Source organism: Pseudomonas sp. TWR1-1-4, from assembly GCF_049897165.1.
GTDB lineage: Bacteria > Pseudomonadota > Gammaproteobacteria > Pseudomonadales > Pseudomonadaceae > Aquipseudomonas > Aquipseudomonas canadensis.
Map to the genome: position 1 here is coordinate 1 of NZ_JAFCVS010000007.1, position 55,876 is coordinate 55,876.

51 protein-coding genes, 1 tRNA gene, 1 rRNA gene and 2 pseudogenes (1 of these 55 cut by a window edge) are annotated in these 55,876 nt (G+C 60.5%); 33 read left to right on the plus strand and 22 right to left on the minus strand.

The window, feature by feature from the left end; translation table 11 throughout:
* The first annotated feature begins 1 nt into the window (after position 1).
* The 4 genes from rrf to ACP7C6_RS21975 all read left to right on the plus strand — a co-directional run bounded on the left by rrf (position 2) and on the right by ACP7C6_RS21975 (position 3,840).
* Positions 2-117: ribosomal RNA gene (rrf, locus tag ACP7C6_RS21960) — 5S ribosomal RNA — on the plus strand.
* A 157-nt stretch (positions 118-274) separates the two neighbouring features.
* Positions 275-934 carry a paraquat-inducible protein A gene (locus tag ACP7C6_RS21965; protein ID WP_426109235.1) on the plus strand — a complete coding sequence of 220 codons (660 nt, stop codon included), beginning with the start codon at positions 275-277 and terminating at the stop codon, positions 932-934.
* Positions 921-1,544: a paraquat-inducible protein A gene (locus ACP7C6_RS21970; protein ID WP_028618680.1), complete on the plus strand. Its 624-nt coding sequence runs from the start codon at positions 921-923 to the stop codon at positions 1,542-1,544. Before ACP7C6_RS21965 ends, ACP7C6_RS21970 begins: the two co-directional genes overlap by 14 nt.
* Complete coding sequence (locus ACP7C6_RS21975; protein WP_028618681.1) at positions 1,537-3,840, plus strand: PqiB family protein; 2,304 nt, start codon at positions 1,537-1,539, stop codon at positions 3,838-3,840. Before ACP7C6_RS21970 ends, ACP7C6_RS21975 begins: the two co-directional genes overlap by 8 nt.
* Before the next feature lie 167 nt (positions 3,841-4,007).
* On the opposite strand, the gene mksF is transcribed toward ACP7C6_RS21975, so the two are convergent.
* Genes mksF through mksB form a run of 3 tightly spaced genes read right to left on the minus strand, consistent with a single transcriptional unit; the run spans position 4,008 to position 8,819 of the window.
* Complete coding sequence (gene mksF / locus ACP7C6_RS21980) at positions 4,008-6,848, minus strand: Mks condensin complex protein MksF (RefSeq protein WP_028618682.1); 2,841 nt, start codon at positions 6,846-6,848, stop codon at positions 4,008-4,010.
* Positions 6,845-7,552 (minus strand): Mks condensin complex protein MksE, encoded by a 708-nt coding sequence (mksE, locus tag ACP7C6_RS21985; protein ID WP_426109237.1) that lies wholly within the window; start codon positions 7,550-7,552, stop codon positions 6,845-6,847. The genes mksF and mksE overlap by 4 nt, the downstream gene beginning before the upstream one ends.
* Complete coding sequence (gene mksB, locus ACP7C6_RS21990; RefSeq protein WP_028618683.1) at positions 7,542-8,819, minus strand: Mks condensin complex protein MksB; 1,278 nt, start codon at positions 8,817-8,819, stop codon at positions 7,542-7,544. Before mksB ends, mksE begins: the two co-directional genes overlap by 11 nt.
* 187 nt (positions 8,820-9,006) lie before the next feature.
* Between mksB and ACP7C6_RS21995 the strand changes: the two genes are divergently transcribed.
* Positions 9,007-9,753 (plus strand): energy transducer TonB, encoded by a 747-nt coding sequence (locus ACP7C6_RS21995; protein ID WP_068932631.1) that lies wholly within the window; start codon positions 9,007-9,009, stop codon positions 9,751-9,753.
* Positions 9,746-10,198 (plus strand): ribosomal protein S18-alanine N-acetyltransferase, encoded by a 453-nt coding sequence (gene rimI, locus ACP7C6_RS22000; RefSeq protein ID WP_005784514.1) that lies wholly within the window; start codon positions 9,746-9,748, stop codon positions 10,196-10,198. Before ACP7C6_RS21995 ends, rimI begins: the two co-directional genes overlap by 8 nt.
* A gap of 111 nt (positions 10,199-10,309) precedes the next feature.
* Here the strand turns inward: rimI and ACP7C6_RS22005 are convergent, their stop codons facing one another.
* Complete coding sequence (locus ACP7C6_RS22005) at positions 10,310-10,714, minus strand: serine kinase/phosphatase (protein ID WP_426109238.1); 405 nt, start codon at positions 10,712-10,714, stop codon at positions 10,310-10,312.
* A 154-nt stretch (positions 10,715-10,868) separates the two neighbouring features.
* On the opposite strand from ACP7C6_RS22005, the gene can reads away from it, so the two are divergent.
* Positions 10,869-11,513 carry a carbonate dehydratase gene (gene can / locus ACP7C6_RS22010; protein WP_003188288.1) on the plus strand — a complete coding sequence of 215 codons (645 nt, stop codon included), beginning with the start codon at positions 10,869-10,871 and terminating at the stop codon, positions 11,511-11,513.
* Here can and ACP7C6_RS22015 read toward each other — a convergent pair.
* The 4 genes from ACP7C6_RS22015 to ACP7C6_RS22030 all read right to left on the minus strand — a co-directional run bounded on the left by ACP7C6_RS22015 (position 11,510) and on the right by ACP7C6_RS22030 (position 15,572).
* Positions 11,510-12,031: an SET domain-containing protein gene (locus ACP7C6_RS22015; protein WP_236320361.1), complete on the minus strand. Its 522-nt coding sequence runs from the start codon at positions 12,029-12,031 to the stop codon at positions 11,510-11,512. The genes can and ACP7C6_RS22015 overlap by 4 nt on opposite strands.
* 145 nt (positions 12,032-12,176) lie before the next feature.
* Positions 12,177-13,346 carry a hypothetical protein gene (locus ACP7C6_RS22020; RefSeq protein ID WP_236320359.1) on the minus strand — a complete coding sequence of 390 codons (1,170 nt, stop codon included), beginning with the start codon at positions 13,344-13,346 and terminating at the stop codon, positions 12,177-12,179.
* Positions 13,347-13,468: 122 nt separating this feature from the next.
* Complete coding sequence (acpA, locus tag ACP7C6_RS22025) at positions 13,469-15,169, minus strand: acid phosphatase (protein ID WP_028618689.1); 1,701 nt, start codon at positions 15,167-15,169, stop codon at positions 13,469-13,471.
* An 82-nt stretch (positions 15,170-15,251) separates the two neighbouring features.
* Entirely contained in the window at positions 15,252-15,572 is a 321-nt protein-coding gene (locus ACP7C6_RS22030; RefSeq protein ID WP_028618690.1) for a hypothetical protein, read from the minus strand.
* Positions 15,573-15,804: 232 nt separating this feature from the next.
* Between ACP7C6_RS22030 and ACP7C6_RS22035 the strand changes: the two genes are divergently transcribed.
* Together ACP7C6_RS22035 and ACP7C6_RS22040 are read left to right on the plus strand one after the other, a co-directional pair.
* The gene (locus ACP7C6_RS22035) at positions 15,805-16,134 is read left to right on the plus strand and encodes a nucleotidyltransferase family protein (RefSeq protein WP_068932638.1); all 330 of its coding nucleotides are present in this window, start codon (positions 15,805-15,807) and stop codon (positions 16,132-16,134) included.
* Positions 16,135-16,144: 10 nt separating this feature from the next.
* Positions 16,145-16,258: a DUF86 domain-containing protein gene (locus tag ACP7C6_RS22040; RefSeq protein WP_426109239.1), complete on the plus strand. Its 114-nt coding sequence runs from the start codon at positions 16,145-16,147 to the stop codon at positions 16,256-16,258.
* A 36-nt stretch (positions 16,259-16,294) separates the two neighbouring features.
* On the opposite strand, the gene ACP7C6_RS22045 is transcribed toward ACP7C6_RS22040, so the two are convergent.
* Positions 16,295-17,713: a short-chain fatty acid transporter gene (locus tag ACP7C6_RS22045; RefSeq protein WP_426109240.1), complete on the minus strand. Its 1,419-nt coding sequence runs from the start codon at positions 17,711-17,713 to the stop codon at positions 16,295-16,297.
* Positions 17,714-17,898: 185 nt separating this feature from the next.
* Between ACP7C6_RS22045 and ACP7C6_RS22050 the strand changes: the two genes are divergently transcribed.
* Positions 17,899-19,188 carry an MFS transporter gene (locus ACP7C6_RS22050; protein WP_426109241.1) on the plus strand — a complete coding sequence of 430 codons (1,290 nt, stop codon included), beginning with the start codon at positions 17,899-17,901 and terminating at the stop codon, positions 19,186-19,188.
* Positions 19,189-19,191: 3 nt separating this feature from the next.
* Here ACP7C6_RS22050 and ACP7C6_RS22055 read toward each other — a convergent pair whose 3' ends face one another.
* Positions 19,192-20,562 (minus strand): gluconate:H+ symporter, encoded by a 1,371-nt coding sequence (locus ACP7C6_RS22055; protein WP_028618693.1) that lies wholly within the window; start codon positions 20,560-20,562, stop codon positions 19,192-19,194.
* Between the two features lie 292 nt (positions 20,563-20,854).
* On the opposite strand from ACP7C6_RS22055, the gene ACP7C6_RS22060 reads away from it, so the two are divergent.
* From ACP7C6_RS22060 to ACP7C6_RS22075, 4 genes are all read left to right on the plus strand, one after another.
* Positions 20,855-21,760 (plus strand): cation diffusion facilitator family transporter, encoded by a 906-nt coding sequence (locus tag ACP7C6_RS22060; protein ID WP_311894455.1) that lies wholly within the window; start codon positions 20,855-20,857, stop codon positions 21,758-21,760.
* Positions 21,761-21,869: 109 nt separating this feature from the next.
* Positions 21,870-23,090, plus strand: a complete 1,221-nt coding sequence (locus ACP7C6_RS22065) for a TolC family protein (RefSeq protein WP_068932644.1) — start codon at positions 21,870-21,872, stop codon at positions 23,088-23,090.
* 18 nt (positions 23,091-23,108) lie between these two features.
* Positions 23,109-24,212 carry an efflux RND transporter periplasmic adaptor subunit gene (locus tag ACP7C6_RS22070; RefSeq protein WP_305383493.1) on the plus strand — a complete coding sequence of 368 codons (1,104 nt, stop codon included), beginning with the start codon at positions 23,109-23,111 and terminating at the stop codon, positions 24,210-24,212.
* Between the two features lie 18 nt (positions 24,213-24,230).
* Positions 24,231-27,368 (plus strand): CusA/CzcA family heavy metal efflux RND transporter, encoded by a 3,138-nt coding sequence (locus ACP7C6_RS22075; protein WP_308908315.1) that lies wholly within the window; start codon positions 24,231-24,233, stop codon positions 27,366-27,368.
* On the opposite strand, the gene ACP7C6_RS22080 is transcribed toward ACP7C6_RS22075, so the two are convergent.
* From ACP7C6_RS22080 to ACP7C6_RS22090, 3 genes are all read right to left on the minus strand, one after another.
* Positions 27,292-28,728 (minus strand): heavy metal sensor histidine kinase, encoded by a 1,437-nt coding sequence (locus tag ACP7C6_RS22080; RefSeq protein ID WP_028618698.1) that lies wholly within the window; start codon positions 28,726-28,728, stop codon positions 27,292-27,294. The two genes, ACP7C6_RS22075 and ACP7C6_RS22080, sit on opposite strands and share 77 nt — an antisense overlap.
* Positions 28,725-29,399 (minus strand): heavy metal response regulator transcription factor, encoded by a 675-nt coding sequence (locus ACP7C6_RS22085; protein ID WP_028618699.1) that lies wholly within the window; start codon positions 29,397-29,399, stop codon positions 28,725-28,727. Before ACP7C6_RS22085 ends, ACP7C6_RS22080 begins: the two co-directional genes overlap by 4 nt.
* Before the next feature lie 345 nt (positions 29,400-29,744).
* Positions 29,745-31,064: an OprD family porin gene (locus ACP7C6_RS22090; protein WP_028618700.1), complete on the minus strand. Its 1,320-nt coding sequence runs from the start codon at positions 31,062-31,064 to the stop codon at positions 29,745-29,747.
* Positions 31,065-31,290: 226 nt separating this feature from the next.
* On the opposite strand from ACP7C6_RS22090, the gene ACP7C6_RS22095 reads away from it, so the two are divergent.
* The 4 genes and pseudogenes from ACP7C6_RS22095 (at position 31,291) to ACP7C6_RS22110 (ending at position 33,677) form a co-directional block, all read left to right on the plus strand.
* Positions 31,291-31,623 (plus strand): DUF2790 domain-containing protein, encoded by a 333-nt coding sequence (locus ACP7C6_RS22095; protein WP_028618701.1) that lies wholly within the window; start codon positions 31,291-31,293, stop codon positions 31,621-31,623.
* A 195-nt stretch (positions 31,624-31,818) separates the two neighbouring features.
* Positions 31,819-32,457: pseudogene (locus tag ACP7C6_RS22100) on the plus strand (PAS domain-containing protein); the annotation flags it as partial.
* 156 nt (positions 32,458-32,613) lie between these two features.
* Positions 32,614-33,045 (plus strand): annotated as a pseudogene (locus tag ACP7C6_RS22105) (methyl-accepting chemotaxis protein); the annotation flags it as partial.
* Between the two features lie 53 nt (positions 33,046-33,098).
* Entirely contained in the window at positions 33,099-33,677 is a 579-nt protein-coding gene (locus tag ACP7C6_RS22110; RefSeq protein ID WP_426109242.1) for a flavin reductase family protein, read from the plus strand.
* Between the two features lie 94 nt (positions 33,678-33,771).
* Here ACP7C6_RS22110 and ACP7C6_RS22115 read toward each other — a convergent pair whose 3' ends face one another.
* On the minus strand, positions 33,772-34,656 hold the full coding sequence (locus ACP7C6_RS22115) for a LysR family transcriptional regulator (RefSeq protein WP_426109243.1): 885 nt from the start codon (positions 34,654-34,656) through the stop codon (positions 33,772-33,774).
* Between the two features lie 122 nt (positions 34,657-34,778).
* Here ACP7C6_RS22115 and ACP7C6_RS22120 point away from each other — a divergent pair, with 122 nt between their 5' ends.
* Entirely contained in the window at positions 34,779-36,116 is a 1,338-nt protein-coding gene (locus tag ACP7C6_RS22120) for an MFS transporter (protein WP_152537939.1), read from the plus strand.
* Here ACP7C6_RS22120 and ACP7C6_RS22125 read toward each other — a convergent pair.
* The gene (locus ACP7C6_RS22125) at positions 36,093-36,914 is read right to left on the minus strand and encodes an AraC family transcriptional regulator (protein ID WP_426109244.1); all 822 of its coding nucleotides are present in this window, start codon (positions 36,912-36,914) and stop codon (positions 36,093-36,095) included. The genes ACP7C6_RS22120 and ACP7C6_RS22125 overlap by 24 nt on opposite strands.
* Positions 36,915-37,056: 142 nt before the next feature.
* Between ACP7C6_RS22125 and ACP7C6_RS22130 the strand changes: the two genes are divergently transcribed.
* Both ACP7C6_RS22130 and ddlA read left to right on the plus strand, forming a co-directional pair.
* Positions 37,057-37,695: a LysE family translocator gene (locus ACP7C6_RS22130; RefSeq protein ID WP_028618707.1), complete on the plus strand. Its 639-nt coding sequence runs from the start codon at positions 37,057-37,059 to the stop codon at positions 37,693-37,695.
* A 44-nt stretch (positions 37,696-37,739) separates the two neighbouring features.
* Entirely contained in the window at positions 37,740-38,834 is a 1,095-nt protein-coding gene (gene ddlA, locus ACP7C6_RS22135; protein ID WP_068932659.1) for a D-alanine--D-alanine ligase, read from the plus strand.
* Here the strand turns inward: ddlA and pgeF are convergent.
* Together pgeF and ggt are read right to left on the minus strand one after the other, a co-directional pair.
* On the minus strand, positions 38,824-39,549 hold the full coding sequence (gene pgeF / locus ACP7C6_RS22140; protein WP_426109245.1) for a peptidoglycan editing factor PgeF: 726 nt from the start codon (positions 39,547-39,549) through the stop codon (positions 38,824-38,826). The genes ddlA and pgeF overlap by 11 nt on opposite strands.
* 26 nt (positions 39,550-39,575) lie before the next feature.
* Complete coding sequence (ggt, locus tag ACP7C6_RS22145; RefSeq protein WP_426109246.1) at positions 39,576-41,405, minus strand: gamma-glutamyltransferase; 1,830 nt, start codon at positions 41,403-41,405, stop codon at positions 39,576-39,578.
* Between the two features lie 72 nt (positions 41,406-41,477).
* Between ggt and ACP7C6_RS22150 the strand changes: the two genes are divergently transcribed.
* Positions 41,478-41,840, plus strand: coding sequence for a hypothetical protein (locus ACP7C6_RS22150; RefSeq protein WP_426109247.1), 363 nt, complete (start codon positions 41,478-41,480; stop codon positions 41,838-41,840).
* 688 nt (positions 41,841-42,528) lie between these two features.
* Here the strand turns inward: ACP7C6_RS22150 and ACP7C6_RS22155 are convergent.
* Positions 42,529-42,605 (minus strand) — tRNA-Met (locus ACP7C6_RS22155).
* A gap of 192 nt (positions 42,606-42,797) precedes the next feature.
* Positions 42,798-43,349 (minus strand): RNA polymerase sigma factor, encoded by a 552-nt coding sequence (locus tag ACP7C6_RS22160; RefSeq protein WP_028618724.1) that lies wholly within the window; start codon positions 43,347-43,349, stop codon positions 42,798-42,800.
* Positions 43,350-43,611: 262 nt separating this feature from the next.
* Here ACP7C6_RS22160 and sctW point away from each other — a divergent pair, with 262 nt between their 5' ends.
* From sctW to sctU, 11 genes are all read left to right on the plus strand, one after another.
* Complete coding sequence (gene sctW, locus ACP7C6_RS22165) at positions 43,612-44,676, plus strand: type III secretion system gatekeeper subunit SctW (protein WP_426109248.1); 1,065 nt, start codon at positions 43,612-43,614, stop codon at positions 44,674-44,676.
* The gene (sctV, locus tag ACP7C6_RS22170; protein ID WP_028618726.1) at positions 44,673-46,766 is read left to right on the plus strand and encodes a type III secretion system export apparatus subunit SctV; all 2,094 of its coding nucleotides are present in this window, start codon (positions 44,673-44,675) and stop codon (positions 46,764-46,766) included. Before sctW ends, sctV begins: the two co-directional genes overlap by 4 nt.
* A gap of 34 nt (positions 46,767-46,800) precedes the next feature.
* Positions 46,801-47,724, plus strand: a complete 924-nt coding sequence (locus ACP7C6_RS22175) for an FHA domain-containing protein (protein WP_426109249.1) — start codon at positions 46,801-46,803, stop codon at positions 47,722-47,724.
* Positions 47,721-49,079, plus strand: a complete 1,359-nt coding sequence (locus tag ACP7C6_RS22180) for a FliI/YscN family ATPase (protein WP_028618728.1) — start codon at positions 47,721-47,723, stop codon at positions 49,077-49,079. The genes ACP7C6_RS22175 and ACP7C6_RS22180 overlap by 4 nt, the downstream gene beginning before the upstream one ends.
* Entirely contained in the window at positions 49,066-49,494 is a 429-nt protein-coding gene (sctO, locus tag ACP7C6_RS22185) for a type III secretion system stalk subunit SctO (RefSeq protein ID WP_305383500.1), read from the plus strand. The genes ACP7C6_RS22180 and sctO overlap by 14 nt, the downstream gene beginning before the upstream one ends.
* A gap of 68 nt (positions 49,495-49,562) precedes the next feature.
* A complete protein-coding gene (locus ACP7C6_RS22190; RefSeq protein ID WP_426109250.1) occupies positions 49,563-49,949 on the plus strand; it encodes a type III secretion system HrpP C-terminal domain-containing protein in 387 nt (128 codons plus the stop codon).
* Positions 49,949-50,959, plus strand: coding sequence for a FliM/FliN family flagellar motor switch protein (locus tag ACP7C6_RS22195; RefSeq protein ID WP_426109251.1), 1,011 nt, complete (start codon positions 49,949-49,951; stop codon positions 50,957-50,959). Before ACP7C6_RS22190 ends, ACP7C6_RS22195 begins: the two co-directional genes overlap by 1 nt.
* The gene (gene sctR, locus ACP7C6_RS22200; protein ID WP_028618732.1) at positions 50,956-51,609 is read left to right on the plus strand and encodes a type III secretion system export apparatus subunit SctR; all 654 of its coding nucleotides are present in this window, start codon (positions 50,956-50,958) and stop codon (positions 51,607-51,609) included. The genes ACP7C6_RS22195 and sctR overlap by 4 nt, the downstream gene beginning before the upstream one ends.
* Positions 51,610-51,616: 7 nt before the next feature.
* The gene (sctS, locus tag ACP7C6_RS22205; RefSeq protein ID WP_028618733.1) at positions 51,617-51,880 is read left to right on the plus strand and encodes a type III secretion system export apparatus subunit SctS; all 264 of its coding nucleotides are present in this window, start codon (positions 51,617-51,619) and stop codon (positions 51,878-51,880) included.
* Positions 51,881-51,890: 10 nt separating this feature from the next.
* Positions 51,891-52,679: a type III secretion system export apparatus subunit SctT gene (sctT, locus tag ACP7C6_RS22210; protein ID WP_028618734.1), complete on the plus strand. Its 789-nt coding sequence runs from the start codon at positions 51,891-51,893 to the stop codon at positions 52,677-52,679.
* A complete protein-coding gene (gene sctU / locus ACP7C6_RS22215; protein ID WP_028618735.1) occupies positions 52,676-53,773 on the plus strand; it encodes a type III secretion system export apparatus subunit SctU in 1,098 nt (365 codons plus the stop codon). The genes sctT and sctU overlap by 4 nt, the downstream gene beginning before the upstream one ends.
* Here sctU and ACP7C6_RS22220 read toward each other — a convergent pair whose 3' ends face one another.
* The 3 genes in view from ACP7C6_RS22220 to sctC are tightly spaced (at most 11 nt apart) and all read right to left on the minus strand, a layout consistent with a single transcriptional unit that may run on beyond the window.
* The gene (locus tag ACP7C6_RS22220) at positions 53,774-54,112 is read right to left on the minus strand and encodes a transcriptional regulator (protein ID WP_426109252.1); all 339 of its coding nucleotides are present in this window, start codon (positions 54,110-54,112) and stop codon (positions 53,774-53,776) included.
* Between the two features lie 11 nt (positions 54,113-54,123).
* Entirely contained in the window at positions 54,124-54,327 is a 204-nt protein-coding gene (hrpT, locus tag ACP7C6_RS22225) for an HrpT family type III secretion system protein (protein WP_122685993.1), read from the minus strand.
* Positions 54,324-55,876, minus strand: partial view of a type III secretion system outer membrane ring subunit SctC gene (gene sctC, locus ACP7C6_RS22230; protein WP_426109343.1) — the 3' portion only. Its footprint extends 553 nt past the window's final position; the window shows 1,553 of its 2,106 coding nt (coding positions 554-2,106); its start codon lies off the right edge, out of view; it ends in the stop codon at positions 54,324-54,326. Before sctC ends, hrpT begins: the two co-directional genes overlap by 4 nt.

Below are 55,876 nucleotides of genomic sequence, written 5' to 3' on the forward strand. Positions count from 1 at the left end.
TCTTGACGACCATAGAGCATTGGAACCACCTGATCCCATCCCGAACTCAGTAGTGAAACGATGCATCGCCGATGGTAGTGTGGGGTTTCCCCATGTGAGAGTAGGTCATCGTCAAGATTAAATTCCGAAACCCCATTTGCGAAAGCAGATGGGGTTTTGTTTTGGACGGTCGAAAACTTTGGCACCGCAAATCCCCCGACAAATTTGCACAGTTATTTCTGAACCAGACCACTAGAATAGGCACCTAACCTTTTTTAGAGTCCGAGCCCTACTTATGCCCGATCCGGTTGATGCCCTTGAGGTATCAGATTTACCACTGGACGACCTGGTGGCATGCCATGAGTGCGACTTGCTGATGCGCAAACCAGTGCTCGCCCTCGGCGAAAAAGCCCAATGCCCGCGTTGCGGTTACGAGCTGTACGCTCACCGTCACAACGTCGTTGAGCGAAGCCTCGCCTTGGTGCTGGCGGCGTTGCTGTTGTACATTCCCGCGAACTTTTTGCCGATCATGCAGCTCAATCTACTTGGGCAGTCCTCTGAAGACACCGTGTGGAGTGGCGTCGTCGCTCTGTTTGATACCGGCATGCAAGGCGTCGCCGCTGTCGTCTTCTTGTGCAGCATGGGCATTCCCTTGCTCAAGCTACTTTGCCAATTGGCAGTCTTGCTTAGTATTCGCTGGAACATCGGCCGCAGTTATGGACTGTTGTTGTACCGCATTTACCATCACATGAAAGACTGGGGGATGTTGGAGGTCTATCTGATGGGCGTACTGGTGGCTATCGTTAAACTCGCCGACATGGCCGCCATCACGGTGGGCCTCGGTCTTGCCTGTTTTGTAAGCTTATTAATGGTTCAGGTGCTGCTTGAGGTGGTGATGTCGCCCCACCAGATCTGGCAGGCGTTGTCAGGGGACGATGACCATGCGGGCGATTGATGCAGGCATTCTGATTTGTACCGAATGCCACGAGTTGAACAAACAAGACGCTGATAGCGACGAGCAACTCTGCACGCGCTGCGGTGCACTGATCCATGCGCGCCGCCCCAATAGCCTCACACGCACTTGGGCGTTGCTGATCACTGCGGCGATTTTGTACATCCCCGCTAATCTGCTTCCCATCATGACGATCAATTCCTTGGGGCAGGGGGATCCGAGTACCATCATGGCCGGCGTGATCCAACTGGTGCAGCACGGCATGTTCCCTATCGCTGCCGTGGTGTTTATCGCCAGTATCCTGGTGCCCACGTTCAAGCTGGTCGGCATAGGTCTGCTACTGTTCTCGGTGCAGCGTCACCAACCGCTCTCCGCGCGACAACGTATTGTGATGTACCGTTTTATCGAATTCATTGGCCGTTGGTCCATGCTGGATATCTTCGTGATCGCCATCCTGGTGGCGGTTGTAAACTTTGGGCGGCTTGCCAGTGTCGAGGCCAATCTCGGTGCTGCAGCGTTCGCCAGTGTGGTGATCTTGACGATGCTTGCCGCAGTAACTTTTGATCCCCGACTGATTTGGGATAACACGGAGTCGGACGACGACCATGAGTGATTTGCCTAAAGCTAAAACCCGCCCCGCCTCCAACTGGTCGGCTATTTGGGTGCTGCCCCTGATTGCCCTCATCATCGGTGGATGGCTGGGATGGCGTGCCTATTCCCAACAGGGCATCGATATTCAGGTGCGCTTTGAAAGCGGCGAAGGCATCCAGGTCAACAAGACCGAAGTGGTCTACAAAGGCATGCCGGTGGGTAAGGTCAAGGCCCTGGCCTTGGACGACGAAGGCAACAATCGCGGGGTGATCGCCACCATCGAGATGAACAAGGACGTCGAACAATACCTCAAGACCAACACGCGCTTCTGGCTGGTCAAGCCGAGTGTCAGCCTTGCCGGTATCACCGGCCTGGAAACCCTGGTGTCAGGTAACTACATCGCCGCCAGCCCAGGCGACGGTGAACCGACGCGCAAATTCAAGGCGCTCTCCGAAGAGCCGCCTTTGTCCGACGCCAAACCGGGCCTGCATCTGACCGTCAAAGCCGACCGCCTTGGCTCGCTCAACCGTGGCAGTCCGGTGTTCTACAAACAGATCCAAGTTGGCCAAGTCAAAAGCTACCTGCTCTCTGAAGACCAGAGCACGGTCGAGATCAAGGTCTACATCGAACCGACCTATGCCAGCCTGGTGCGCAAACACACACGTTTCTGGAACGCCAGTGGCATCAGCATCGACGCCAACCTTTCCGGTGTAAAGGTGCGCAGCGAATCCCTTTCCAGCATCGTTGCTGGGGGCATCGCCTTCGCCACGCCGGAGAACCGCAAGGACAGCCCGCCGACTGATCCGAGCCTGCCCTTCCGTTTGTACGAAGATTTCGACGCCGCCGCAGCCGGTATCAGGGTCAAGGTCAAGCTCACCGACTTCGAAGGCCTTCAGGCGGGGCGCACCCCTGTCATGTACAAAGGCATCCAGGTCGGCAGCCTGAAAACCCTGAAGATCAACCCAGACCTTTCCAGTGCCAACGCGGAACTGACACTAGATCCCCTGGCCGAAGATTATCTGGTACAGGACACGCAATTCTGGGTCGTCAAGCCGTCTATTTCCCTGGCAGGAATCACTGGGCTTGAAGCCTTGGTCAAGGGTAACTACATCGCCATTCGCCCAGGAGATAAAGGGACCCCACCACAACGCGAGTACGTTGCCCGCGCCAAGGCACCGCCTTTGGACCTGCGTTCCCCTGGCCTGCACATGGTGCTGTTCACCGATAACCTCGGCTCCCTGGATGTCGGCAGCCCCATCCTCTACAAGCAGGTCAAGGTCGGCTCGGTACAGAGCTACCAGTTCTCACGCAAGAACAAGCAATTGGTGATCGGCGTCCACATCGAGAAGGAATACGAAAACCTGGTCAACGGCTCGACGCGCTTTTGGAATGCCAGCGGCGTCACCCTGACCGGTGGCCTCACCGGTGGAATCCAGGTCAAGAGTGAATCCCTGGCTAGCCTGATGGCCGGTGGTATCGCCTTCGAAACCCCAGAGCAGAACGTGCCGCTGAAAAAACGCATCCCGCGTTTCCGTCTGTTTGCCGACCGTGAGGCCGCCAACCAGCACGGCACCCTGGTGACCATCAAGGTCGACCGCGCCGACGGTATGCGCCCTGGCACGCCTGTGCGTTTCAAAGGCCTGGACGTGGGCAAGATTGAAAGTGTCGATCTCAGCGCCGACATGCAGTCAGTACTGCTCAGCGCCCGTATCACCCAGGTGGCAGACCGCATTGCACGCGTTGGTAGCCAATTCTGGGTAGTCAAGCCTGAGCTGGGCCTGATGAAAACGTCCAACCTGGAAACCCTGGTCACCGGGCAATACATTGAAGTCCAACCCGCGACGAAAAATGCCGGCCCACAAAAGAGTTTCGTCGCGCTGGATCAACCGCCAGAAGCAGTGCATCAGGAAGCTGGCTTGAGCCTGACCCTCAGCGCCGCGCGCCGTGGTTCGCTGAAAGAAGGTGTACCGGTCACTTACCGTGAAGTCACCGTTGGCAAGGTGACCGGCTACGAATTGGGTCAGACCGCAGACCGCGTATTGATCCATATCCTGATCGAGCCTAAATATGCACCACTGGTGCGAGGCGGTAGCCGCTTCTGGAATACCAGTGGGTTTGGCCTCGACTTCGGTCTATTCAAAGGCGCTACTGTGCGTACTGAATCCTTGGAGACTTTGGTTGCCGGTGGCATCGCCTTCGCGACACCGGACGGCGAGCGCATGGGCAATGCCGCCAGGCCACAACAAACCTTCCCGCTGTTCGACAAGTTTGAAGATGAATGGCTGACCTGGGCGCCTAAAATCCCACTCGGCAAATAAACTGAGTTGCGGCTATCGCGGGCAAGCCCGGTTCCCACATTGGAATGCCTATCTCTGTGGGAGCCGGGCTTGCCCGCGATAGGGGCCTTAAAATCACTACACATTTCATGCGCAAAAAAAGGCCGCGATCTGGAAGATCGCGGCCTTTTGCATTTCAGCGAAACAAATCAGACCTCATCCAACTCCGGCTCATCCGCCTGCACATTCATCGTCGCTTTCACCACATCGTGGCGACGGATGTACTTCCAGTCCGCCTCATCGATATAGATCCCGTTCGGTCCGCTACCACCTTCCAGGTCGATCGCCACCTGGGCTGACACCTGCGGCTTAACACTGGCCAGGATCGGCACAAAACCCAGCTGCAAGCTGGTCTCCAGCAAGGCTGCCTGGTTCTTCTCATCAATGTCCGCCGCCTCGTCGAGGTAGTACGGCAAGCGCACGCGTCCGGCCTGGTCGCGGTCCATCAAGTGCAGCAACAAGTACATGTTGGTCAGCGCCTTGATGGTCATGGTGGTGCCGTTGGACGCGGCACCATCGATGTCGGTATGGATCACCGGCTGGCCATGCACCTTGGTGATCTCGAACGCCAGTTCGAACAAGTCCTTAAGGCCCAACTGGTTATGGTTGGCAGCTACCAGGCGAGCCAGGTATTCCTTGGCTTCTTCGTTCTTGTTGTCCTGCTCGGCACTTTGGCTCAGATCGAACACCGACAGTGTCTCGCCTTCTTCATACTGGCCCGCACTGTGGATGATCTGGTCGATGTGCTTGAGCGCTTCCTTGTTCGGCGCCAGCACGATGCGGAAGCTTTGCAGGTTGGAGACCTGGCGTTTGTTGATCTCACGGTTGAACAACGCCAGTTGGTGTTCAAGGCTGTCATAGTCGCTACGGATATTGCGCAGGGTCCGCGCAATGTCGGTGACCGCCGCACGACGAGCCTTGCCCAGCGTCAGTGCTTCGTCGGTACGGTGCGCATAGGCGTTGATCAGCAGCTGCAGGCGACGCTCAACGTCATCCTCGCTGTCGAACTTGGCCACGCCCTTGAGGCGTACCTGGGCGTACAGCGCCTCGATCTGGCCATCGGCGCGCAACAGACCTTGCCAGCTGTCCTGATAGTCATTGAGCAGTGGCAGCAGATTGTCCATGGAGTCATCGACCGGGTCCATGAACGGCGTGCCGAACGGCAAGTCTGCCGGCAGCAACTGGCGACGGCGCAGCGCGTCATCCAGTGTGCGTTGCTTGGCTTCCATATCGCCGATCTGACGGCCCACCAGTTGCAGCTTGGCCGACAGTTGCTGAACGCGCTCGGTGAACGCATCGCTGGAGCGCTTCAGTTCATCCTGCGCCGCTTCCATCTGCGCCAGGTTTTCCAGCTTCTCGCCTTCTTCTGCGCTCAGGGTTTGCGCGCGGCGGAAATCTTCCAGGGCTTTTTGCGCATCCAGTACCTGCTGGTACAACGCTTCGGTCTGGGTTTTGCTCGCGGCGCGGTCAGAGGCTACGGCTTGTTGGGTTTTCAGTTGCTTGAGTTCTTTCTCCAGACGCTCTTTCTGGTCGCGCAATGCCGCGCGGTCTGCCAGGGCTTGCAACGCCGGCGGTTCAATATGAGAGATGTCGATGGACAGCCCCGGCACTTCAAAGCGCTCGCCCTTGAAGCCATCGAGGATCTGCTCCAGGGATTTGACCCACTGGCCATCCTCGTCCAGGGTGATGCCGTGCTCGCCCAATGGCAGGCTGAACAACGAACTGTTGAACAGGCGCATCAGACGCTCGACGTCCTGCTGTGAGAATTCCTCCCGCAGCTTGGCGTAGCTGTTGTTGTCGGCGTGATCGAGCTGCTGCTTGACCGACTTCAGGCGCTTTTCCAGGTCGCGCAGACGCTCGTCCAGATCTTCTGCGCTGAACTGTCGGGACTGCGCAAGGGCGCCCGCCAATTCATCGTGGGCATCCTTGGCCGCCAGCAACTGCTGCTCCAGCACTTTCACGTCATCCACCAGAGCAAAGCGATGCTTGAGCACCGACAGCTCGCCCAACCAACGCTGAATACCACTGATCTCACGCTCCAGGCGCATCAACTCCTGGGTGCCGCCGCGCTGGTCGTTCTGCAGCGCGTCCTGCTCATTACGGTAGTGCTCGGCCTGAATGGTCAGCTCTTCCTTGCGCGCACTGGCGTAGTCCGACCAGGTGCCAAGCAACGAATCGAGCAATGGCGACAGACGATGCAGTTTGCCGCGCAACACATCGCGCTGGCGAACGCCATTGGACAGGGCCTCGACTAATGGCCCTGCGGCCACCAGCGAGTTGTAATCCTGCTCCATGCGTCTTACATCGCGGAACGCTTCTTCGCACGCGGCGATGTAATCCACGCTGCCGGACCGCAGGCTATGTTCAAACGCATCGAGGAACAGCTGCTTGAGCTTGGCCGCGGTGATTTCGCGCATATGCAGCAGGTTGATAAACAGCGCGCGGAAGGTCTTCAGGCTTTGCTCACTGGTAGAGCGCAGGGGAATCAGCGTGAGGTCCAGCGGGATCGACGTGTGGCCGCCCACCAGCAAACGACGCAGTTCATCCGGCTTGAGTTCGTAGGCTTTCAAGCCTTCGCGCTCAAGGTTGGTGAACAGCTCTTTCTGACGCAGGCAGGTGTCGTTCTTCTGGTAGTGAGCCAAATCCAGCTTGCCTGCATAGGCAAAGAACTGGTGACCGAAACCACCGCCCGGGCCGCGTCCGACCACACCGATCACGTGCGGGCCGTGGGGCAGCGAGACTTCCACCAGGATGTAGCTGGTGTCGGTGGCAAAGTAGAAGCGCCGCGATTGTTCCAGGGTGTACTTGCCGAAACTCATGTCCGACATGCGCGCCAGGATCGGAAACTGCAAGGCGTTGATCGACGCGGATTTACCCAGGTTGTTCGCGCCATACACCGACAGCGGTTCTTCCAGCGGGAACAAACCCAGGCTGTAACCGGCAGTGTTCAATAGGGCGAAGCGGCGGATGCCGTAGCGTTCCTTACTCATGCGTCGGTCTCCTGTTCTTCGGCAATGGCGCGGGCCAGGGCGTCTTCTTCGCTTTCGTCCGCAAAGTCACTCAAGTCCAGCGGGTCATCGGTTTTCAGCAATTTCTCATCACTGTCTTCGTCGATGATCACCGGTGCCGGCAGCGGCAACACGCTGTGCACGCTGGCCGCGAGATCACGGTCTTGCTGCACCGACAGGCACACATCAAGGAAACGGTGCATGGGCGGCAGGAAGCGATAGATACCGTTGTCTTCGCTGGCAAAACCCAGCTGGGTCATGCGGCGCATGATTTTTTCTTCGAGTTCTTCCTGGGTTTGCACTTCGGCCTGGATAAACAGGTCGCGGTACTTCTCCAGCAGCGACGGCAGTTCATCACGGCCCAGGCTGCCACCATCGAGCACGGCAATCGGGTCGCGGCCCCGGTCGGCCAGGTGCTCGACGATGATGAAGGTGAACAACGCCAGGCGCTGGGCGGTCTTGTTCACCTGCGCGGCGGCCACGGCGGTGTCCGGCACGAAGTAGTAGAAGCCACGGGTATCGCACACCAGTTCAAAGCCCAGGGCCTTGAACAGCGTGCGGTACTGGTCCTGGAAGTTCGACAGTTGCGCGTACAGCTCCGGGTCGCGGCGGCTGACGTGATAACCCTTGAACAGCTCGCGAAAGATCGGCGCCAGTTGGGACAGTTCGGATAGATCAAGATGCATGGGGTGTACTCGCAGAGTGCTCGGCGGCGTCGGATCCGGCCGGGAGCAGGGCGAAGGAGCGCAGGCTGACCTGGTGCTCGGTTGTGTGGTACTCGCGGCGTTCCAGGCGTTCGCGCTTGAAGCGTTTTTCGCGGGACAGGCGTGAGAACCAGTACAGCAATTCGTCGGTGGCGCCGTCCGGTTCCTGCTCCAGCAGCCAGGTCATCAGGTCCGGCATCGGCAGCGCGTCTTCGCAGCGCTCGAGCATCTCCTTGACCGTGCGCGGCGCGCGCTGGGCGTCGCCCTTGTGGGACTTGTGCGCCTTGGGGAACCGTGCCGGTTTCGGCTCGAAATTCGCCAGGGCATACACATACGCCTCGACCTGGCTGGCACTGCCGAGAAAGGTACTTTGCGGTCGGGTAAACATCGGCATCGCCGCTTGCGGCACCGCGTCCAGGCCCTTGCGGCGAATCGCCGACAACGCCAGCGCCGCGCCACGGGTCACGGCGTTGTGCCGGCGCGCTTCTTCACGCAGCGGCAGCAGCAGTTCCCGCGCATGACGCAAGGTCAGTTGGGCGCTGGTCTGCATTTCGAGGATGCGTGCGTGGGTACGCAGCAACATGTCATCGTCCACCAGGTGGCCGAGTCGTTGCTGCTCGGTGAGCATGCGCAGCAGCACATTTTCCACCTTGCGCACGCCTTGTTCGAAGGCGCCATCGGCGTTCACCAGTTGGATCATCGGTTCGACGTATTCGTCCCAGGTCGCCAGGACTTCGGCGTAACGCTGGCGCAACGGGATCTGCCGGTCGCTGGTCTTGGCCCGGTCGGCCACGGCGGCGAGGGCCTGTTCGTCATTGGCGAGCTTTTTCAGCACGTCCCGCACGCGCATGTCGAGCAGGCGCAGTTGGCGGGCGAGGTCGTGGCCATCACGGATGTCGAAGGCGTCCTGGATATAACCGGCCAGGCGCTCGAGGTGACGCAGGTAGGCTTCGATTTCCAGGCACAGGCCAAGCCGGTGCTCCTTGCGAAGATAAGCCAGGAAGTCATGGATCTGTGCGTTGAGCTCGAAACGGTTCGGGCTCTTGGCGACAGGCACCAGGATGTCCAGGCGAATCCACACGTCCAACAGGCTGGTAATGTCCTGTGGTGTGCTGTCCAGTTGTTGGGCCGCCAATTGCGCGCGCAACTCGCCAAGGCTCAAGGTGCCTTGGTCGAAGTGTTCGCACAGTGGCTCAAGCAGGGCCCAGTGTTCGGCGAGGGCGCGCAAGACGCGCTTGGGTTCGATCATCGGAATGGCCGGCTGGTTGGCGATTAAAAGTCGCGATTGTACTGCATCGGACGCGGGATTTATCCACAGCCGGTCAGTGCGCAGTGGGCGATTGTTGCCGAACAGCGGTAGAATCCCCGCTCTTTAGTTATCCACAAGTGGCCGAGCTGTGCTTATCGAGTCCCGACGTCGCGCTTACTTGACCGCCATGCAGGTGGTCAACTGGCTGCCCCGCACCGAACTGCCGTTTGCCGCGCCCTCGCGGCCGGAGCTGTTGCAGGGGCTTGAGCCCTATGAGGCGTTCGAGTCGTCGGGTGAGGAGGCGGCCGCGCCGGTGGCGGTGGTCAAGCCTGCACCTGAAGCGCGCCCGGTCGTTGAGCGGGCGAAGGTGGAAGTACCGCGGCCGTCACCGGTGACCAAGGCAGCCAAGGTCGTGGAAGAGGTAGCCCCGGTGGTCAAGGCCCCGGTGGTGCCACCACCGCGTTTCGCCCTGCAATTGCTGCGGGCCGGACGCTGCCTGCTGCTGGTCGAGTTGCCTACCGGCGAACGCTTCCAGACCCGCGACCCCGCCTACATGCTGCTCAAGGACATGCTGCGCGCCGCCGGCTTGCCCGACAGCCCGCAAATCGTCGGGGACCCGGTGCGCTGGCCGCTGCTGGTGCGCGGCAACATGGACCAGGGTCCGGAAGCGGCTCGGGATTTTGTGCAAGGTTTTGTGTCGGCACGCCTGGAAGACGAACCCTGCGTGTGCCTGTGGCTGATCGGCCTGCCTGCGGTGCGCTTTGCCGGCGAAGCCAATGCCGAAGCCTGGTACCGCGAACTGCAGGTCGAAGGCCTGGGCTCGGTGTGGGCCCTGCCGGGCCTGGAATTATTAATGGAAGAGCCACAGCGTAAGGCTGATGTCTGGCAAGCCATGCGCCGGCTGATGGCGCGCTGGAAAACAACCGATGAGTGAGGCTTTATCCTTCCGCCCGATGACCGAGGCTGACCTCGACGCCGTGCTGAAAATCGAATACGCGGCGTTCAGCCACCCCTGGACCCGTGGGATCTTTCTCGACGGGCTGGGCAAATACCAGATCTGGTTGATGTTTGAAGGTGAACAGCAAGTAGGACATGGGGTGGTGCAGATCATCCTTGATGAGGCGCACCTGCTGAACATCACCGTCAAGCCGGAAAACCAGGGCCGAGGCCTTGGCCTGGCGCTGTTGGAACACCTGATGTCCCGCGCCTACGCCGCCAGTGCGCGTGAGTGCTTCCTGGAAGTGCGCGACAGCAATACCGGCGCGTTCCGCCTGTATGAGCGTTACGGCTTCAACGAAATAGGCCGCCGCCGCGACTATTACCCCGCCGTAGGCGGCCGCGAAGATGCGGTCGTAATGGCTTGCACGCTGGTCGACTAAACGACACGCCCTTGTAGGAGCCCGGCTTGCCGGCGATGGCGATCTTGAGAGCGCTATCGCCGGCACGCCGGGCTCCTACAGGTCGAGATTAATAGTCTGGGCGAAGGTGAATCAGGGTTTACCGTCTATCGGGTCGATATCCGCCAGTTCGGCCTCATCCAACCCAGTACCCCCGCCAATTTCAACTTCATCGACGATGCTCAGGTCGTAATTCGCCGGGTTATCCTCGCCTTCTTCCCGGGCATCTCGCGCACCATCCTCACGGATCAACGTTTCCGGGCTTAAATCATCATCCGTCGGCTCGTGATCATCTGTGGACGCGCCGGTGAAACCTGCTTCACGCACCCGTTCGTCGGGCATTCGGTGTTCACGTTCGCGACGAGGGATCTCATCGCCGATCTCCGCCGTCGGTTCCTCTTCGTCAAAATCCAGTTCGCGCATCGAGCCCATGCGGTCCTCATTGTCATCTATGGGTTCAGGCTGCGTAGCGCCGTAGGGACGTCGTGATTCAGTCATGGCTAATCCTCATACTGTGGGGCTTATAGTGTGTGGACAGGCTGCGCGGCCCAAAGATTCAAGCTAATTCACGCTTGTTATTCACCGGCAGGGCGTGACCTGGACGTGGGGTTGTCAGTCACAAAACTGCGCATCATTCCTGAGGCTTTCCCTGATGAACGAACTACAAGACCTGCTTGATAACAACGAACGCTGGGCGGACGCGATCAAACAGGAAGATCCCGAATTCTTCGCCAAGCTCGCCCGCCAGCAAACCCCGGAATACCTGTGGATCGGCTGTTCCGACGCCCGCGTGCCGGCAAACGAGATCGTGGGCATGCTGCCGGGTGACCTGTTTGTGCACCGCAACGTGGCCAACGTGGTGCTGCACACCGACCTCAATTGCCTGTCGGTGATCCAGTACGCAGTGGACGTGCTCAAGGTCAAACACATCCTCGTCACCGGCCACTATGGCTGCGGCGGCGTGCGCGCCTCGATGCAGGACCGCCAATTCGGCCTGATCGACGGCTGGCTGCGCACCATTCGCGACCTCTACTACGAAAACCGTGACGTGCTGGCCCAGTTGCCGACCGAAGAAGAGCGCGTCGACCGTATGTGCGAGCTGAACGTGATCCAGCAAGTGGCCAACGTCGGCCACACCAGCATTGTGCAAAATGCCTGGCACCGTGGGCAGAGCCTGTCGATCCATGGCTGCATCTATGGCATCAAGGATGGGCGCTGGAAGAGCTTGAACACCACGATCAGTGGTTTCGAGCAATTGCCGCCGCAGTACCGCCTGCGTCCGTTGGGCGAAGCCTAAGGGCGTTTTCGCTCACGCCACTGGGCCATGAATGCCTGGCCCTCGGCGTTCAGCAGCTCGTCGTGACCGGTAATCCAGCCTCGGCAGTTCAGCTCTGCGCATTGGCATGCGAACTGCCGGAACAGCACGTCTTCGGTCATGGCGTAATCCATGGTCAGCAGCTCGCCTGGGTGGATTTCACACAGGGTCCAGGCCTCCAGGTAGTGCAGGTCGAGAAACACATTCGGTTTGCATGAATGTGAAAACAGGCCACTGAACCAACAGTCGTAGAGGTGGGTACGCGACGATAGCTGCAACGTGTGCAGGCGTCGCTCGCTCAGGGCGTAGCCGGAGACTTTGGCGATGCACACACGGCTGTCAAAGGCCGTGCGTGCCCTGATTCCGACCCCCACGCCTTCAATGTTCAGCACCACTTCGAATTTCTCGCTCGAAGGGTAGCCCTTACCGAGCGTGGGCTTGAACGGGTAGAGACAGTCGCTCACAGCAGTTTCAGCCTTATCCTTGGCCTGAGTTTTCATGACTCTCCTGGTTTAGGCTGCATCGACTTGCGGGTGGTGTCTGACTACCAGTCTTGCAGCTGATGGGCGCCGCCCCAGACTCGCTGAAGATGGGACCGATTTCTACTGTCAATGTTGACAGTAGAAATCGGTCTTTTTGTACGAACTACAGCGCCGGGGCCGCAATGGTTGGGGTGGGGGCGGCATTCTTGAGTTGTTTCAACTGCGTCTTGATGGCGGGCGTGGCGCATTTCGCGTTCGCATCCTCCGGGGACAAGTTGCGCACCGAGGTGTAGAACAATTCACAGGTCTGCTCCTTGCGTGTGACCTGCCACGTATTCATGCACGCCTTGAGCAACACGTTCGGATCACTCGCGGGTTTCTGACCCATTCCGGCCTGCCAGCAGGCGGCGCTCAGGTCTTGCCCCATCACCTTCAAGCCGGCCTCGTCGGCTTTCTGTTCATTACCGTCGTAGGTGTCGGGGCTTGCGGCATACCAGATGTAGCTTGGATGGTTGGCGCCCAGCACTGACACGCTCTTGCCTGCCGTCGGGCTGATCTGCGCCAGGCCCAGCACTCCCACGGTCTGGCCGTACTGCTGCTTGATCCAGTTTCGCACCGGTGCGCCAAACGCCACCATCGGCAACGCGCCTTTGGCGGGCAGGCTCAGTTCCTGGACCATGCGTGTCTGGTAGTCGGTGAAGTAGCTGTAGACGGTTTCCAGGTCCTTGCCCGCGTTGGAGGGCGCGGCGATAGGGGCGATATCGATGATGGTCTGGTAAGCCGGCGTTTCGGTGGCCGGGATGCCATTGTCCGTGAGCAGGGTGGCCCAGCGGTCGGTGGTGGCGGATTCCAGATAGTCCTGGGCCTGGGTCAGCGAGTAATCCGGCGGGAAGTGCAGCAGTTCGATGCTCTTGCGGTTTTCCAGGGCCATGCCTAATGGCAGGAACAAGTACCAGTTGTAGGCCCATTTGCCGTCAGTGTTGAGTTTGTTGGCGCCTTGGTAGGCCAGGTCGGCGGTATTGAGCAGCGTGGTCAGGGGGTGACCGTAACTGTCAGGCACACCGCTGAAGGTCGCTGAGACCTGCCCGTCATGGGTCTTGACGCTGACTTTAGCGCGGCTGTAGCCATCCCGTTGCAGGCTCTGGTTCAAATAATGTTCAGCCGTCTGCTCCAGCGTCCATGGCCGAAAGCAGATCACATTGCAATTGTTGGGGAAGGCGAACAGTTGGGTCACGCGTTGCGTACTCCCCAATGGCACCTCGATGTCGGCCTGTACGACCGCACTCGCCATCAGTGCGGCCAGGGTGAAGGACAACCTGGTCGGTTTAAACATTGTTGTTTCCTTGTCAGCGAAAGCCCGTCTACGCGGGGTGAAAGCCCACCTCCACACAGTAGCGGTTGACCAGGAAAACCGCGTGTTAAATCGCCAGGCGTGTCGCTATTGGATAAGAAAACCTACAGGCTGAACTGTAACGCGTTGCTCAAGTCGCCCATGGGTTTCTGGCCACGGGCGGTCATCGCGTCGTCCCGCTGTTTGAGGCCGTCCAATGTCTCCAACTGGAATACGCGGGTGATCAAGCGCAGGATCGACGCCGTGTCGTACACCGTATGGTCCACCGTGCCTTTGCGCGCGAATGGCGACACCACAATCGCCGGAACCCGCGTGCCAGGGCCCCAGCGGTCGCCCTTGGGCGGGGCCACGTGGTCCCACCAACCACCGTTTTCATCGACGGTGACCACCACCACCATGTTTTTCCACTGCGGGCTCTCTTGCAGCACCTTCAAGGCACGGGCGATATGGCGGTCGCCCGAGGCCACGTCGGCGTAGCCAGCATGCATATTCAGGTTGCCCTGAGGCTTGTAGAAGGTCACGGCGGGCAGTTTGCCGGCTTGGGCGTCGGCGAAGAACTTGTTGGTGCTGGACTCATCACCCAAACCGCCATCGCGCAGGCGCTTGTCACGCTCGGCGCGATTCTCCGGGCCTTGCTGCTTGAAGTAATTGAATGGCTGGTGGTGATACTGGAAGTTAGGAATCTTCGGGATACCGCCCGAATCCTTGAACTGCTCCAAGGTGGCTTGCCAAGCACCGGCATACCAGGCCCAGTCGACATTCTTTTTCGAGAGTTTGTCGCCGATGTGTTCGTGGGTTTGCGGAACCAGCACGTTGGGCAGGTCGGGTTTGGAGTAATCCGGGTTTTCCGGGTCGCGGATCCAGGTCGGCCAGTAAGGCGGCGCCAGGGTGTTCACGCCGTAACCGTCCGGGGTCAACGCACTAGGGCCGAACTGTGGCGGGCCGGTCATCGCGCTGGCCGGGGACTTGTCCAACGGCTTGAGGCGCGGGTCGGTTGGGTCATCGCTTTGCAGCGTGGCGATCTGCGCCTTAGCCACCGATTGCGCGGCATTCGGGTAAAACGGCGCGGTGGCGCTGATCAGGTACTGATGGTTGAGGAACGAGCCACCAAATGCCCCCTGGAAGAAGTTGTCGCAGAGTACAAACTCCTTGGCCACGTCCCACAGGCGCAGGGAATAACGGCTCTGGGCGTAATGACCCATCACCAGGCCGCCCGAGTCGGCCCAGGCGACGAAGTTGTCGTTCTTGCCGCCGTTGATCTGCATCTGGTTCTGGTAGAACACGTGCCACAAGTCCCGGGTGACCAGGCTCAGGGGCAGGTCTTCCGCGTTCGGGCCCTTAAGCGCGAACGGTGCGTTAGGCAGGTTTTCCTGGAATTGCACTTCGCTGGGGTAGGTCACCCCGTCCACCGTTTGCGGCCCGACTTGCAGCACGCCACCCCAGGCCGGTGGCAGGGTGGTCAGCGGGCTGCCGTCGCGATCGCGTTGCTGTGTGTCGGCGGCGGACAGTGCTGACAGCGGTTTCTCCACCCCCGGGAAATCTGCAAACAGATTGTTGAAGCTGCGGTTCTCGGCATAGATCACCACCACGGTTTTCACCTGATCGTGCAGTGCCTTGTCCAACTCTTGCGACGTGAGCGGACGTGCAACCGGTTTGCCCGGCGCTTCGCTGGTGTTGCCGCAGGCACTTAACGTCGCGCCGACCCCCAACACCGCTGCGCCTCCCAGGAAGCGCCGGCGGCTGGTGTCGACCGGCGGCTGGGCTGCGGAATCGGGGGAAGGGCGGTCTTCGTGCTCGTCACTCATTGCGGGGGAGTCCTTGGCGAAATGTTGCAAGATATTTCGCAGGACGGTAGCAATGCAATGTGACGGAACGAAGACAGTGATTTCACAGCAGACGCAGTGCCAGTTGGCTGCCGGCGCGCAAGTACTCCACTTGGGCCGTCACCGCATCCTTGACGATGGCCTCGCCCGTGTCGGTCAGCTTGGCCTTCTTTGCATCGATGACACTGGTCTGCAACAACTGCATCGCCACGTCGATGGATTTCTGGAACGCGGTGATGTTGTTATGCAGGCCGAACTCCTTGATCACGGCGGCCATGCGGCGGTCGGCGTCGTCGCGCAATGTTCGGTATTCAGGAACCGAAACCTTGTCGTCCTTGTAGATATCAGTGATCAGTTCTTCCAGCGATTTGGAGAGGGGCGTCATCGGATTTTCCTTGGTGTCAGGTGAGGAGAAAGCCGAGACAGGTTAATCAAAGGCATTGGCGGGAGGAGTCAGCAAGGGCCATCCATCTGAGTGAGATAAGACCACGCGTTTGGACAGAGAGTTGGCTTCTATCTTGTCGATTGTATTCAGGGCCAGGTGTTTTATATGCATGTGTCTACCGGCGACCTGCACTGCTGGGCTGGTTAGATACTGGCTGCCATTGAGGTGAACCGTGAAACCTTCAACCGCCCTTGACCTACAGCGAGCCGCCGTCAGAGAGGTGGTAGGACGCTTTCGCATCTCAAACCCAAGAGTATTCGGGTCTGTGTTGCTGGGGACCGACCAAGAGGGCAGTGATCTGGATTTGTTGGTCGATGCTCCGCCGGGAACGACCCTTTTTGATCTTGGCGGGCTGCAGGTCGAGCTTGAGGATCTGCTTGGGGTCAATGTGGACTTGCTGACGCCTGCTGATTTGCCGTTGAAGTTTCGCGCGAAAGTGTTGGCAGAGGCGCGGCCAGTACCCGGATTTTGCGGCAGCTCACTCACAAGTGCCATGGCGTAGCATGCGCGGAATGCGCAACCGAATCGCCCACGGTTACTTCGATATTAACCTTGATGTGGTTTGGAACACGATCCAGAGCGCTTTACCTGATTTATTGGAGCGTCTTCCCGTCGCAGTTGTATGAAGCACCCGTTGCAACAACAGGTGCTTCATCCGTTGATCAAGGCATGACCGGCGGCAAATACTTCAACGTCGTTCCCAGCGCCCACAGCAAGAACAACACCAGCGGTGTGTGCACCAGCAACTGCACGAACGAAAACCCGATCAAATCCCGCGCCTTCAACCCCAGCACTCCCAGCAACGGCAGCATATAGAACGGGTTGATCAGGTTCGGCAGCGCTTCGGCGGCGTTGTAGATCTGCACCGCCCAGCCCAGGTGGTACTGCAGGTCATTGGCGACTTGCATCACGTAGGGCGCTTCGATAATCCACTTGCCGCCGCCCGACGGAATGAAGAAACCGAGCACCGCCGAGTAAACGCCCATCAGCAGCGCGTAGGTGTCGTGGGAGGCGATGGAAGTGAAGAAGGTCGAGATGTGGTGTGCCAGAGTCTGGCCGTCACCGCCTTTGACGACGGTCATCAGCGCGGCAATCGAGCCGTACAGCGGGAACTGGATCAGCACGCCGGTGGTGGTCGGCACTGCACGGGCCACCGCATCGAGGAAGCTGCGCGGGCGCCAGTGCAGCAGGGCGCCGGCCATGATGAACAGGAAGTTGTAGGTGTTCAGCCCCGAGATTGCACTGATCGCCGGCTTGGTCGAAAACTCATGGAACAGCCAACCCGCCGCCAGCAATGCCAGGAGAATGGTCAGCAACGGGCTGTGCTCCAGCCACTCTCCGGGGCGAGTCGGTGCTTGTATCTTGGGCAAGTTGAACGCCGGGTCGACGCCGCAGGCCTTGGCATCACGCGCGCTGTTCGGGCCGGGGGCGGTGGCGTAGGCGATGATCAGCGAGACCACGATCAATGCCAGCAGCAGCACGCCGGATTGCCACAGGAAGATGGTGTCGGTGAACGGGATCACACCGGTGATCGACAGGATCGACGGCGGCAGGCTGGCCGGGTTGGCCTGCAACTGCGCGGCCGACGACGACAACCCCAACGCCCACACGGCGCCCAGCCCCAGATACGCCGCCGCACCGGCTGCGCGGTAATCCATCTTCAAATCCGTACGACGTGCCAGCGCCCGTACCAGCAAGCCGCCGAATACCAGGGACAGGCCCCAGTTCAGCAAGGAGGCGACCATCGAGATCAACGCCACCCAGGCCACGGCGGAGCGGCCGTTCTTGGGGGTACGCGCCAGGCGGTCGATCAGTTTCACCGCGGGCGGCGAGCTGGCCACCACATAACCCCCGATCACCACAAAGGCCATCTGCATGGTGAAGGGGATCAGGCTCCAGAACCCGTCACCGAACGCTTTGGCGGCTTCGCTTGGCGCGGCGCCCATGCCCAGGGTCGCCACGGCGACGATGATCACGGCAAGTGCCGCAAACACCCAGGAGTCGGGAAACCAGCGTTCGGCGAAGTTGGAGCAACGCAGGGCAAATCGGGCATAGCGGCTTTCTTCGATAGCGTCGGCCACGAGTCTTTCCTCTTATAGTTATTAGGGTGCAGGCAATTTTCCGGCATGTTCCGCTACAGCCATTGATATGGGAATGCAGTTATCTTCATCGATCAATGAGGAAAACAAATATATCTGCCGCGATTGCCATCATTGGGCTCAGCTCATAACCTGCACGCCATTTTGTTTGTCTGCCGAGCCTCTACATGACTGCCACCTTTCCTACACAGGCGCAGCGTTTTTCCCGCTCCGACTACAAAACCCTGGGCCTGGCCGCCTTGGGCGGTGCCCTGGAAATCTACGACTTCATCATCTTCGTGTTTTTCGCGCTGACCTTGAGCCAACTGTTCTTCCCGCCGGAAATGCCCGAGTGGCTGCGCCTGCTGCAAAGTTTCGGCATTTTCGTCACCGGATACCTGGCGCGCCCGCTGGGCGGCATCCTGATGGCGCACTTCGCCGATCACCTTGGACGCAAGCGCGTGTTCAGCCTGAGCATCCTGATGATGGCGCTGCCCTGCCTGCTGATCGGGATCATGCCAACCTACGCGCAAATCGGTTATTTCGCGCCCCTGATCCTGCTGGCGCTGCGCGTGCTGCAAGGCGCCGCCGTGGGCGGTGAAGTACCCAGCGCCTGGACCTTTGTCGCTGAACACGCGCCGACCCACCATCGTGGTTACGCCCTGGGCTTCCTGCAAGCTGGCCTGACCTTCGGCTACCTGCTCGGTGCACTGACAGCGACCCTGCTGGCGCAAGTCTTCTCCCCGGCCGAAATCCTCGACTACGCCTGGCGCTTTCCCTTCCTGCTCGGTGGTGTGTTCGGCGTGATTGGCGTGTGGTTGCGTCGCTGGCTCAGCGAGACCCCGGTGTTCCTCGAAATGCAGGCCCGCCGCCAGGCCGCCGCCGAACTCCCCCTGCGCACCGTGTTGCGTGACCACCGCGCCGTGTTGTTACCGGCAATGATCCTCACCTGCGTGCTCACCTCCGCCGTGGTGGTGCTGGTGGTCATCACCCCGACCATGATGCAGAAAACCTTCGGCATGAGCCCTAGCCACACATTCGCCTTGAGCGCCCTAGGTATCGTGTTCCTCAATATCGGTTGTGTGCTGGCGGGCTTGCTGGTCGACCGTATCGGCGCCTGGCGCGCGGTGCTGGTCTACAGCCTGTTGCTGCCGGTGGGGATTGCGGTCCTGTACGCCAGCCTGATCAGCGGGGGGATCTGGCTGGGTGCGGCGTACGCCGTGGCGGGCCTGAGTTGTGGCGTGGTGGGCGCGGTGCCGTCGGTGATGGTCGGCCTGTTTCCAGCGCAGGTGCGGGTGTCGGGGATTTCCTTCACCTACAACATTGCCTACGCGCTATGGGCGAGTACCACGCCGTTGTTGCTGATTGCGCTGATGCCGACCAGCCCGTGGATTTGCGTGGGGTATTGCGTGGTGATGGGGGCGGTAGGGGTGGGGAGTGTGGCGCTGTTTGGTAAGCGCCACAGCTTGGCTGCCTAGGTTTTAAGTCAAGAAGTGCCAGAGCAGTAGCGTTCCGACTAGACCAACGACTGAAACAATGGTCTGCAACACCGACCACACCCAGATCGTCTGTTTCAACTGCAAGCCAAAGTACTCACGCACCATCCAGAACCCGGCGTCGTTGACGTGGCAGAAGAACACCGAACCGGCGCCGATTGCCAGGGCTACCAGCGAACTCTGTGTCGCCGCCAGCCCGGCCATCATCGGTGCGAGGATGCCGGCGGTCGTCGTTGTGGCGACGGTGGCCGACCCGGTTGCCTGGCGCAAGGCCACGGCGATCAACCAAGCCAGCAGCAGGTAGGGCATGTGCGCGCCTTCGGCGACCTTGCTGATGGTCTGGCTCACGCCAGCATCCAACAGGGTTTGCTTGAGACCACCACCGGCGCCGATGGTCAGCAGCAACACGGCGATGGGCGCGAGCGCCTTGCGCAGGGTGTTGCCGACCTCGGCGCGCGGCATGCCGGCGGCCCAGCCCAGGCAGATCACGGCGGCGATCACGGCCAGGCCGAGGGCGATCAGCGGTTCGCCAAGGAATTTCAAGGTCAGGCCGACGGTGCTTTCAGCCGGCAGCGCGACCTTGGCCAAGGTGCTGCCCAGCATCAGAATCACAGGCAGCAGAATGATCAACAACGACACACCAAAGCTAGGCTGGCGCGGCGCCTTGGGCGGTGCGCTGAACAGCGCGCCGATGTCGGCAGGCTCATCTACATGCAGGCGCTTGGATAGCCAGTTGCCGTAGATCGGGCCCGCCAGGATCACTGCTGGCACCGCCAGGCAGAAGCCCAGCAACATGGTCAGGCCCAGGTCGGCGTGCAACGCGCCCACCGCAATCAGTGGCCCCGGATGCGGTGGCATCAGGGCGTGCAACGTGGTCATACCCGCCAGTGCCGGGATGGCGATTTTCAGCAACGGCTGGTTCGAACGTTTAGCCATCACAAAGATGATCGGTACCATCATCACCAGGCCCACTTCGAAAAACAGCGGCAGGCCGATCACCATGGCGACCAACGCCATCACCCAGGGCAATGACTTGCCCTTGCCCAACCCGAGCAAGGTAGTGGCGATGCGGTCGGCTGCACCGGATTCCGCCATCAGCGCGCCGAGCATCGAGCCCAGGGCGATGATGATCCCGGCTTCACCGAGGATGGCTCCGGCGCCTTTACTGAATGCCTTGGCCACTTCTTCCGGCGGCAGGCCGGCGCCGACACCGGCGATAAACGTGCCGATCAGGATCGACAGGAACGGCGGTAATTTGGTCGCACTGATCAGCACGATGATGCTGGCGATGGCCAGCAGTACACAGAGCATAAGGCGGGTGTCGTGGACCATCCACGCGGCAGTCGATAACTCCAAAACAGGACTCCTTATCGAACAGGTTGGAAAAATTGTTTCTTTTTGTTTCCTGTTCGAAAAGCATACCTGATAGAACCGTTGCAGAGCGCTCGTGTACGATTTTGGTGCGCCAAAAATAACGGTGGGCTGGCGTGCAGATGACAACTTTGCAAGGCATGCCAATGTTTTTGCGCCAGGGCTCTATCTTTGTAGGAGCCGGCTTGCCGGCGATGGCGTCCGTAAGCTCGACGCCTACCGTCAACATCACTATCGCCGGCAAGCCGGCTCCTACAACAGATCAGGAGCACTCCGCATGAGCGCAGGACACAACCACGCCCAAGTACGCGCCGGCCACGAACGCAAGCTATGGATCGCCTTGGGCCTGACTGGCAGCTTCATGATTGCCGAAGTGATCGGGGCCTTCGTCACCGGCAGCCTGGCACTGTTATCCGATGCCGCGCACATGATGACCGACGCCCTGGCCCTGGCGATTTCCCTGGTGGCCATCCAGATTGCCAAGCGCCCGGCCGACCGCAAGCGCACCTTCGGCTATGCGCGGTTCGAGATCCTGGCCGCAGCGTTCAATGCATTGCTGTTGTTCGCCGTGGCGTTCTACATCCTGTATGAGGCGTACCAACGGTTACAGGCGCCCGCTGAAATCCAGTCCACCGGCATGCTGTTGATTGCGGTGCTGGGGCTGATCGTCAACCTGATCTCCATGCGCCTGCTCAGCGCGGCCAGCGGCGAGAGCCTCAACGTCAAGGGCGCTTACCTGGAAGTGTGGAGTGACATGCTCGGTTCCATCGGCGTGATTATTGCGGCGGTGTTGATCATGTTCACCGGCTGGGGCTGGGTCGACTCGTTGGTCGCGGCGGCCATCGGTTTCTGGGTGTTGCCACGCACCTGGACGTTGCTCAAGGAGAGCATGAACGTGCTGCTGCAAGGCGTGCCGGACGGCGTGGATATCGACCAGATCGAACAAAACATTCGCCGCGTGCCGGGGGTCAAGGACGTGCATGACCTGCACATCTGGGCCCTGACCAGCGGCAAAAATGTGTTGAGTACTCACTTGGTCGCCGATGCGGCCCAGGGCTCCGAGCAACAGATTCTGCGACGAGTGACGGCATTACTGCATGAACAATTCGATATTTCCCACGCCACTATTCAGGTCGAAGGGGAGGGCTTCCAGCATGACGAGCATGACGAAGTGCATGCCTGATCCTGGCTAACGGATTTGTAATGTTCTGCCCACCGCCCTGATAAGTACCGAACGCTACATTGCCCCCGCTGGGAAACCTCAGCGACTTCATGGGCGTGGAACTTTCGTTATGGCACTTTCGGTTAGAACACTGTTGGGGGCGGCGGCATTGTGGGCTGCCGCATGCGCTGCCCAGGCACAAACCCTCACCCTCGACTCGGCCCTGCAAACTGCCTTCGCCAACAACCCGGACCTGGCGGCCGCGCAATGGGAGATCGACATTGCCCAGGGTGGTCGTCAGCAAGCGGGGTTGATTCCCAATCCGGTGGCCTCATGGGATGTGGAGGACACTCGCCGTGACTCCCGCACCACCAGCATCAAGATCAGCCAGGCCCTGGAGCTGGGCGGCAAACGGGGGGCGCGCATCGATGTGGCGTCCCGCGTCCAGGACGCCGCCGCGTTGACCTTGGAGCAGCGTCGCAACACCCTGCGCGCCGAAGTCATCGACAACTACTACGGCGCTCTGCGTGCCCAGGAACGCCTCGACCTGGCGCAGCGTTCCATGGCCGTGGCCGAACGGGGCTTGGTCGTCGCCAACGGTCGGGTGACAGCAGGCAAAGCCTCGCCGGTGGAAGCCACAAGAGCCCAAGTGCAAGTTTCGGAGATTCGCCTGGAACTTGACCGCGCGCAAATTGGCCTTGCCGATGCCTACCGTCGCCTGGCCGCCAGCACGGGCAGCGCCGCGCCGAACTTCCAGGCTGTCGCCACACAAAACCTGTCCGCACCGACCGTGCCGTCAGCCACCCAGTTGCTGGCGCGCCTTGAGCAGACCGCCGAGTTGCGCCTGGCCGAACTGAGCATCCTGCAAAACGAAGCCAGCGTTGGCCTGGAAAAAGCCCAGCGCATTCCCGATCTCGACGTGTCCATCGGCAGCCAGTACGACGCCAGCGTGCGTGAGCGGGTGAACCTGGTGGGGGTGTCGATGCCAATCCCGTTGTTCAACCGCAATCAGGGCAACGTTCTCGCCGCCACTCGTCGTGCCGACCAGGCTCGCGATCTGCGTAACGCCACCGAGTTGCGCCTGCGTACCGAAACCCGCCAGGCCCTCGACCTGTGGCAGTCCGCGAATACCGAAGTGCGCGCGTTCAATCAGCAGATCCTGCCCGCCGCCCAAAGCGCGGTGGACAGCGCCACCCGCGGTTTTGAAATGGGCAAGTTCGGCTTTCTCGACGTGCTGGATGCCCAGCGCACCCTGATCGCGGCGCGCACGCAGTACCTCACCGCCACCGCCCAGGCCACTGATGCCTGGGTGCGTATCGAACGGATTTACGGCGACCTCGCCCGCTTTTGATTTCCTTTGGAGTCCTCTATGAACAACAGACACGGCGTGGCACTCGCCGTCGCCTTGAGCCTGATGCTGTCCGGTTTTGCGAAGGCCGATGAAGAAGGCGAACTCGAACTCACCGAACAGCAGATCCAGGCCGCCGGCATTCAAATCGCTGAGGCTCAACCGCGTTCGGTCAGCACCTTGCTGGTGCTTCCGGGCGAGGTACGTTTCGACGAGGACCGTACCTCCCACATCCTCCCGCGCACGGCGGGTGTGGTGGAGTCGGTGAAGGTCAACCTCGGTCAGTCGGTGAAGAAGGGCGAGCTGTTGGCGGTGATCGCCAGCCAGCAGATTTCCGATCAGCGCAGCGAGTTGGCGGCCAGCGAGCGGCGGGTCGAGCTGGCGCGCACCACCTTGCAGCGCGAACGCCAATTGTGGCAGGACAAAATCTCCGCCGAGCAGGATTACTTGCTGGCGCGCCAAACCCTGCAAGAAGCCGAAATCGCCCTGAACAATGCGCGACAAAAGATGACCGCCCTCAGTGGCAGTGCTGTGCTGGTCGGTGGCAATCGTTATGAATTGCGTGCGCCGTTCGCCGGCGTGGTGGTGGAAAAACACCTGGGTGTCGGTGAAGTCGTGAGTGAGACGACTAACGCCTTCATCCTCTCGGACCTGTCCCAGGTGTGGGTCACGTTCGGTGTGTTTCCCAAGGACTTGAACAAGGTCCGGGTCGGCAAACCGGTCAAGGTCAGCTCCACCGAAATGGGCACTGAAGTCCAGGGGACGGTGGCGTATGTCGGCAATTTGCTCGGTGAGCAAACCCGCACCGCGACGGTGCGCATCAGTGTGCCCAACCCTGACGACGCCTGGCGTCCTGGTCTGTTTGTCAGCGTGCAACTGGCCGCCGACACGTTCCAGGCCAAGGTCACCGTCCCTCAGGAGGCGATCCAGACCGTCGAGGACAAGCCCTCAGTGTTCGTGCGCACCGAGCACGGTTTTGTCACCCGTCACCTGGAGCTTGGCGCGAGTGAAAACGGCTACGTCGAAGTACGCCAGGGCCTCGACGCTGGCGCACAGGTGGCCACCGTTGGCAGCTTCATTCTCAAGTCCGAACTGGGCAAAGGCTCGGCCGAACACGCCCATTGATTCCGCGAGTGATTTCCCATGTTTGAGCGCCTTATCCAATTTGCCATCGAGCAGCGCATCATCGTGCTGTTGGCGGTGCTGTTGATGGCCGGTGTCGGCATCGCCAGCTATCAGAAACTGCCCATCGACGCGGTGCCCGACATCACCAACGTGCAGGTGCAGATCAACTCGGCGGCGGCCGGGTATTCACCGTTGGAGACCGAGCAGCGCATCACCTTTCCCATTGAAACCGCCATGGCGGGCTTGCCCGGTTTGCAGCAGACCCGTTCGCTGTCGCGTTCCGGTTTGTCCCAGGTCACGGTAATCTTCAAGGATGGCACGGACCTGTTCTTCGCCCGTCAATTGGTCAATGAGCGCCTGCAAGTCGCCCGTGAGCAATTGCCCCTGGGCATCGAGACGGCAATGGGGCCGATTTCCACCGGGTTGGGGGAAATATTCCTATGGACTGTCGAGTCCAAGGACGGCGCGCTCAAGGACGACGGCACGCCTTACACCCCAACGGATTTGCGGGTGATCCAGGACTGGATCATCAAACCGCAACTGCGCAACGTGCCGGGCGTGGCCGAGATCAACACCATCGGCGGCTTCGCCAAGGAATATCAGATTGCGCCCGATCCCAAGCGCCTGGCCGCCTACAACCTGACCTTGAATGACCTGGTCACGGCGCTGGAACGCAATAACGCCAACGTCGGCGCCGGCTATATCGAGCGCAGCGGCGAGCAACTGCTGATCCGTGCGCCGGGGCAATTGGCGTCCATCGACGACATCGCCAATATCGTCATCACCAGCTCGGACGGCACGCCGATTCGCGTGCGCAACGTGGCCCAGGTCGAGATCGGCCGTGAGCTGCGTACCGGCGCCGCCACCGAGAATGGCCGCGAAGTGGTGCTGGGCACGGTGTTTATGTTGATCGGCGAAAACAGTCGCAGCGTGTCCCAGGCCGTGGCGAAAAAACTCGAAGAGATCAACCGTTCGCTGCCCGAAGGCGTGGTCGCCGTCACCGTCTACGACCGCACCAACCTCGTCGAAAAGGCCATCGCCACCGTAAAGAAAAACCTCTTCGAAGGTGCGCTGCTGGTGGTGGCAGTGCTGTTCCTGTTCCTCGGTAACATCCGTGCCGCGCTGATCACCGCGATGGTGATTCCCCTGGCGATGCTGTTCACCTTCACCGGCATGTTCACCAACAAAGTCAGCGCCAACCTGATGAGTCTCGGCGCGCTGGACTTCGGCATCATCGTCGACGGTGCGGTGGTGATCGTCGAGAACGCCATTCGCCGCTTGGCTCACGCACAGCAGCGTCACGGGCGACTGTTGACGCGCAGCGAGCGCCTGCACGAAGTGTTCGCCGCCGCCAAGGAAGCAAGGCGAGCGCTGATCTTCGGGCAACTGATCATCATGGTGGTGTACCTGCCGATCTTCGCCCTCACCGGCGTGGCCGGGAAGATGTTCCACCCCATGGCGTTTACCGTGGTGATTGCCTTGTTGGGTGCGATGATTCTGTCGGTGACCTTTGTACCGGCGGCGATTGCGCTGTTCGTCACCGGCAAGGTCAAGGAAGAAGAAAATATCGTCATGCGCAGCGCGCGTCGGATCTATGCGCCAGTGCTGGATTGGGTGATGGCGCGTCGGCCGCTGGTGTTCGGCTTGGCCGTGCTGACCATCGTCGCTTCGGGTGTAGTCGCTAGCCGCATGGGCAGCGAATTTATCCCCAGCCTCAGCGAAGGCGACTTTGCCCAGCAGGCCCTGCGCGTGCCCGGCACCAGCCTGACGCAATCGGTGCAGATGCAGCAGCAGTTGGAAAAAATCTTGATGGCCCAGGTGCCGGAAATCGAGCGGGTATTCGCGCGCACCGGCACTGCGGAAATTGCTTCGGATCCGATGCCACCGAACATTTCCGACAGCTACGTGATGCTCAAACCCAAGGACGAATGGCCGGATCCCAAGAAGTCCCGCGAAACCCTGATCGCTGATATCCAGCGCGCCAGTGCGATTGTGCCGGGCAGTGCGTACGAGTTGTCGCAGCCGATCCAGTTGCGTTTCAACGAGCTGATTTCCGGCGTGCGCAGCGATGTGGCGGTGAAGGTGTTTGGCGATGACATGGAAGTGCTCAACAAGACCGCCGGGGAAATTGCCGAGACGCTGAAAAAGCTCAATGGCGCCTCGGAAGTCAAGGTTGAGCAAACCTCCGGCCTGCCGGTGCTGACCATCAATATCGACCGCGACAAGGCCGCGCGATTTGGCCTGAACGTGGGGGATGTGCAGGACACCATCGCCGTCGCCGTCGGAGGGCGTCAGGCCGGTACGTTGTACGAAGGCGACCGGCGTTTCGACATGGTCGTGCGTTTGTCCGACGCGCTGCGTACCGATATCGATGGGCTGTCGCGGCTGTTGATTCCGGTGCCGGGTAATGCGTCTGGCCAGTTGGGTTTCATTGCGTTATCTCAGGTGGCGAGCCTGGACCTGGTGCTCGGCCCGAACCAGATCAGCCGAGAGAACGGCAAGCGCCTGGTGATCGTCAGCGCCAACGTGCGTGGGCGGGATATCGGCTCGTTCGTGGAAGAGGCTGAGGCGGCGATTCTCGCCCAGGTGAAGGTCCCGGCGGGCTACTGGACCACCTGGGGCGGCCAGTTCGAACAGTTGAAGGAAGCGTCCGAGCGCTTGCGCATTGTGGTGCCGGTGGCGCTGCTGCTGGTGTTCGGGCTGTTGTTCATGATGTTCAACAACCTCAAGGACGGCCTGCTGGTGTTCACCGGCATTCCGTTCGCCTTGACCGGTGGGATCATGGCGCTATGGCTGCGGGATATTCCGCTGTCGATCTCGGCGGGTGTGGGCTTTATTGCCTTGTCCGGCGTGGCGGTGTTGAACGGCCTGGTGATGATCGCGTTCATCCGCAACCTGCGCGAGGAAGGGCGCTCGCTGTCAATGGCGATCAATGAGGGCGCGCTGACCCGGCTGCGCCCGGTGTTGATGACGGCGTTGGTGGCGTCCCTCGGATTTATCCCCATGGCGCTCGCCACCGGCACCGGCGCCGAAGTGCAGCGGCCCCTGGCGACGGTGGTGATCGGCGGGATTATTTCCTCTACGTTGCTGACCTTGCTGGTGCTGCCGGCGTTGTATCAGTGGGCGCATCGCAAGGAAGAGGAAACACCAGGCTGAACCGTGTAAACCGGCCCGGCTGGCTGCTGACGTCGGCGTGCCCCTGATGCAGGCGCATGATCGACTGCACAATTGCCAGCCCAAGGCCGGTGCCGCCTTCAGCACGGGCGCGGCTGTTGTCGGCGCGGTAGAAACGTTCGAACAGGTGAGGCAGGTGATGAGCTTCGATACCACGCCCCGGGTTGCCCACCGACAGCGACACGCTCTGGTCGTAGCTTTCCACCAGCAGCAAAACACTGGAAGCCTCGGGGGTATGGCGAATGGCATTGGACAGCAGGTTGGAAATGGCGCGCTGGATCATCAGGCGATCCCCCATCACCCAGGCGTCGCCGCGCAGGCTCAGGGTAATGTGTTTGTCCTCGGCGCTAAGGGCGAACAGCTCCATCACCCGCTGTGCTTCCTGTGCCAGTGACACCGGGGCAAACCCGGCGCGCGCGGCGGGGTGGCTGACCTGGGCGAGGAACAGCATGTCCGAGACAATCCGCGACAGGCGCTCCATTTCCTCGGTGCAGGATTCCAGGCCGGCTTTGTATTCCTCCGAAGGCCGCTCGCGGGACAAGGTCACCTGGGCCTTGCCCATCAGGTTGGTCAAGGGCGCGCGCAGTTCGTGGGCCAGGTCGTCGGAGAACTGCGACAGTTGCTGCACCCCGGCGTCGAGGCGATGCAGCATAACGTTGATGCCCTCGGCCAACTCGCCTAGCTCCTTGGGCAGGTTGTCCAGGGACAGGCGATGGGTCAGGTCCTGGGTCGTGACCTTGGCCGCCACGCGGCTGAACTGTTGCAACGGCGCGAGCCCGCGCTGCACCAGCCACCAGGCGCCCATGCCGATCAGGATCAGCAACATCGGCAGGGCGATCACCGTGGAGCGCAGGTAGGCACTGAGCAACGCCTCATCATCGGAACGGTCCAGCGACAGCAGCACGCGTACATATTCGCCGCCTTGCAAGGGCATCAGGCGCGTCGCACTGAGGATGCGATTGCCCTGGCCGTCGACCCAGTTCAAGTAGGCCAGGTTTTTGCCGGTGGGCACGTCGAGCAGCAGCGGTTGCTGGGGCTTGGCGCCGACGCTGAGCAGTACTGGCGCATCGGGCCGTGCGCCGAGGATGGTCAGGTAGATGTTGTCGTGGCCCATCACCAGGTCCAGCAGTGAATGAGGGCGGTTAGTGATGCGGTGTTCATCGAGGCCCTGGTTGAGGGTATGGGCCAGTTGTTCCATTTTGTTTTCCAGGCCCTTGCGTGCCAGCTTGTCCAGTTCATGGGTCAGGGCCAGGTACGCCAGGCTCGCCAGCAGCACCACCAACCCCGCGCCCATCAGGCTCACCGTCAGCCCCAGGCGCATCGACAGGCTGCTGGTCTTCATGGGCGCGCCTCCAGCACATAGCCCACGCCGCGAATGGTATGGATCAACTTCACCTCGCTCTGGTCATCGACCTTGCCGCGCAGACGGCTGATGGAGACTTCCACCACATTGGTGTCGCAGTCGAAGTTCATGTCCCAGACCAGCGAGATGATCTGCGTGCGGGTCATCACCTCACCGGCCTGGCGCATCAGTACGTGCAGCAGGGCGAATTCCTTGGTGGTCAGGTCAATCCGACGATTGCCGCGATAGGCGCGGTGTCGGCGGGGGTCCAGTTCCAGATCCGAGACGCGCAGCACGTCTGGCAACGGGATGTGCTCGCTGCGCCGCAACAAAGTGCGCACGCGGGCCAGCAGTTCGGGAAATTCGAAGGGCTTGACCAGGTAATCATCGGCGCCCATGTCCAGGCCCTTGATCTTGTCGGCCAGCCGCCCGCGCGCGGTGAGCATCATCACGCGCTGGTTGCCGTCGCGGCGCAGTTGCTCAAGCACTTCCCAACCGTCGGTGTTGGGCAAGTTGACATCGAGGATCACCAATTCATAACTGTGTTGCCTGGCCAGGTGCAGGCCATCAATGCCGCTGGCGGCGCAATCGACGACATAGCCACTTTCGGTCAGGCCTTGCTGCAGGTAGTCAGCGGTTTTCTGTTCGTCCTCAACCACAAGGATACGCATGGGGGGTTACCTTCAAAGAAAACGAAAAGGGGCATGGCCTCATGGCGAGGCTGAGTAATCTGTAGGAAAACTCTGAAGCGTGAAGTAGCTTTAGGGTCAAGCCGCGTCAGACGAGTGCGACGATTCGTCACTGACTCTGCGCACAAAAAAAACGCCCCAAGCGGGGCGCAAAAAGTTCATCTCTGTTCCAAAGGAGCTACACAAAAGCCGCAGAGATGAGTTGTGTTCGATGTGCAGTGTAAAAAGTGCAACTTAACGAGAAGGTGAGGCCAATATTACAGTTCTGACAGACTTCAACTTGTAAACAGATGTAGGCCATCGGCAAGTGAATGTAATGGACATCCCTTAAAGCACTGCAATGGGATACTCGACAATCAACCGAACTTCTTCCAGGTCCGACTCAAATGCACTAGAGCGCACTGTCGCCTGGCGCAGTCGCAGCGATAAGTCTTTCAAGCTGCCTTCCTGCACCACGTATTTGGCTTCGATGTCCCGCTCCCAGCGGCGTTGGTCGGTGAGCGGGTTGCCAGCCGCATCGCGACGCATGTACACCGCGTTGGCGTTGCTGTAGTCAGCGCCGCTGCCTTTGCCGTAGCGGGTCATGAACGACAGGCCGGGAATGCCGAACGCCTGCATGTCCAGGTCGTAGCGCACCATCCACGAACGCTCCTTGGGCGAGTTGAAGTCGCTGTACTGGATCGAGTTGTTGAGGAAGATCGAGTCCGACTGGCGCAGGTAGTCGAAGTCGTCATCGCCATTGTTGCGTTGGTGCGAGACGGCCAGGCTGTGGGCGCCGACCTTCACCCCGAGCCTGGCGCTCCAGATGTCGTTGTCGAACTCGCCCAGCAGCTTCTTACCTTCGTCCACTGCCTTGTAGTAGTTGAAGTCACCGAACAGCGAGACGTCATCATTGAGTGGATAACTGGCGGTGCTGCCGACGTAGTACTGGTTCCAGGCGTCTTTCAGGCGGCTGCTGTAGAGGCTGAAACCAAGGTTTTTGTTGACGGTGTAGTCGCCGCCGAAATAGCCGATCCAGGGCGAGTCGACCGGGCCCGCGTAGAAGGTGGCAAACCCCTTGTCCATGCCGCTTTGCGTCGGCTGGCTCATGCCGCTCAAGTGTCCGCCCTGCAAGCTAAGGCCCTCAAGACTGGTGTTTTGTGCGGTGACGCCGCGAAAGCTTTCCGGCAAAACGCGTGAGTCACCGTATGCCACGACCGGGGTCAGCGGGAATACATCGCCGGCTTTAATAACGGTGTCCAGCACACGCAATTTCGCGGCGCCACCGACTTTGCTGTAGTTGTCTTCCGGACGGTTGTTACTGTCCACCGGTAACACGCCGAACGAGCCTTTGCCACCGCTGCGGCCGGTGCCCGAGTCCAGCTTCACGCCGACCATGGCGAATGCGTCCAGGCCAAACCCCACGGTGCCTTGGGTAAAACCGGACTCGAAGCGCCCAATCAATCCCTGCGCCCAGGCTTCTGAGTAGCCGTTGCCGGTGGGGCTGGACTGGCCCTTGCGATCATCGCGGTTGAAGTAAAAATTACGTGCCAGCACGTTAAGGCTGCTGCCTTCGATAAACCCCTCGGGTTTTTCTTGCGCAGCCACGGCGGCCAAGGGCAAGGCGGCGCATAGTGAAAGGGGAAGGCTGTAGTGACGGATACGCATGGTTCGCTCCTGGGTACTGGCAGTGTTCAGCTTCTTATGGGAGTGGGCGTTCTTATTGATCTGGCCCGGGCTGATAGTTGCAAACTGTGGATAACGAAGAAGTGGCGTGAACATTACAATTCTGGAAGCTCACCGTTATCTAACAAATAAGTAATGTTCTGGTGAAGATTGCGTCAGGGTCAGTTGGTTAGTCTCGGCACTGAACATTTCAACCGAGGAACTAACCATGAACTTTTATACCGTCGCGCTGGGCGTGTTAACTGCAGTTTTGTCTTTCGGTGTATTGGCCGAGGGCGGGGGCGATCGTACGTTCGCGCTGATGATGGAGCGCAATGAGAAAGCCATGGCCGACTATGCCGCCAAAAAGGGTAAGCCGGCGCCCGAGGTCCAGGTGTATCGCTATGGCCTGGAGCTGGATATTGCCAAGGTGGTCAACGTCACGCCGCCGATCCGTTCGTGCAACGCGGTGCCGTCGCGCATGACCTATGAAGACTCCAGCGGCAAGCTCAATACCCTTGAATATAAAGTGATGGGCGTGTGCCGAAACAACGGCAGCTAATGGATCCAAAAATATTGTTGGACCTGAGGCTAAAGCTCTCTTCAGAAAACGCAGGCAGCGCCGATGCAGGTCAGATCACTCTCCCCACTTGACCATCGGTGCCCCATGTTCAACACCCGTTTGAAGCAGGAGCTGTCGGCTCTTCGCGAAGAATTGTCCAGCTTGAATCAGGTCAAGGAGAGCCTGGAAAGCGAAATGCTGTGCCTGACGCTGGACGCCGAAGGTCGGGTGGAATGGGCCAACGCCAACTTCCTGCAGGAGTTGGCCTATCAGAGCGGCCAACTGCTGGGACGGAAGATCGAAGACCTGGAGCCCGTCCATGTGCGTCGGGATGAGTTCCAGCAGCGCTTCAAGAACGCGCTGGTGCGCGGTGAACACTTCGCCGGCACCGTGCGCCTGATGCGTGGCAATGGCCAGGAAGCCTGGCTGCGCTCGATTGTGCAGCCGGTGCGCAGTTCCGATGGGCGCATCAAGCATTTTTCGATTTATTCCAGCGATCTAACCCGCACGATCGAGGCCTCCCGCGAGCATGAAAACCTCATGAACGCCCTGGTGCGCTCGACGGCCGTGATCGAGTTCGATCTCGGTGGACACGTGCTCACCGCCAATGATCGGTTCCTCGGCGGCATGGGTTACAGTCTGGCGCAGATCCAGGGCAAGCATCACCGGATGTTCTGCGAGCCGGAGGAATACAACAGCACCGAATACCAGGACTTCTGGAAGCGTTTGAACGCCGGTGAGTTTGTCGCGGCGCGCTTCAAGCGGGTCGACAGCCATGGCCGTGTGGTGTGGCTGGAAGCGACCTACAACCCGGTGCTGGACGCCAATGACCGGCTGTACAAAGTGGTCAAGTTCGCCACAGTGATCACCGACCAGGTCAACCAGGAACAGGCGGTCGCCGAAGCAGCGAACATTGCCTACAGCACCTCGCTGCAAACTGACAACAGCGCCCAGCGCGGTACCACCGTGGTGACCCAGGCTGTGGATGTGATGCGCGACCTGGCCAAGCACATGCAGCAGGCCGGCGACGGCATCGAGGCGCTGAACGCTCAGTCCCAGGTCATCGGCACCATCGTCAAGACCATCAGCGGTATTGCCGAGCAGACCAATCTGCTGGCGCTCAACGCTGCCATCGAAGCGGCGCGCGCGGGTGAGCAGGGCCGTGGTTTTGCCGTAGTGGCCGATGAAGTTCGGCAGTTGGCATCACGGACCAGCAAGGCGACCGAAGAGATCGTCGGCGTGGTGCGCCAGAACCAGGACATGGCGCGCGATGCTGTGAGCCTGATGACTGAAGGTCGCCTGCAAGCCGAGCAAGGCCTGGCCCTGGCGGCCGAAGCGGGCACGGTGATCGTGGAGATCCAGGACGGCGCGCAGAAGGTCGTCAGCGCGGTGGGGCAGTTCGCCAACCAACTGTCGAGTTGAGCCTGGGGCTTCAGGTATCGTAGGCGCTTTCTTGCATGAAGAGCCGACCGTCCATGAGCCCTACCCACCGTCGCCCCGTTCCGCTGTCCAAGGCCTACCGTTTGCTCAACCACGGGCCGACCGTACTGGTGAGTGCCGCGCACAATGGCCAGCGCAATATCATGGCCGCTGCCTGGGCCATGCCGCTGGATTTCGAACCGCCGAAAGTCGCCGTGGTGCTGGACAAGGCAACATGGACCCGCCAACTGCTCGAGGGCGCCGGCACCTTTGTGCTCCAGGTGCCTTGCGCGGCCCAGGCCGACCTTGTGCAAACCGTGGGTAACATCACCGGCGCCGACACTGACAAATTTGCCGCCTACGGCTTGCAGACGTTCAAGGGTGAACACACCGAAGCGCCGTTGCTGGAAGGTTGCGTTGCCTGGCTGGAGTGCCGTCTGTTGCCCGAGCCCTATAACCAGCAGACCTATGATCTGTTCCTCGGTGAAGTGGTGGCGGCTTATGCCGATGAGCGCGTATTCAGCGACGGTCGTTGGCACTTCGAAGGCCATGATGAACTGCGCACCTTGCACCATGTGGCGGGCGGGCATTTCTTGACCATCGGCCAGCCGATCACCGGCAAGACCCTGGCCTGACGCCCCCTGTAGGAGCCGGCTTGCCGGCGATAACCGTCTTGAGGAGTACGTCTATTCCACAGGCCGCATCGCCGGCAAGCCGGCTCCTACAGGGTTACCATGTTGCCTGGCTGAGGGCTTCGGCGAACGCCATCAGCTTCGGTGAGTACTGCCGGGACGGCGGGTAGACCAGCGAGATCGCCCGACGGCGCCCGGCGACGTGTTCCAGTACCGGAACCAGGCGCCCGGCCGCGAGGTCGTCGCGCACGGCAAAATCCATCACCTGGGCGATGCCAAAACCGCCCACGGCGCCGTCAACCAGGGCATCGCCGATGTCAAAGATCAGCCGCCCTTCGACGCTTACATCCTGCACCTTGCCGTCGATCATGAACTGCCAGTCCACCAGACGGCCGCTGCGCAAGTTACGTACGGTGAGGCAGTTGTGGTGCTTGAGGTCATCGACGCAGTGCGGGGTGCCGAAACGTGCGAGATAACCGGGTGCGGCCACCGTGACCCAACGCAGTGGCGGCAGTGCGCGGGCGATCAGGCGTTGGTCCTGGATCTCGCCGGTACGCAGCAACGCATCGAAGCCTTCATCGACGATATCCACCAGGCGGTCGGTCATCACCGCCTCGATGCGCAACTCGGGGTAACGCAAGGTCAATTCGCCTATCACTGGCATCACCACTTTGCGCCCGAACAGCGACGGCGTGCTGATCTTCAACAGACCGGACGGGTTGCTGCGCCGGTCGAGCAGCAGTTTTTCGGCTTCGGCCAATTCCGCCAGCAACGGTGCACTGCGCTCGTACAACATCTGCCCATCGGGGGTGAGGCTGACGCTGCGCGTGTTGCGTTGCAGCAGGCGAACCCCCAGCTCGCTTTCCAGGCGCGAAATGGCGCGGGACAGACCGGACTGGGTCAGCCCCAGGTCACCGGCGGCACGGGTGAAACTGCGGGTTTCAGCCACGCGGACCAGCAGGCGAACAGCGTTCAGATCCATGATTAAAGTCATTACTGAAAGAGTGATAGCGCTATTTATCATCGATCAGGCATGAAAGAAACTGATGCCCTCTCATTTTCGGACAGGACGCTGTGATGTCTCCTTCTCGACCCTCAGGCTGGATGTTGACGTTGCTGGCCACCGCGCAATTGATCATCGCGCTGGATGCCACCATCGTGTTTGTCGCCTTGCCGCAGATCGGTGCTCACCTGGATTTTTCTGCCCAGCAATTGCAGTGGGTGGTCAGCGCCTACAGCGTGGCATTTGGCGGGTTCCTGCTGCTGGGTGGCAGGGCCACGGATTTGCTCGGCAAGCGCCGTTTGTACCGGGTGGGGCAGTCGCTCTACGCCCTGGCCTCCCTGGCGGCGGTGCTGGGTGGCAGCGCGATATTGCTGGTACTGGCGCGGGCGGTGCAGGGCGTGGGCGGTGCGATGCTGTTCCCGGCCACGCTCGCGCTGATCAACACTCACTACGCCGAAGGGCCGGCGCGCAACCGTGCGTTTGCCGTGTGGAGTGCGGCGTCGGCGGCGGGGCTGGCGTTGGGCGCGTTGCTTGGCGGCGTGCTGACCCAGGTGTGGGGTTGGGAAGCGGTATTTCTGGTGAACGTGCCTCTGGCGGGCGGCTGTGCGTGGGCGGCGCGGTACTGGATCCCCGCTGACCCTGCGCCCGCGCGCGGGCGTAGCTTTGATATCAGTGGCGCGCTGACCGTGACCGTCGGCGGTACCTTGCTGGTGTTCTCGTTGGTACAAGGCCCGGAATGGGGCTGGACGGCCCCGTCCACCCTCGGCTGCCTGGGCATGGCATTGGTACTGCTCGGGCTGTTCGCCTGGATCGAACACCGAGGCCGCGACCCGCTGATGCCGCTGCGCCTGTTTGCCTACCGTGAGCTGCGCATGGCCATGGTGCTGACGGCAGTGTTCATGAGCAGCTTTGGCGTGCAGTACTACTTCCTTGCGCTGTATTACCAGCAAGTTTACGGCTACAGCGTATTGCAGGCGGGGTTGGCGTTCTTGCCGGCGACCTTGGTGTGCACGTTCGGCATCTGGCTGGCGGAGCGCTCGCTGGTGCGGCTGGGGTTGCGCAACACCCTTGTCAGTGGGCAACTGGCTGGCGCGCTGGGCATTGCGCTGGTGGTATGGGCGTTGCCGACCGGCGTGGGGTTCTGGTCGCTGCTGCCGGGGATTTTCATCCTGAGCATCGGCCAGGGCATGACCTGGACCGCGATGTGGGTGGCGGCGGGCCTGGGCATTCGTCCGGGCGAGCAGGGCGTGGCGGCTGGGATGGCCTCCACCAGCCAGCAGATCGGCGGGGCCCTGGGGCTGGCGGTGCTGGTGTCGGTGGCGAGCGCGGGGGGCATCGAACGGGCGTTGTGGTGGAGCGCAGCGATTGCCCTGGCTGGCGCGATATTGGCGCTGCGTCTCAAGCAACCGGCGGGGTTATCTGCCTTGGAAGCGGTCTGACATTTTTACCCAGCGCGACGGCGGCATGCCGTAGGTGCTGCGAAATTGCCGGGTCATGTGACTCTGGTCGGTAAACCCTGCGGTCATTGCCGCGTCGACCAGCGATTGGCCCTGGGCCAGCAGGCTGCGCACCAGGTCCAGCCGGCGCATGGTCAGGTAGCGGTAGGGGCTGGTGCCGAACAGCAAGCGAAAATCCCGCGACAAGGCCCAACGGTCACGGCCGGCATGGTCGGCCATTTCATCCAGGGTGATGCTGCGGCCCAAGGCGCTGTGGATAAATTCCCGCGCGCGCTCTGCGGCTACATAGTCGAAGGTCTTGCGGCTGACGATCCCGCCCGAGACGTTGCTCAAGGCGTGGGCCAGGTCAAACAGGGCGTCCTGTTCCTGCAACGGGTCGATGGGGTTATCCAGATTCTGCAGCAGTACTTCGCTGGCGCGAAACAGCCGTGGGTCGGTGGATAAACCGTTGGGGATAAACGGCAACGGTTTGCCGCCGAGGATCTGCTGGATCAGCGATGGTTCGACGTAAATCATCCGGTACTTGAAGCCTTCATCGCTGCCGGCGTGACCGTCGTGGGTCTCGTCGGGGTGAAGCACCATGGTGGTGCCGGGCAGGCTGTGCACCATGTCGCCGCGATAGTGAAAACTCTGCACGCCCGTCAACGTCCGCCCGATGGCGTAGGTGTCATGGCGATGAGGGTCGAAGGCGAAGCCGGCAAAATACGCCTCGATACGGTCCAGGCCACTGGCATGCGGGGCGCGTTGCAGCCAGTCGAGGGTGGCGGTGGGTTTGCCCATGATGGCGCGTCACAAAGAAGGAAAGATAAGTACGTTAACCCAGTCTGGCTCGGGTTGTCTGCCGGGGTCTTGTACGATTGTGCAGGGCGTGGGCGAGGCCTATGATCGCTGTTCGTGCCTTGCGCTGATGGAGCTGCCTCCCATGGATTTTTTCAACCCCGCCTACCTGGCGCCCCTGGTTTCGCTGGCCCTGCTGTGGACGGTGGCAGTGGTGACGCCCGGCCCCAACTTTTTCAATACGGCGCAATTGGCCGCCAGTTGTTCGCGTCGCCATGGCGTGGTGGCATCGGCCGGTGTGGCGACGGGGACCATCCTGTGGGGACTGGCCGGCGGCCTGGGCATCAAGTCGTTGTTTACCGCCGCGCCGATGCTTTACCTGGCGTTCAAGGTCTTGGGTGGCTGCTACTTGATCTACCTCGGCTTGAAGTTGTTCAAGCGCTCGGCACCGGCCATGAGCCAGAGCATGCTGCCGGACGAGGCTCGGCGCTCGCTGTTTTCCGCCTGGCGGCTGGGGTTGCTGGGTAACTTGTCGAACCCCAAGGCGGCGCTGTTTGTGGCCACCATCTTCGCGTCCACCATGCCGCCGTCTCCCTCACCGCTGCTGCTGACTCTGGCGGTCATCACCATGGCCACCTTGTCGTTCAGCTGGTATTCCTGCGTGGCCTTGGTGTTTTCCAGCGAGCGCATGGCCGATCTCTACAGTCGCTCGCGCAAGTGGCTCGACCGCTTTGCCGGGGGCTGCTACCTGCTGTTCGGTGCACATCTGGTAGCGAATCGCTGACCGCCCGTGGTAAGAAGCCTTACTTTCAACAGTGAGGCCGGGTCATGAGCAAGGTGCGGGTAGGTATTATTTTTGGTGGCAGGTCGGCCGAGCACGAAGTCTCGTTGCAATCGGCGCGTAACATTGTTGACGCGCTGGACCGCTCCCGTTTCGAGCCGGTGTTGATCGGTATCGACAAGGCTGGCCACTGGCACCTCAACGACACATCGAACTTCCTGCTCAACCAGGAAAACCCGTCCCTGATCGCACTCAACCAGTCCAACCGCGAACTGGCGGTGGTGCCCGGCAAGGCCAACCAGCAGCTGGTGGAGACCTCGGGCACGGGCTTGCTGGAACATGTCGATGTGATTTTCCCCATCGTCCACGGCACTCTCGGCGAAGACGGTTGCCTGCAAGGTCTGTTGCGCATGGCGGACCTGCCTTTTGTCGGTTCCGACGTACTCGGCTCGGCGGTGTGCATGGACAAGGACATCAGCAAACGCCTGCTGCGCGATGCTGGTATCGCCGTTACCCCGTTCATCACCCTGACCCGCAGCAACGCGGCGCGTACTTCGTTTGAGGCTGCGGTGAACAAACTCGGCCTGCCGATGTTCGTCAAACCTGCCAACCAAGGTTCCTCCGTGGGCGTGAGTAAAGTCGGCGACAAAGTCGAATACCACGCGGCTGTCGAATTGGCCCTGGGTTTTGATGAAAAGGTGTTGGTTGAATCCGCCGTAAAAGGCCGTGAAATCGAGTGTGCCGTGCTCGGCAACGAAAACCCCATCGCCAGTGGTTGTGGCGAAATCGTAGTGAGCAGCGGTTTCTACTCCTACGACAGCAAATACATCGACGACCAGGCCGCCCAGGTGGTGGTGCCGGCCGACATCAGCCAGGAAGCCAGCGAGCGTATTCGCGGGCTGGCCATCGAGGCGTTCGAGGTGCTGGGTTGTTCCGGTCTGGCACGGGTCGACGTGTTCCTCACCGACGACGGTGAAGTGCTGATCAACGAAATCAACTCACTGCCCGGCTTCACCCGCATCAGCATGTATCCCAAGCTGTGGCAGGCGGCGGGGATGAGCTACAGCGAACTGGTGAGCCGGCTGATCGAGCTGGCGTTGGAGCGGCACGCGGGGCGCAAGGGGTTGAAGATCAGTCGGTGATGCGAGCAATCCACGAATAAATCAGCGTCTTCACTTCCTCTGGATGATGCGTCCTTCGGCGGTAGCTGGCAAAGGTGGGAGAGGTGCAGTAAGTGCACACCTCACTCACCTCGATCTGCTCCCGCCGGATGCCGGCGGCTTGCAGCAACATCACCCCATAACCACTCAAATCAAACCACGCACTTCCCTCTTGCCGGGCGTAGGGTGGTGTGATCACAGGCGGCAGCAACGGCGCTGGTTGAGCGGTGCTCCACGGCGCCTGCCCGGTTGACCACACGTGCCCTTGGTCAGCCTGAAACTGCGCCACAAACCCTTCGCTTACCTCATAGCAGCACGGTTTGATCGACGGCCCGATCGCCACCCGCAACTGGTCGACCGCAATCCCTTCATCGGTAAAGCGCTTGATGGCATTGGCGATGATCCCGCTTTGCAGGCCCTTCCATCCTCCATGCACCGCAGCGACCTTTGCGCCGCCCTGCGAGGCAATGAGAAGGGGCAGGCAGTCGGCGGTAATCACCGCAATGGGATGATGCTCACCCGTGCACACCCCGTCCGCTTCAACGGTATTGGGCGCCTGGTCGGCTTGCCACTCGATCACCGAAGGGCTATGCACCTGCTTGCAGATGAACACCTCTGCCGGGCGCAGCGGATCATTGATCGAACAAAAACCGTGGTCTACGCCAGGGATGGCGCCGAGATTATCTGCCTGCTGCACGAGCGCGTTCTCCGTTGATTGAATAGTCAGTCGCCAACCGCTACGCCTTCGCGCCGAGGGTCGGCGCCGCCGCTCAGCGACACTTTGCCCTGGGCATCCCGCGTGCGGACGATGGCCTGGATGCCGCTGGTCATATCGATCTCGCTCAGCGCATGGCCCTTGTCCTTGAGGACCTGTTTCAGCGCGGGGCTGAACAGACCGGTTTCCAGCTCGGTTGCGCCATTGCGGCTGCCAAAGTTAGGGAGGCTGATGGCGGCTTGCGGGTCGAGTTTCCAGTCGAGCATGGCCACCAGGGACTTGCTCACGTACTCGATGATTTGCGAGCCACCGGGTGAACCCACCGTGGCCAGTAATTCGCCGCTTTTGCGGTCGAACACCAGGGTCGGCGCCATGGCCGAACGCGGGCGTTTGCCGGGCTCGACGCGGTTGGCGACTGGCTGGCCGTTTTCCTCGGGAATAAACGAGAAGTCGGTCATCTGGTTGTTGAGCAAGAAGCCCTGCACCATCACATGTGAGCCGAATGCCGCTTCCACCGTGGTGGTCATCGACACAGCGCCGCCCTGGTCATCCACCGCCACCACTTGTGATGTGGAAATGCGCAGCGGCGAGCGATCCGGCGCGTAGGCCACCTGGATACCTGCAGGTACACCCGGCTTGGCGATGCCCATGCTGCGTTCGCCGATCAAGGCCGCACGCTTGGCCAGGTAGTTCGGTGCGACCAGACCCGCCACGGGCACTGGAACGAAGTCCTCGTCGGCGACATAGAGCGCGCGATCGGCAAACGCCAGGCGCCCGGCTTCGGCCAGCAGGTGCACGGCTTCGGGCGTGGGCTCAAGGCCAGCAGGCGACGAGCTTTTCACCGGTTGCATGGCTGCGATGGCCAGGGCGGGATCGCGTGCTTCCAGCGCCTGCAAGGTGCCGAGGATTTGTGCGATGGCGACTCCGCCCGATGACGGCGGTGGCATACCGCAGACTTTCCACTGTTTGTAATCGGTGCACAGCGGCTTGCGCTCTTTGGCGGCGTAGCCCTTGAGGTCCGCCAGGGACAGGCTGCCTGCGTTGCGATGGCCCTGCACCTTGCGTGCGATCTCATCGGCAATCGGCCCTTGGTACAGTGCATCCGGCCCTTCCTTGGCGATGCGTTTGAATACGTTGGCCAGTGCGGGGTTTTTCAACAGCGTACCGGTGGCTTTTGGTGAGCCATCGGCGTTCAGGAAGTACGCTGCCATGTCCGGCGATTGCGCGATGTAGCGGTCGGCTGCGATCAGGCTGTGCAGGCGTGGAGAAATGGCGAAGCCCTGTTCCGCCAACCGGATCGCCGGCTCGAACAGCTCGGCCCATTGCAGGTGACCGGTCTTCTTGTGTGCCATCTCAAGAGCACGCAATACCCCAGGCGTGCCTACCGACCGTCCGCCAATCTGCGCGTCTGGAAACGCCATCGGCTTACCATCGGTCTTCAGGAATAACCGCTCCGTCGCCCCGGCTGGCGCTGTTTCGCGGCCGTCATAGGCGTGCACGGTGTTTGCGTCCCACAGCATGATGAACGCGCCACCGCCGATGCCGGATGACTGCGGCTCCACCAGGGTCAACACCGCCTGCATCGCAATCGCCGCATCGATAGCCGAACCGCCTTTGCGCAGCATCTCTCGCCCGGCCTCGGCCGCGAGCGGGTTGGCGGCGGCCGCCATATGACGCTCAGCCTGTTGGGTGGTGAGGTCGGTGCGATAGCCTGAGCCCAGCTCTGGCGCCGGTGGCTGTTCGTTGACAGAGGTATTGCATGCAGCCAGTGCAAGGGCTGCGGCAATCACTGACAGTTGGCGGCGGGAAATCGAAAACAAGCGCTGAACTCCGTTCATTTTGAGAATGATCTGTTGTCCTTGGGGTACTGCTTCTTACAGATAAATCGTGCCTTCCAGGTAGAGCACGGCATGCGTGCAAGGGTGGAGCCGGACACTAACAGTGGGGCGGGCGAGCGTCAAAATACAGATGAGCGGTTTTTTCCTGCGAATGCAGTCGCCGTTGTGAAAAAGCCTGATGGCCAGCAGTTTCGCCTGACTGGCCAGCGACTGTTTCGCGTCGAACCTCTCTCACTTTCCTGGGGGGGCGATGCGGATAATCGAGCCTTTAGCCGCCTAGGCCTGAGCCATGAAGGGCAACTGTTGAAGACACCTTCGAGTTTCGAAGACAGAGACGCACGCCAGCAATTGCACAGTGTGCCCTTGAGTGACGCAAACGACCTTCGCCCGCAGTGGAACCTCAGCGACGTGTTGGTCAAGGGCATTGAACCTTGAATATGGGCTTGACCCCGATAAGCCATTGCGGATGAACCTGAACGACACACTGGGTAGTCTGCCGAGCCCTGATCTGACGATTGACCTGGGAGACCTGCGCGTGAGGATGCAAGGCCGTTCAGCGAGTTGAAGTTGTTGCTGCTCGTCCCGGGATGGGTCAGCGCTGCTTTGACATCAGCATATCGGCTGGCCTCACGGAGTGTACTCCACCCTTCGATGGTGTCTGAGTGCTCGTAGGGGGGGGGGCGAGCGTTTCGACCGCATCGATGAGATCAAAGAAGAACAGTGCCCCGAACGAATCCCGTCGCAACGGCAGATACTCGGCCAGCGTGATTGCCGTTCCTGTGTCCCGCATCTTTACCAGCAGGCTGGGTCGTTCAGGCGGCGCGGCTGTATTCCTGCGATGCGGATCATGCTCGGAAGTAAATGTTCTTGGGTGTCAGGTATTTCGGAGGGGGGCATGGGAAACCCCGCACAACTGAAGGGGAAACGGTGTTTCAGCGCTCGCGGTTAACCCCATTGCAGCCGGGTCATGAGCGTATGTGGGTTGATGTTTGGGGGAGGGCATTCAGGAGGCAGCGCTGTCAGCGCTAGGGTCTTTTGAAACGGTAGAAAACAAGAAAGCCCGCACGAGGCGGGCTTCTTGAGGTGATTCATAGACTGCTGTAGACATCTATGGATCGGTACTTGGTGGCTACACAGGGACTTGAACCCCGGACCCCAGCATTATGAATGCTATGCTCTAACCAACTGAGCTATGTAGCCAAGTGGCGCGCATTATTCGCGTAGAACGGGAATGCGTCAAGTATTTATTTTGAATTTTTATCTACGCTTTCAACTGTTTAAGCGAAATCAGCGGATCTGGCGACGAGTGGATCACTCTTCGCCCTGCCGAATGCCCCGCAAAACTTGATCGCGTTGAGCAGATATCCCTGCCGCTCAACGCGTGCAATGACGCTAGGGATGTTTCGGGTTGTGCGTGGCCCGCTTAAGCTGTTCGCGTGCTCGTGACAGGCGTGAACGCACGGTGCCGATAGGAATGTCCAGCGCGTCGGCTGTGTCCTGATAGCTGCCGTCGGTTTCCAGTGAGGCGTACAGCGTCTTGCGCATTTCCATTGGCAAATGGTCGATAGCGCTCAGGGTTTTTTCCAGGCGACGGTTTACCTCGAACTCCCAATCCAGATTGTGGTTGTCTTCCTGGCCATGCCAGAGCGACTCATCAAACTCGCAATGCACGGGCTTGGCGTACAAGCGCCTGAAGTGATTGCGGATCAGGTTTTGCGCGATACCACACATCCACGTGCTGAGCGTGGCATTGCCGCTGAAACGCTCTCGGTTGCGCCAGGCTTCCAGATACGTCAACTGCAGAAGATCATCTGCATCTTCCGGGTTGAGTACGCGCTTGTGAATGAAGCGCCGAAGTTTTTTTTGCTGGTCGTCTGTCAGGTGAAGCATGAATTGAGGCGAGCTGCCCACGAGGTGCGCTAAAGCTTCAATAGGGATATTCATGATTGTTTCCTTGGTGTAGACGCAGTCGAAAAGGTGTCGACGGGAACCCCTTTTGCACTGGCTATGCCAAGACGGTTTTTTATGTAAACAGCTGATTTATAAAGATAAATATCTTGAAATGGTGTGATTTTGCGCAGGACCTTGCATAGAGCCGTTGAGGTGCGTGCAAGTCTTTTCAAATTTCTCGTGACATTCGACTTGATGGAACCGTTTGAGCTGGCCTTGCCACACAGGGAAACACTCTTCCTGTTCAGGTCTGTCCATGAAAGTCGAATCTTCCCCGGATGTGCAAACGGTCCAGCAGTTGGATAAACCTGCTGTCAGCCAGACATCCACGTCGGCGCCAGTTCCTGGCTTGGATGAGCTCGCTCACCTGTTCAGCCTGGAAGTACAGAACAACAGCCAGCCCTTGAGTCAGCGGAAGATGAGCGTGCGCGTGCCTCCGGCCGAACAGCTTGCGCAGATTTATGATCAGTTGGGGCACCCTGCCCAGGCGACCCTTGCGAGCCTTTCGCGCCGCATCCGCTTGCAATTGCTGCAGCATCCCCATGTCGACAAATTGCTGGAGCTGGCTGGCGGGGACCCCGCGCGTGCATTCGTGGTACTCAAATATGTGTCAACCCAGGCAGACGCTGAAGTGCGCCCATCGGAAGCAGCGTTGGCCCGTGATGCCATCGCCAAGTTGGAGGTCCGCTTCAAAGGGCAGATCCAGGCAGGCCTGAACATTGCCTTGGCGCTGCAGGCGGGCAGTGCCGATCCACAGGAGCGCCAGGCGTTGCGTGCGCTCTACTACGCCAGTGTGGTCACACGCCAATCGTTGGCGACGATGATGCAGGCGCTGTTGGGGGTGTATGGCGGCGAACGGCTTGCCGACGGGCTCAATATGATGCGCAAGGCTCTGGTGGATGACATCGCGGCCAAGGTGTCCTCACTCCCTACGCCGCTGTTGCGTTCCCTCTTGCAAGGCCTGCAAAGCTGCGGACAGTTGAGCGGCGTGTTGTCCGGTTGCAATGCCCTGCTCCAACGCCTGGGTATCGATCATGATGCAGTGAGCCTGTTGCAACGCCTGCTGGGTTACGCAGGCGCAGGTATCGCTGCTGCTGAAATCTTGCGGCTTGGAAGCGACTTGTCAGGTAGTTCGAACGTTCAGCAATTGCTGGCCCTCAATGCGCTTTATCCCCTGGTCCAGCAACTGCCTCTGGCGATATGGCTCGACGGTCGAGTACGCGAAGAAACCCTGCGTGGTTTCCTGACGGTGATGGGGGAGCTGGATCGGATGACGCGTGGCCCTGCGCGTTCTCCGGGTGAGCTGGGGATCATGGCGTGACTGCACTTTCGGCCATCAACGGCTTTTTGCTTAAGGTCGCGCAACGCGCAGAAGTACTGGGCGCCGTGGTGGTGATGGCCATCGTCTTCATCTTTATCGTGCCGCTGCCCACCTGGCTGGTGGACATCCTGATCGCGCTCAACATCTGCATCTCATGCCTGTTGATCGTGCTGGCGCTATACCTTCCGGGCCCCCTGGCGTTTTCATCGTTTCCGTCAATTCTTCTGCTGACCACCATGTTCCGCCTGTCTCTGTCGATTGCCACGACGCGCTTGATTTTGCTGGAGCAGGACGCCGGTCATATCGTCGAGGCCTTTGGTAATTTTGTGGTTGGCGGTAACCTCGCCGTGGGGATGGTGATCTTCCTGATCCTGACCCTGGTCAACTTTCTGGTGATCACCAAGGGTTCGGAGCGGGTGGCCGAAGTGGCGGCGCGTTTCAGCCTGGACGCGATGCCCGGCAAGCAGATGTCCATCGACAGCGACTTGCGGGCCGGCTTGATTGACGGCATGCAAGCGCGGGACAAACGGGAGCAGTTGTCCCGTGAGAGCCAGTTGTTCGGCGCCATGGATGGCGCGATGAAGTTCGTCAAAGGTGATGCGGTCGCGGGCTTGATCATTGTTGTGGTGAACTTGCTAGGTGGTTTTTCCACCGGCATGTTTCAGCACGGCTTGAGCGCTTCCGAGTCCATTACGTTGTACTCGGTATTGACCATCGGCGACGGCCTGATCGCACAGATCCCGGCGCTGCTGATCTCCCTCACCGCCGGCATGATCATCACCCGTGTGGCGCCGGACGGACGCAAGGGCGCCAGCAACATGGGCGCCGAAATTGCCCGGCAAATGACCAGCGAACCCAAGAGTTGGATGATCGCCTCGGTGGGAATGCTCGCCTTTGCGGCGGTGCCCGGCATGCCCACGTTGGTGTTTATCCTGATCGCACTGGTAACCGGCAGCCTGGGGTACTACCTGATGCGCCAGCGTCAACGGCTGGAGCAACCCGAAGCTGAAACCGCTGAAGCGGTGCGCCCCGAAGAGAACGGCCGTGAGGACTTGCGTGGGTTTGATCCGTCGAGACCCTACCTGTTGCAATTCTCCCCGGTGTTACGGGGCACGCCTGAGGTGGCTGATCTTGTTCACTCGATTCGCCAGGCCCGAAATGCAATGGTCGCCAATATCGGCCTGACGCTGCCTCCTTTCGAAGTGGAACTCGATGATTCGCTCGCCGACGACGAAATGCGCTTCTGTGTCCACGAAGTACCGATGGTCAAGGCATCAGTTGTCAGCCATGTGGCGGTTGAGCGTAAAGCGCTGACGGTCGAGCCTGCGCACGCCATTCCGGGGCTGGCAGAGCGCGATGAACAGGATTGGCTCTGGTTGGCGCCGGATGATCCGCTGCTGGATGATCCGCAGTTGGAGCGCTTCACCTCAGCGAGCCTGATCGTCGAGCGGATGAAGCAGGCAATGATGCTCAGCGGGCCGCAGTTCCTGGGGATCCAGGAGAGCAAGTCGATCCTCAGTTGGCTGGAGCACAACCAACCGGAACTGGTCCAGGAGCTGCAGCGGATCATGCCGCTGTCGCGGTTTTCGGCGGTACTGCAACGCCTGGCCAGCGAGGGGGTGCCGTTGCGCGCCGTACGGCTGATCGTCGAGTCGCTGATCGAGTACGGCCAGCATGAACGTGAGCCAGACGCGCTGGCCGACTACGCGCGCATTGCGCTCAAGGCGCAGATTTACCACCAGTGCAGCGAAGCCGACGGCCTGCATGCCTGGCTGCTGTCGCCGCAGACTGAAAACATCCTGCGTGAGGCGCTGCGCCAGACCCAGACCGGGGTGTTCTTCGCCCTTGATGACGAACACAGCGCAGCGTTGGTCAGCCTGCTCAATCAAGCCTTTCCCGTACGGCCCAAACTCAAGAGCGTGATGCTGGTCGCACAGGACTTGCGCAGCCCGCTGCGCGCGCTGTTGCTGGAAGAATTCAACCACGTGCCGGTGCTGTCTTTCGCTGAGCTGGGTAGCGCCTCAAAGGTCAAGGTGCTGGGGCGCTTCGACTTGGGCCAGGACGAATTGATGCGCGGTACGGCGGCATGAAGACTTGGCTATGTCCATCCCGGAGGGCTCGCTGATGTTCGAATTGCGAGTGCTTGATGGGCGACATCAGGGGGCTGCGCTGCCCTTGTTCGGGGAGCAGTGGAGCATCGGTGCCCACGCCGATGCTGACTTGGTGCTGAACGATCCTGGCATCGCTGAACAGCATGCCAGGCTGCGGCTCATGGACTCGAACTGGTCGGTGCAGGCTGAGGCCGGGTTATTGCAGGATGCTGATGGTCAGGTGCTGGCACAGATTGCGCACCTGGCGCTGAACGTCACGTTTTCGGTGGCGAACGTGCGGCTGTGCGTCACCTTGGCCGATGAACCTTGGCCCCAGTCTCCAGCCCCCGCACCGGCCGTGTCGGCACGGGCCAGTGAGCCGGTGCCGGTGCCGGTGCCCGTGCCCGTGCCGGTGCTCAAGCTATCGGCGATCTCGCACGCTCAGCAGAAGCGTCTGATCACGCTGGTGCTGGTGGTGACGGTGATCTTCATTGTGGTGGGCATGGCGTCCACCGGGAAGCCTGAAGCCCAGGCATCCCTGATGCTGCCTGTGGTGAAAAAGCACGAGTTGGCCTCGCCGTTCGAGGTCCGCCAGCAGCTGTTGAAGATGCTCGGCGAACGTGAATTGAGCCAGCGCGTCAGTTTGCAGGTGATCAATGGGCAGATCGCGCTCAGTGGGGATGTCTCGCAGGATGAGGTTGAATTGGTCGCGCGCATGCTCAGCCGTTTTGGCGAGCAGTTCGACAGCGCGGTACCGGTAATCAGCCGCGTGCGCGCGCGCGATGGAGTGTTGCCATTCAAGATCGTGCAGATCGTGGGCGGGCCCAATGGCCACGTGGTCCTGGAGGAGGGCAGCCGACTGTTTATCGGGGATGAAGTGGATGGCCTGCGCCTGGTGCTGATTGATAACAGCAAGGTGATATTCGATGGCGTACAGCGCTATGAGGTGCGCTGGTGAGTGAGCAATTGCAAGCACGCCTGGAGGCCTGGCAGCAGCGTCAAGTCCAGTCGCTGGCCACCTTCGCGCCGGTGACGATGCGGGGGCGCATCCAGCGCGTCAATGGCATGTTACTGCAGTGTCGGCTGCCCCAAGCGCGTATCGGTGACTTGTGCCGGGTCGAGAAAAAGCCGGGCGACTACATGCTGGCCGAGATCATCGGTTTTGATCAGCAGGACGCGGTGCTAAGCGCCTTGGGCAACCTGGAAGGTGTGCAGGTGGGCGCGGGCGTCGAGCGCCTTGGCGTCTCGCATCGGGTGCAGGTCAGCGAGGCATTATTGGGTCAAGTGCTGGATGGTTTTGGGCGGCCGATCACGGGAGAAGGCCCCGGTGCGTTTGTCGAGGCTGATTTGTCGGACACCAGTGCGGTGTTGTGCGAGGCACCGCTGCCCACTGAGCGCCCGCGCATCAACCGTGCGCTGGCCACCGGCGTGCGGTCGATCGACGGCCTGCTGACGCTGGGTGAAGGTCAGCGCGTGGGCCTGTTCGCCGGAGCAGGTTGCGGCAAGACCACCCTGTTGGCCGAGATCGCCCGTAACGTGGAGTGCGATGTCATCGTGTTCGGCCTGATCGGCGAGCGGGGCAGGGAATTGCGCGAGTTCCTTGATCATGAACTCGATGAGCAACTGCGTTCCAAGGCCGTACTGGTGTGCGCCACATCCGACCGATCCAGCATGGAGCGAGCCCGAGCGGCCTTCACGGCGACGGCGCTGGCTGAAGGTTATCGGCGCAAGGGGCTGCGCGTGTTGCTGCTGATTGACTCCCTGACTCGGTTCGCCAGGGCCCAGCGCGAAATCGGCCTTGCCGCCGGCGAACCCCTTGGCCGCGGCGGTCTGCCGCCTTCGGTATACAGCCTGCTACCGCGTCTTGTGGAGCGCGCCGGGTTGACCCGTGAAGGTGTGATCACGGCGATCTACACCGTGCTGATCGAGCAGGACTCCATGAACGATCCGGTGGCTGATGAAGTCCGCTCGCTACTCGACGGTCACATCGTACTGTCTCGTAAGTTGGCTGAGCGTGGTCACTATCCCGCAGTGGATGTGTTGGCGAGTCTGTCGCGGATTTTGAGCAACGTCGCCGAGCCTGCGGACATCCGGGCGGGTACGGCGTTGCGACGCTTGTTGTCGGCGTATCAGCAGATCGAACTGATGCTCAAGCTGGGGGAGTACCAGCCCGGTAGCGATGCCTTGACCGATCTGGCCGTGGACAGTCGCCAGGCTGTGGACAATTTCTTGCGCCAGGACTTGCGTGAGCCTGCGCCGATGGCTGTGACGCTGGAACAACTCAAGGAGCTGACCGCCTATGTCCCATTCTGAAGGGCTGCTTGGCGAAGTCGAGACGCTGCGACGCCTGCGACGGCACCGGGCAGATCGGGCCGAGCGTGCCTTGCGTGAGGCTAAGCGGGCCCAGCAGGCCCTGCTTGCCAATATCCGTCAGGCCGAGGATGCGCTTGAGCAGACCCGACGCGAGGAAGCCGAGCGAAGCGCCCAGTTGCTCAGCCAACACCAGGGGCAGGTATTGAACATGCAGGCGCTGAAGTCCTGGAGCGCTCAGGAGCGCTCGTTGTCTGCCACTACTCGCCGGGGCATCGGGCAATTGGAAGCCTTGCAGGGCCAGCAAGAAGAAAAACAGATCAGCGTCGGCAGAGCCCAGAAGCAGGTCACCGCCTGCCTGCGTCAGGTGGAAAAACTTCAGGAGTTATCTCTTTTACTGGCGCAGGAGCCGACATGACCCAGGTTTCAGATAAACCCGCCGAGCGTCCCCGACCGCGTGACGCGCGAGAAGAGCGAGAACCGGGAATGGCAGGCGTTGTACCCACGGAGCTGACGCGATTGTTTTCCCAGTTGTGGGCTGATGACGGTGACGGTTCTGGTGGCGGGACTCAGCTGTCGGGAACCAAGGCGTTGGGCGGTGCTGCGATGATCGAGGCGCTGGCCGAGCAATTGGCACCTCGTATGCAGGCCGCTTTGCAGTGGCCGCTTCAGGCGGTGCTGTACCTGCCTCGCCTGGGGCGCATCAACGCCAGTGTGCGCCGTGAACAGAGCGCCTGGAGCATCGAGCTTGAAGCGCAAGAGGATGAGACGACGCGCTGGCTCAATGGCGTGAGGCAACAGGTTGAGGGTCGATTAACGCAAACGTTGGGGCAGACGGTCAGCCTGCGGCTTCCCACTGTCGGGTCGGGGTGATGATTCCAGCGGTGCCGTTACCTCGGGTCAGTGGCGATGTGGTTGCTGCGCGTCGTCGTCTCGGACGCGGCTTGCGCCTGCCGTTCGACGTCGCGGGGCAGCGTGGAGAGCTGTCGCTCGAACCGGGTCGTGCGCCTACCGGGGGCCAATCATTGAGCTTCGAAACGGCACGCGGAGTGCTGGCATTGGCCGACGCGGGCCCCCTGCTCAGTCTGCTGGGCGAATGTCCGGTGACGTTGGCCAAGGCGGGCAACGATCCTGACTCCTGGTTCTGGGCGTTGTTCCAGCACCACCTAAGCCCGCAGGTACAAGCGCTGCTGGGTTATGTGCGACTGCTGGAGGTCGATCGCCCCAAGGGGTTTGGTTGCCGACTCAGCGTGACGCTGGGGGCATCTCGGGCGATGGGCTACCTGTGGCTGACGGCAGTGAACTTCCTCGCGTTGTGTGACGCCGGAGCGTGGCGCAGCAATGCCGCGCCGTTGCCAGCGTCGTTTCAACTGGCAATTGCCGTAATCCTTGGGCGCCTGCAATTGCCGATTGCACAAGCGCGCAGCCTGCGCGTTGGCGATGTGCTGATATTGGAACAAAGTTTTTTCCAGGCCCAGGGCGCTGGCCATGTACAGGTTGGCAGGCAGCGGCTGCATGGGCGCATTGACGATGACACAGGCGTGTTGCGTCTGACACTGACTTCAATTGAGGGCACATCCGTGGATGAAGAATTTACCCCTCCCCACTACTCGGGGTATGACGAAGATGAGCCGGTATTGGACGTATTCGGCAATGAGCCCTTTGATGAGTTGAGCATGGCACTGAACATACGCTGCGGAACGCTGAACCTCACTCTGGGCGAGTTGCGCAGCCTCGCGCCCGGCGCCGTATTGGGCGTCTCCGGTTACGCTCCCGGTATGGCTGGCCTCTATTACGGTGACCGGCCGATCGGCCTGGGGCAGTTGGTAGAGATCGACGGGCGCCTGGGCTTGCAGCTGTCCCGTGTGATGTTCGGCGGATGATACTTCAAGGGCTGGACCCCTTAGTTCTCGCGGTGTTTCTTGCGGCATTGTCATTGATGCCCATGCTGTTGATCGTCTGCACAGCGTTCTTGAAAATTGTGATTGTGTTGATGATCACCCGTAACGCCATAGGCGTGCAGCAGGTGCCGCCCAGCATGGCCATCAATGGCATCGCGTTGGCTGCCACGCTGTTTATCATGGCGCCGGTAGGATATGAAATCGCGGAGAGTATCAAGGTTTCACCCCTTGACTTGAGCAGCGTGCAAACGCTTCTGCAGACGGGAAATGAGGCCATCAAACCCCTACGTGCCTTCATGCTCCGCAACATTGACCCGGATGTACTGACACACCTGTTGGAGAATTCCAAGCGCTTATGGCCTGCGCAGATGGCTCAGGAGGTACAGCGCGAAGACCTCATCCTGCTGATTCCGGCGTTCGTTTTATCGCAGTTGCAGGCGGGGTTTGAGATCGGCTTTCTGATTTACATTCCCTTCATCGTCATCGACTTGATTGTCTCCAACTTGTTGTTGGCGCTGGGCATGCAAATGGTTTCGCCGATGACCATTTCCCTGCCGCTCAAGCTGTTGTTGTTCGTGATGGTGTCTGGTTGGTCGCGGTTGCTCGACAGTCTTTTCCTCTCCTATCTCTGAGTGCCCTATGGAACCTATCGTGCTGTTCAAGCAGGGCATGCTGCTGGTGGTGCTGCTGACGGCGCCGCCGTTGATCGTGGCAGTAGTGGTGGGGGTGCTGACGTCCCTGGTGCAGGCGTTGATGCAGATACAGGACCAGACACTGCCCTTTGGTATCAAGTTGGTGGCGGTGGGCGTCACGCTGATCATGACGGGCCGTTGGATTGGTGTGGAGTTGATCCAATTGATCAACCTGACCTTTGAAATGATCGGCCGCTCGGCCCTGAACTGAGGTCCTGCTCATGTTGGTCTATCTCGAATACCTACCCAGCCTGGTGATCGGCATGGCACGCATCTACCCCTGCGGCATCCTGGTGGCGGCGTTCTGCTTTCAACACATACGCGGTATGCCGCGGCACACGCTGGTGATGGTCATGGCGTTGATGCCCGCGCCGGGTATTCATGCCGCATTGGCGGGCTTGGATTACTCCGCGCTAATGCTGGCTGCGTTGGTACTCAAGGAGGTGGCACTGGGTATCTTGCTGGGGGTGCTTCTGGCAATGCCGTTCTGGATGTTCGAGTCAGTGGGGGCACTGTTGGACAACCAGCGCGGTGCCTTGGCGGGCGGGCAACTCAACCCTTCACTGGGGCCGGATGCGACACCAATCGGGCACTTGTTCAAGCAATTGGCGATTTTCCTGCTGATAACCAGTCTCGGGTTGGGCACGTTGACCCAAGTGATCTGGGACAGTTACCTGATCTGGCCGCCCACCCTGTGGTTTCCGCTCCCTGCGGCGAATGGCAGCGGTGTGTTCGTCGACCTGCTTGGCGATACCTTCACCCACATGCTGCTCTATGCCGCGCCCTTTATTGCGGTGTTGCTGTTGCTGGAGTTCGGCATCGCACTGTTGGGGGTCTACAGCCAGCAGTTACAAGTGAGTACCCTGGCGCCACCGGTCAAGAGCCTGGCGGGCATTGGCATTCTGCTGTTGTACTTTGCGCTGTTGGAGGATCTGATCGTTGGGCGCATGAGCCTGCTGGGCGATCTTAAACATTCATTGGGCGTTTTGTTTAAGGTCGCGGTGCCATGAGTGATTCCGGCGAAAAAAAGCACCCGGCGTCCGCCAAGAAACTGCGGGACCAACGCAAGAAAGGCCAGGTCGCCCAGAGCCAGGATGTCGCAAAACTGCTGGCGTTGACGGCGATCAGTGAAATCGCCTTGTTCACCGCCGAAACCAGTCTGCAACGCTTTCAGCAATTGATGCTGTTGCCGATGTCACGTCTGAATCAGCCTTTCACGCGCGCACTGGAAGAGGTGCTGTTCGACGGGCTGGGGGTGTTCTTCTCCTTCGCCCTGTTGATGGTCGGGGTTGCGATTACTACCAAGCTGATCAGCAGTTGGATGCAGTTCGGGCTGCTGTTTGCGCCGGAAGCCCTGAAGATGGATTTCAATCGTCTCAACCCCGTGAGCCAGGTCAAGCAGATGTTTTCTGCGCAGCAGTTGATGAACCTGTTGATGAGCGTGGCGAAAGCATTCCTTATCGGTTTGATTCTGTATGTGGTGATTTGGCCTTCGATCAGCACGCTGATCAACCTGGCCACCAGTGACCTGCAAAGCTACATCGTGGCGTTGATCGCGCTGTTCCGTCATCTGTTGCATGTGTGCCTTGGCGTGCTGCTAGTGCTTGCGCTTGTCGACTTGATCCTGTCCAGGCACTTTTTTGCCAAGCGCATGCGCATGACTCAAGTGGAGGTCGTCAAAGAGTACAAGGACATGGAGGGTGACCCTCATGTGAAGGGGCAGCGCCGTTCGTTGGCGTACCAGTTGGCCCAGGAGGAACCGAAGGTCAAGCTGCCCAAGCTGGAGGAGTCCGACATGTTGGTGGTCAATCCAACGCACTTTGCTGTCGCGCTGTATTACCGACCGGGTAAGACACCGCTGCCGATGTTAGTGAGCAAAGGCACGGACGATGAAGCCCGCACATTGATCCGCCGTGCCAAGGCGGCCGACGTACCGGTGATCCAGTGTGTATGGCTGGCGCGCACGCTTTACACGAAAAAGCTGGGCGCCAGCATCCCTCGTGAAACCTTGCAGGCCGTGGCGCTGATTTACCGGACCTTGCGCGAGCTCGACGATGAGGCCAAGCGCGAAACCCTGGAACTGCCCGAGCTTGAGCGGCGTTGATCACCTGTCCAAGGCTTGCAGCGTGGCCAGCGACAGCATTCGGCTGAGGATCCTGTCGAGCGTGCTGGCGGCTGCCGGCAGTGCATGCCAGATCACCAGCGCGTTCTGGGCGTCGAGGTAAATAAAGCAGCCATCGAACGCCAACGCTTGCTCAAAGCGTCGCTCCAGCACGCGCTGCAATTGCCCGGCCTGCAACGCTTCGCGAGCGACGTGCAGGGCAAGTCCCGGGCAATTTCCAGCGTTCAGTGCGCCTACCTTGATACCGGGCGCGAGGGACAGGTGAGCGGCAGTGCCGCTCACCAGGTCGTCCAGGAATGCCTGGCGTCGATCGTCGGGCATACCTGGAAGCTTCACCGTTCCAGCGACACTGTCTGGTAATCCGCCCGCTCGCCGGCGGGCCCAGGTTCGACGCGCATCTGCGGCGGCCACCAGATCACCATCTTGTCCTGGGTCGATTGTGGGCGTGAGCATGAATCACCTTTGCAGGTGGGTGTACAACCGGCGAGGTGCAGGACTGCGAAAATCAGGGTGACGTACAACAAGCTGTGTTTCATGGCGTGGCCTTCCGGGCTGGAGTGATCAAGGAGGGGCGGGGCACACTGAGGTGTTCGTCCTTCACCACCGGACGCATGGCGATAAACACCTCGGCTTCTTCGCCTGGCTTGAGCCAGGCGCGCGGCCACACGGTGACCGCCAGGGTCTGCGAGTTGCTGCACTCTTTTTCGTCGATACGTACGTTGCGCTTGAACTGGTTGCGCAACACCACGACCGCCACGTTGTAATGCGGGCCTGCGTACCACTGGCTGCGGTCGGTATTGAGCGCCAGCAAGTCACGGGCGCTGCACACGCTGTTCAGTCCCAGAGGCATCGGCGCCGAGTTGAACGCTTTGGGCACTTCCCCGCTGACCATACGTGCCAGGGTGCTGATAATGTCACTGCGTTTGATCACCGGTTCGTGCGGTGAAATCCGCCTGGCCAGCGGTGTGAGGGCGGCTTGCAACTCGGCCTGGTCGGCCTGCGGCAAATAGCGAGACGGGTCGTCCTGGTCCCCGATAACGCGGGGTGTGAGGATAAACAGGCGTTCACGTCGATTGTTCTGGCGCTCCGTCGAGGAAAACAGCGCCTTGCCCAGCAGCGGAATATCTCCCAGCAGGGGAATCTTTCTTTGTTTGTCTGTGCTTTCGGTGACATGGAAACCGCCGACCACCAGCGAGCGCTTTTCCGCCATCACGGCTTGTGTACTGACCTTGCCCCGGCGTACATCAAGGTGGTTGGGGTCAGGGTTGGTCGCGTCGAAATTGCCATCTTCAATGTCCACTGCCAAATGGATCTGGTGATCGCCGCGGCTGGTGGTGACCCTGGGCACGACTTGAAAACTGGTGCCCACGGTGACGGGTAAAATGGTTGCGTTTTCGCTGCCGGGAGTGAGGTATTGGGTGCGGTTGAAATCGATCACCGCCGGTTGGTTTTCCAGGGTGAGCACCGATGGGTTCGACACCATGGTTGCCAGTCCCTTCTCTTCCAGCGCGCGGATATCGGCGTAGAAACGATCGCGGTTTTCAATCGACAACTGCGACGATGTGCCGGGTGCCATGTTGACGCCGCCCCGGAAGCGGCTGTTCTGGAAACCCCAGTTCACCCCGAATTCGCGCAATTGCGTACGCTCTATATCGAGAATGATCGCGTCGATTTCGATCAACTTTCGCGCAACGTCGAGTTGGGTGATCAGTTCGCGGTACATCGCGTGGCGTTCCGGCAGGTCATAGATGAGCACGGCGTTATTGCGCACATCGGCTTCGACGCGGATCCGGCTGGCGGGTACCGGTGCTCGCGGCGTCAATGCGGGTGCTGCGTCCACTGGCCCGGTGTTGCCCTGTGTACCGAGCATTTGGCCCAGCAGCGGGTTGCCCAGTCGCGGCACATTGGGCGTGAGAGGCGCGGGTTGGGATGATGGGCGTGGGGTCAGCCCCGCGAGCGTAGAGGCAGAGCGTGGTTCCAGCAGCCCGCGTAAAATGCTGGCGACACCGGGAATGTTGAGTTTTTCTCCGCGGTAATCCACCTGGCGGTCCGTTGCATTGGCAAACTTCAACGGGTAACTCAACA

What these genes read in the sequence shown, in the direction of transcription:
- mksE (WP_426109237.1), bottom strand. Translation starts at nt 7,552, where the DNA reads ATGCATCTTGATCTATCCGAACTGTCCCAACTGGCGCCGATCTTTCGC.
- ACP7C6_RS22080 (WP_028618698.1), bottom strand. Translation starts at nt 28,728, where the DNA reads ATGAAGACCAGCAGCCTGTCGATGCGCCTGGGGCTGACGGTGAGCCTG.
- sctS (WP_028618733.1), top strand. Translation starts at nt 51,617, where the DNA reads ATGGAACCTATCGTGCTGTTCAAGCAGGGCATGCTGCTGGTGGTGCTG.
- ACP7C6_RS22110 (WP_426109242.1), top strand. Translation starts at nt 33,099, where the DNA reads ATGAGCCCTACCCACCGTCGCCCCGTTCCGCTGTCCAAGGCCTACCGT.
- ACP7C6_RS22090 (WP_028618700.1), bottom strand. Translation starts at nt 31,064, where the DNA reads ATGCGTATCCGTCACTACAGCCTTCCCCTTTCACTATGCGCCGCCTTG.
- sctW (WP_426109248.1), top strand. Translation starts at nt 43,612, where the DNA reads ATGAAAGTCGAATCTTCCCCGGATGTGCAAACGGTCCAGCAGTTGGAT.
- sctT (WP_028618734.1), top strand. Translation starts at nt 51,891, where the DNA reads ATGTTGGTCTATCTCGAATACCTACCCAGCCTGGTGATCGGCATGGCA.
- ACP7C6_RS22115 (WP_426109243.1), bottom strand. Translation starts at nt 34,656, where the DNA reads ATGGATCTGAACGCTGTTCGCCTGCTGGTCCGCGTGGCTGAAACCCGC.
- ACP7C6_RS22120 (WP_152537939.1), top strand. Translation starts at nt 34,779, where the DNA reads ATGTTGACGTTGCTGGCCACCGCGCAATTGATCATCGCGCTGGATGCC.
- mksF (WP_028618682.1), bottom strand. Translation starts at nt 6,848, where the DNA reads ATGAGTAAGGAACGCTACGGCATCCGCCGCTTCGCCCTATTGAACACT.
- ACP7C6_RS22125 (WP_426109244.1), bottom strand. Translation starts at nt 36,914, where the DNA reads ATGGGCAAACCCACCGCCACCCTCGACTGGCTGCAACGCGCCCCGCAT.
- ACP7C6_RS22085 (WP_028618699.1), bottom strand. Translation starts at nt 29,399, where the DNA reads ATGCGTATCCTTGTGGTTGAGGACGAACAGAAAACCGCTGACTACCTG.
- acpA (WP_028618689.1), bottom strand. Translation starts at nt 15,169, where the DNA reads ATGAGTGACGAGCACGAAGACCGCCCTTCCCCCGATTCCGCAGCCCAG.
- hrpT (WP_122685993.1), bottom strand. Translation starts at nt 54,327, where the DNA reads ATGAAACACAGCTTGTTGTACGTCACCCTGATTTTCGCAGTCCTGCAC.
- ACP7C6_RS22065 (WP_068932644.1), top strand. Translation starts at nt 21,870, where the DNA reads ATGGCACTTTCGGTTAGAACACTGTTGGGGGCGGCGGCATTGTGGGCT.
- ACP7C6_RS21975 (WP_028618681.1), top strand. Translation starts at nt 1,537, where the DNA reads ATGAGTGATTTGCCTAAAGCTAAAACCCGCCCCGCCTCCAACTGGTCG.
- ACP7C6_RS21995 (WP_068932631.1), top strand. Translation starts at nt 9,007, where the DNA reads ATGCAGGTGGTCAACTGGCTGCCCCGCACCGAACTGCCGTTTGCCGCG.
- ddlA (WP_068932659.1), top strand. Translation starts at nt 37,740, where the DNA reads ATGAGCAAGGTGCGGGTAGGTATTATTTTTGGTGGCAGGTCGGCCGAG.
- ACP7C6_RS22060 (WP_311894455.1), top strand. Translation starts at nt 20,855, where the DNA reads ATGAGCGCAGGACACAACCACGCCCAAGTACGCGCCGGCCACGAACGC.
- ACP7C6_RS22175 (WP_426109249.1), top strand. Translation starts at nt 46,801, where the DNA reads ATGTTCGAATTGCGAGTGCTTGATGGGCGACATCAGGGGGCTGCGCTG.
- ACP7C6_RS22070 (WP_305383493.1), top strand. Translation starts at nt 23,109, where the DNA reads ATGAACAACAGACACGGCGTGGCACTCGCCGTCGCCTTGAGCCTGATG.
- ggt (WP_426109246.1), bottom strand. Translation starts at nt 41,405, where the DNA reads ATGAACGGAGTTCAGCGCTTGTTTTCGATTTCCCGCCGCCAACTGTCA.
- ACP7C6_RS22150 (WP_426109247.1), top strand. Translation starts at nt 41,478, where the DNA reads ATGCGTGCAAGGGTGGAGCCGGACACTAACAGTGGGGCGGGCGAGCGT.
- ACP7C6_RS22015 (WP_236320361.1), bottom strand. Translation starts at nt 12,031, where the DNA reads ATGAAAACTCAGGCCAAGGATAAGGCTGAAACTGCTGTGAGCGACTGT.
- ACP7C6_RS22160 (WP_028618724.1), bottom strand. Translation starts at nt 43,349, where the DNA reads ATGAATATCCCTATTGAAGCTTTAGCGCACCTCGTGGGCAGCTCGCCT.
- ACP7C6_RS21970 (WP_028618680.1), top strand. Translation starts at nt 921, where the DNA reads ATGCGGGCGATTGATGCAGGCATTCTGATTTGTACCGAATGCCACGAG.
- ACP7C6_RS22220 (WP_426109252.1), bottom strand. Translation starts at nt 54,112, where the DNA reads ATGCCCGACGATCGACGCCAGGCATTCCTGGACGACCTGGTGAGCGGC.
- ACP7C6_RS22005 (WP_426109238.1), bottom strand. Translation starts at nt 10,714, where the DNA reads ATGACTGAATCACGACGTCCCTACGGCGCTACGCAGCCTGAACCCATA.
- ACP7C6_RS22020 (WP_236320359.1), bottom strand. Translation starts at nt 13,346, where the DNA reads ATGTTTAAACCGACCAGGTTGTCCTTCACCCTGGCCGCACTGATGGCG.
- sctR (WP_028618732.1), top strand. Translation starts at nt 50,956, where the DNA reads ATGATACTTCAAGGGCTGGACCCCTTAGTTCTCGCGGTGTTTCTTGCG.
- ACP7C6_RS22030 (WP_028618690.1), bottom strand. Translation starts at nt 15,572, where the DNA reads ATGACGCCCCTCTCCAAATCGCTGGAAGAACTGATCACTGATATCTAC.
- ACP7C6_RS22075 (WP_308908315.1), top strand. Translation starts at nt 24,231, where the DNA reads ATGTTTGAGCGCCTTATCCAATTTGCCATCGAGCAGCGCATCATCGTG.
- ACP7C6_RS22040 (WP_426109239.1), top strand. Translation starts at nt 16,145, where the DNA reads ATGCGCAACCGAATCGCCCACGGTTACTTCGATATTAACCTTGATGTG.
- sctO (WP_305383500.1), top strand. Translation starts at nt 49,066, where the DNA reads ATGTCCCATTCTGAAGGGCTGCTTGGCGAAGTCGAGACGCTGCGACGC.
- rimI (WP_005784514.1), top strand. Translation starts at nt 9,746, where the DNA reads ATGAGTGAGGCTTTATCCTTCCGCCCGATGACCGAGGCTGACCTCGAC.
- mksB (WP_028618683.1), bottom strand. Translation starts at nt 8,819, where the DNA reads ATGATCGAACCCAAGCGCGTCTTGCGCGCCCTCGCCGAACACTGGGCC.
- ACP7C6_RS22130 (WP_028618707.1), top strand. Translation starts at nt 37,057, where the DNA reads ATGGATTTTTTCAACCCCGCCTACCTGGCGCCCCTGGTTTCGCTGGCC.
- can (WP_003188288.1), top strand. Translation starts at nt 10,869, where the DNA reads ATGAACGAACTACAAGACCTGCTTGATAACAACGAACGCTGGGCGGAC.
- ACP7C6_RS21965 (WP_426109235.1), top strand. Translation starts at nt 275, where the DNA reads ATGCCCGATCCGGTTGATGCCCTTGAGGTATCAGATTTACCACTGGAC.
- ACP7C6_RS22190 (WP_426109250.1), top strand. Translation starts at nt 49,563, where the DNA reads ATGGCAGGCGTTGTACCCACGGAGCTGACGCGATTGTTTTCCCAGTTG.
- ACP7C6_RS22195 (WP_426109251.1), top strand. Translation starts at nt 49,949, where the DNA reads ATGATTCCAGCGGTGCCGTTACCTCGGGTCAGTGGCGATGTGGTTGCT.
- sctU (WP_028618735.1), top strand. Translation starts at nt 52,676, where the DNA reads ATGAGTGATTCCGGCGAAAAAAAGCACCCGGCGTCCGCCAAGAAACTG.
- ACP7C6_RS22050 (WP_426109241.1), top strand. Translation starts at nt 17,899, where the DNA reads ATGACTGCCACCTTTCCTACACAGGCGCAGCGTTTTTCCCGCTCCGAC.
- ACP7C6_RS22095 (WP_028618701.1), top strand. Translation starts at nt 31,291, where the DNA reads ATGAACTTTTATACCGTCGCGCTGGGCGTGTTAACTGCAGTTTTGTCT.